We start from the raw sequence: 55,887 nt of genomic DNA on the forward strand, positions 1-55,887 counted from the left end.
CCTCGTCGCGGTCGCCGAAGCCGTGCAGCCGCTCGGTGCGGGTGCGCAGCTCGGCCGGGGTCTGGGGGCCGCGCAGCAGCAGCACTGTCAGCAGCGCCCGCTCGTCGGCCCCGAGGCCCAGCGCCTCGTCGAGGGTCTGGTGGTACTTCAAGGTGCGTCGACCGGTGTCTGACCAGACGATGCGGAGCAGGCCGCGCTCCTTCAGGGTCCGCGCGGTCTGCTCGAGGCTCGGCTCGTCGAGCTCGGTGACCGGGTCGCGGCTGCTGGTCTGGTTGCAGGCGGTGCGCAGGCTGCTCAGCGTCAGCGGGTAGGACGCCGGCACCGTCACCTGCTTCTCGAGCAGGGCGCCGAGCACGCGCTGCTGGGTCACGTCGAGCGGCTGGTCGAGCATGGGGCCAACCTACGACGCCGGCTCAGAGCTCGTGCACCTGACCGGCGTCCGGGTCCCAGCGCCGCAGCCCGGTCAGCCGCAGCTCCAGGCCCCGGTGCCGGCCCGCGTCCAGCTCGTCGAGGACCTCGAGGGCCCGGGGCACGTCGGCCCGCTCCAGGCGCCGGGCCAGGGTCACGTGCGGCACCCAGCCCAGGTGCCGGCGCTCCGGGACCTGCACCCGCACCGCGAGCACGCGGCGTACGACGTCGTCGGCGAGCTGGACCGGCCGGGCCAGGGTGACCCGGCCGTTGCCGAGCAGCAGCACCCCGTCGACCAGCGCGGTGACCGGCAGCAGCGAGCCCAGCCGCGCGTGGGCGACGTCGAGAGCCGCCTCGGGCAGCGCGGGTGCCTCCACGACGCTCACGTGCGGGACGTTGGTGCTCCCCCGGTGGTCCAGCTGCGAGGGCAGGCCGGCCTCGCTCAGCGCTCGCCACTGGGCGCGCACCGCCTCCTGCCCGGCGTCGTCGGGGACCAGCTCGAGGGAGTGCAGGCGCGGCATCACCCCATCCTGCCCCTGGATCGGTGTCGTGCCAGGATCTGGGCAGGGCCCGGTCACCGGGCTCCCGGACGATGGGTGCCGTACCCGGTCAGCGACAAGACGGCCCAGGAGAAGATCCGATGGCATGGTTCATCCTCGTCCTGTCCGGCGTCCTCGAGGCGGTCTGGGCGACCGCCCTGGGCCGCTCGGAGGGCTTCAGCCGCCTGTGGCCCTCGGTCGTCTTCGGCGTCGCGGTGGTGCTGAGCATGATCGGGCTGGCGATGGCGATGCGCACCCTCCCGACCGGGACGGCGTACGCCGTGTGGGTCGGCATCGGCGCCTCGCTCACGGTCGCCTACGCGATGGTCACCGGCGACGAGCCGGCCGACCTGGCGCGGGTCGCGCTGCTGGTCGGCCTGGTGGGCTGCATCGTCGGCCTCAAGCTGGTGGGCTGAGCCACGACGCCGCCCGCCGCGTGTGGGTCGCCCTCGTGGCCGGCTCCATCCGGTCGTGGAGGTTCGCGATCATTCGCGAGCGCGGATTGGCGGCGAACACGTCGTGGTGGTCGCGCACGAAGGTCCAGTAGAGGGCGTCCCAGTCGGCCTCCCAGTCCCCGCGCGGCAGGTCGCTCATCTTGCGCAGGTAGTTGGACCCCGAGACGTAGGGCTTGGTGGTGACCGCCTCCCCGGAGGCGAACTGGCTCATGGCGTAGACGTTGGGCACCATCACCCAGTCGTAGGCGTCGACGAACATCTCCATGAACCACTCGTAGACGCTGTCGGGGTCGGTGCGCAGCAGGCACATCGCGTTGCCCAGCACCATCAGCCGCTCGATGTGGTGGGCGTAGCCGGTGTCCAGCACCCGGCGCAGCACCAGGTCGACGGGCTCGAGCCCGGTCTCCGCGGTCCACCACCCGTCGTCGAGCGGACGGGAGTGCTCGAGGTGGTTGCGGCTGCGCAGCTGCCGCCCCCACAGCGCGTAGCAGGCGCGCATGTACTCCCGCCAGCCGATGACCTGCCGCACGAACCCCTCCAGGCTCGGCAGCGGCACGTCGTGGGCCTCGGCGTGCTCGAGCGCGCGCTCGAGCACGTGGCCCGGGTCGAGGAGGCCGATGTTGAGCCCCGGCGTCATCAGCGCGTGGAAGACGTAGGGGTGCGCGGCCGAGATGGCGTCCTCGAACGGGCCGAACTGCTCGAAGCGCTCGGTGAGGAACTCCTCGTACGACGCCTCCGCCTCGGCGTGGTCGGTCGGCCAGCCGAACCCCTGCGGGTCACCGGGGTTGTCCGGGAAGGCACGACGCACCCAGGCGATCGCGTCCTCGACGTGCGGGTGCCGCTGCTCCCGGCCGGGCCACGGGACCCGGGGCACCGGGTGCGACCTCGGCAGCTTCCTGCGGTTGTCCTCGTCGAAGGACCAGCGTCCGCCCACCGGGTCGCCGGTGTCGGTGACCAGCACGTCGAGGCGCTTGCGCTGCCAGGAGTAGAAGTGCTGCATCCGTGCGCTGCGTCCGCGCGGGCCGGAGGCACCGTCGAAGTGCTCGGCCAGCTGGGCCCGGGTGGTGAGGAAGCACGGGCTGTCGAGGACGTCCTCGGCCCGCAGCTCGTAGCCCCCGTCGGCCAGCGCTGCGGTCAGGTCGCGGCTGAGCCAGTCGTCGACGACGTCGTACGCCGTCACCTGCTGCGGCGCGAGCCGCTCGACGACCACGGCGAGCGCCCGGCGGCTGGTGGTGCGCCCGTCGGTGTCGACCTGCTCGACGGTGAAGCCGGCCTCGCGCAGGCGGTCGGCGAAGCGGCGCATGCTCGCGCGGTGCAGGACCAGCTTGTGGGTGTGGAAGCGGTACTGCCGGAAGAGCAGGTCGTGCTCGACCAGCACGAAGACGGTTCCGGCCGGCGCCTCGAGGTGCTCGACGAAGAGCTGGTGCGGCAGCACCAGGCGCACGTGCGGGGTGGCCGGCATGTCGCGACCCTAGGCACGGTCGGCCCGGGCGCCCCTCACCCGCCGGGAGCCGGGACCGCGCGCCCCGGCAGGTCGAGCACCCGCACCGTGCGCCGGTCGAGGCTCAGGGCTGCTCGAGGGTCGTCCCGGTCGATCCGCAGCTCGCTGGTCACCGAGACGGAGACGGGCGCGAGCCGCAACAGCTCTGCCAGCCGCTCCCCCACCTCCCGCTGCTGCGCGAGGAGCTGCTCGGTCGGGGTCTCCCCCACCACCTGGCGCAGGAAGGCGACCGCCAGCGCGTCCAGGACGTCCAGGTCCGCGTCGGCCACACCCCGCCCGAGCAGCACGTCCTCCTCGCGCTGGTCCGGCGCGACCACGAGCCGGACCCGCGCCGCGACCATGATGTTGTCCGCGGTGATCAGGGGCTCGCCGCTGCGCACCAGCTCGCGTGGGCGCAGGTCCACCGTGTGCACGGCCTGACTCCCGAACCACCGCCACGACAGCCCGGGCTCCAGGACCGTCCCGGGGCGACCGATCAGCTCACCCCGGTGACCTGCCGGGACCCGCACCAGCGAGAGCTGGACGACGACCGCGGCCGCGACGAGGACAGCGAGCACGACGAGGACGGTCCCGAGAAGATCCATGCCGGAAGCCTAGAGTCGCGCCATGACTCTCCCCGACTCCTGGGTCCCCGGTGCGCACACCGCCAGCGGGGTCACCCACCCCACGTTCCGGAAGGGCACCGGCCCGGGCGTGGTCGTCGTCCACGAGATCCCGGGCCTGACCGCCGAGGTCGTCGGCTTCGCCGACGAGCTCGTCGAGGCCGGCTACACCGTGGTGCTGCCCCACCTGTTCGGCGAGGCGGGGCGTTCGATGAGCACGGGCCAGGTGGCGAAGGTCTTCCCCCGCGTCTGCATCAGCCGCGAGTTCACGGTGCTCGCAGCGGGCGAGACCTCGCCCGTCGTCGGGTGGCTCCGCGACCTCGCCAGCACGCTGCACGACGAGCTCGGCGGCCCCGGCGTCGGTGCCCTGGGCATGTGCTTCACCGGAGGGTTCGCCCTGGCGATGGCCGTCGACACCTCGGTAGCCGCGCCGGTGCTGTGCCAGCCCTCGCTGCCGCTCCCGATCGGACGCCGGCGCGCGGGTGACCTGGGCCTCTCCCCCGCCGATCTCGACTCCGTCAGGCAGCGCGGCTGCAGCGTGCTGGGCCTGCAGTTCGACAAGGACCCGACCACCGGCACCCGCTTCGACACCCTCGACAGGGAGCTCGGGAACGCCTTCATCCGCGTCGACCTCCCCGGCCGAGGCCACTCCACCGTCACCGTGCACCGCCGCCAGGAGGCCGTCGACGCGGTGCTGTCCTTCTTCGACGCCCAGCTCCGCTGACCTCGAGCCGGCCCGGAGAAACCAGCCGGCTCGCGGTCATACGGCGCGGTCCAGGACCCGCCGCAGGTGCTGCTCCACACGTTGGCGCTCGGCGTACGCCGTCACGAATCCAGGCTTCCCCGGCGGAGGGAGGAACCCAGAGCTCTTCGACGCCGGTGACCTCGAACGACTGCGCTGCGACCCAGCGCAGGGCCGAGGCGACGTCGACGTCTTCCTGGAGCACGTCGGCATTCCACCACGCTCACGCAGTGGTCACCCACGACAAGCAGGAGTGCCTCAGACGTGTCGGCAGTGACCACTCCGGCGCGCGACCCCCGGCTCGTCGTCAGGCGGAGAGGATCAGGCCGCTGGTGGGGACGCCGGTGCCGGCGGTGACCAGCACGTGCGAGGACGAGGCGGCCTCGACCTGGTTGACCGACGTGCCGCGGACCTGGCGCACGCCCTCGGCGATGCCGTTCATCCCGTGGATGTAGGCCTCGCCGAGCTGACCGCCGTGGGTGTTGAGCGGCAGCCGGCCACCGATCTCGATGGCGCCGTCGGCGATGAAGGCCGGCGCCTCGCCACGCCCGCAGAAACCGAGCTCCTCGAGCTGCATCAGCACGTACGGCGTGAAGTGGTCGTAGAGGATCGCCATCGGCATGTCGTCGGGGCGCAGCCCCGACTGGCGCCACAGCTCGCGGCCCACCACGCCCATCTCGGGGATGCCGATGTCGTCGCGGTAGTAGGACGTCATCACGAACTGGTCGCGGCCGCTGCCCTGCGCCGCCGCAGTGACGTACGCCGGCTTCTGGGGCAGGTCGCGGGCCCGCTCGGCCGAGACCACGACGATGGCCTGGGCGCCGTCGGACTCCTGGCAGCAGTCGAGCAGGTGCAACGGGTCCACGATCATCCGCGAGGCCTGGTGGTCCTCGAGGGTGATCGGACGGCCGTGGAAGAAGGCGTTCGGGTTGGTGGCCGCGTGGCGGCGGTCGGCCACCGCGACGCGACCGAAGTCCTCCGAGGTGGCGCCGTACTCGTGCATGTAGCGACGCGCCTGCATCGCGACCGTGGCCGCCGGCGTGCCCAGGCCCATGGGGTAGGACCACGCGTTGTCCAGGCCGTTGGTGTTGACCTGCGCGTTGGCGGCCACCGACACCTGGCCGAACCTGTCGCCGGAGCGCTCGTTGAAGGCGCGGTAGCAGACCACCACGTCGGCGACGCCGGTCGCGACGGCCATCGCGGCCTGCTGGACGGTGGCGCACGCGGCACCGCCGCCGTAGTTGATGCGGCTGAAGAAGCGCAGCTCGCCGATGCCGAGCTCGCGGGCGACCGCGATCTCGCTGTTGGCGTCCATCGTGAACGTGGTCAGGCCGTCGACGTCGGCCATCGTCAGACCGGCGTCCTCGACGGCGCTGCGCACGGCCTCGACCGCGAGCTGCAGCTCGGAGCGTCCCGACGCCTTGGAGAACTCGGTGGCGCCGATGCCCGCGATGGCCGCCTTGCCGGCCAGTGAGCGACTCATGCGTGGTCCTCCGGGATAGCGTCGGGCAGGGCGACCTTGACGGTGCCGATGACGTGGTCGCCCAGCGACACCGCGCCGGTGACCTCGAGCTCCGCGACGCCGTCCTCGACGGCGACCACCTCACCGGTGAAGCGGAGCGTGTCGTAGGGGTACGCGGGCGCGCCGAGGCGGATCGAGATGCCGCGGACGTCGACCCCTGCGCCGGCGTGGTCGGTGACGTAGCGCTCGACCAGCGCGGTGGAGGTGAGGATGTTCATGAAGATGTCCTTCGACCCGGCCGCCTGGGCGATGTCGCGGTCGTGGTGGACGTCCTGGAAGTCGCGGGTCGCGATCGCGGTGCTCACGATCAGCGTCGGGGTCAGCGGCAGGCTCCACTCGGGCAGGACGGCGCCCGGGGTCAGTGCCACGGGCGTGCTCTCGGTGCTCATGCGCGCCTCCAGATCGGCAGGGTCAGGTCGTCGTCGACACGGTGGAAGTCCACCTGCACGGCCATCCCGATCTCGACCTCGTCGTCGGCGACGCCGACGAGCTCACCGAGCATCCGGGGGCCCTCCTCGAGGTCGACGAGCGCGATCAGGATCGGCAGCTCCTTGCCGGGCACGGGCGGGTAGCGGTGCACGACGTAGGAGAAGACGGTGCCGCGACCCGAGACCACGCGGTGCCCCCGGTCCAGGGCCAGGCACTCGGGGCACGAGGGACCCGGCGGGAAGCGCAGCGCGCCGCAGGCGTTGCAGGTCTGCACCCGGAGCTCGCCGGCGCGGGTGCCCTCCCAGAAGAACTGCGTGTCGCGGTTCACCTGGGGCCGCAGCACGGCGCTCACGAGGCGCTCCGCGGGACGAACTTGAGCACCCGGAAGAGCATGGAGGCCACCGGCTCGGCTTCTCCGCTGTCGTGGTCGACGTACCAGGTCGAGCGGGACGTCACGAAGTAGCCGACGCCCATGCCGGTGCGCTTGGGCCCCACCACGGAGTCGAGCGCGGTGGTGACCCGGACCTGCTCGCCGACCAGCAGCGTGCGGTGGTAGGTCTGGTCGGAGTTGGTCCCGAGCACGGCGGTGAAGCCGGCGTCGGTGAGCACGCCCATCATCGCGTGCAGCGGGTCGTCCTCGGAGGCACGACCGCCCTGGCCGTACATCGTCCACACCTGCGCCATCGACGGCGGGGCCTCGCCCTCGTGCCAGCGCGGGTTGTCGTTGCCCATCGCCTCGACCCAGTTGTTGATCGTGGTCTGGTTGACCGGGTCGCGGGCCCAGCGCTGGGCGGCCTCGCCCCAGCCCTGGATGCGCTCGGCCTCGGCGCGCACGTGCTCGTGCACCTCGGGGTCGACGCCGTGCAGCTCCGCGCTCATCGGGGCACCCGCGGCAGGCCGAGACCGAACATCGCGATCAGCTCGCGCTGCACCTCCTGGACGCCACCACCGAAGGTGAGGACGAGGTTGCGCTTGGCCTGGGCGTCCAGGTACTCGAGCAGCGACCGGGTCGCGGGCTCGGCCGGGTCGCCGTGGCGGTGCACGACCGCGACCAGGTCGGCGGCCAGGTGCTGCACCTGGTCGGCGGCGAAGACCTTCGACGACGACGCGTCACCGACCGAGACCTCCCCGCTGGCGCCCGCCCGGGCGACCTCCCAGTTGAGCAGCTCGTTGACGCGGAACGCCGCGGTCACCCGCCCCATCACGTCCACGACGTCGGGGCGGTCCAGCACGTCGTGCTCGCGCGCCCAGCGGGCGACCCGGTCGCGCAGGCCCTCGATGCGGCCGGCGGGCCCGAGCATGACGCGCTCGTGGTTGAGCTGGGTGGTGATCAGCTTCCAGCCCTGGTTCTCCTCGCCGACCAGCATGTCGACGGGCACCCGCACGTCGTTGAAGTACGTCGCGTTGACGTGGTGCGAGCCGTCGGCGGTGATGATCGGGGTCCAGGAGTAGCCCGGGTCGGAGGTGTCGACGATCAGGATCGAGATGCCCTTGTGCTTGGGCGCGTCCGGGTCGGTGCGCACCGCGAGCCACAGGTAGTCGGCCTGGTGCCCGCCGGTGGTCCACATCTTCTGGCCGTTGACGATGAAGTGGTCGCCGTCGCGGCGCGCGGTGGTGCGCAGCGCGGCGAGGTCGGTGCCGGCGTCGGCCTCGGAGTAACCGATGGCGAAGTGGACGTCACCGCGCAGGATGCGCTCGAGGAACATCTCCTTCTGCTTGTCGGTGCCGTAGCGGATCAGCGTGGGGCCGACCGTCTGCAGCGTCACGGCCGGCAGGTGCACGTCGGCCCACTGGGCCTCGTTGGCGAAGATGGTCTGCTCGACCTCGCCGAGGCCGTGGCCGCCGTACTCCTTGGGCCAGCCGACGCCCATCCAGCCGTCCTCCCCCATCCGGCGCACCGTGCGCTGGTAGACCTCGCCGTGGCGGTCGGTGCCCATCTCGCGGTGGTCCTCGTCGCCGGCCAGGGAGGAGAAGTAGGCGCGCAGCTCGGCCTTGAGCTCGCGCTGGGCCGCGGTGAGCTCGAGGTTCTTCGCGTCCGCGCTCTCCAGCGGGACGTCCTGGCCCAGGGCCCCCAGGTCGTGCGCGATGTCGGTGATCTGCGAGAAGTAGTGGTGCAGCGGGTAGGTCTCGTCGACGCCCATCCCGCCGTGCAGGTGGTGGCAGGTGCGCAGGGCCGCGGGCCCCTGCGAGCACACCCAGTAGGCCGCGACCGCGAGGTCGTCGGCGGCCTCGAGGCCGGCGCCCACGCGCCACGCGGCGTTGCGGGCCGCGAGGTCGGTGGTGCGGGAGGCGATGTAGACGTCGGCGACCTGCATCGCCACGGCCTGGAACTGCGCCAGGGTGCGGCCGAACTGCTCGCGACCCTTGACGTAGTCGGCGGTCAGGTCGCGCGCACCGGCGAGCACGCCCGCGGCGCTGAGGCAGAGCCCGGCGACCGCGTGCGCGTCGAGCGTCGCCGCGGCGCCCTCGCCGAGCAGCTCGGCGGGAGCCCCGTCGAGGACGACGGTGTGGCGGACGACGCGGCTGGAGGTGGGCGACTCCTCGAGGGTCACGCCGGGGCCCTGGGGGTCGACCAGCGCGACGACGGTGCGCTCACCCTCGCGCGCCGTGACGAGCAGGCGGGCCGCCGAGTCGGCATGGGTGACCGAGATCTTGCGGCCGCTCACCGTCCCGTCGGCGTACGTCGTGGCGGGCGCGGAGCCGAGGCGGGCGCCGACCTCGCGCAGCGCGGGGGTCAGCATCGTCTCGCCGGTCGCGACCCCGGGCAGCCACGCCTTCCGCTGGGCGTCGGTGCCGTGCGCGGCCAGGGTCGGCACGGCGCAGGCCAGCGTCTCCCACACGGGCAGGCGGACGGTCCGGGCGCCGGTCTCGTGCAGCAGCACACCGACCTCGGCGAGACCGAGCCCCTCGCCGCCGTGCTCCTCGGGGACGGGCAGTCCCAGCAGGCCCGCAGAGGCGAGATCGGCCCAGGTGGCGTCGCGGTCGAGCGCCTCCCGCACCACGGAGCGCACCGCCTCCACCGACTCCTGGTGCTCTTCGACGTCGTATCCGTCCAGCGACACGGTCCCGGCCTCCAACTCTCGGCATGACACACACTTCAGACCCCACGAACTGTAACGTGTTCTACCCCACCCGTCTGTGGTGGTCCCGCTGACTCGGACTGAACTGGACAGGAACTCATCGTGAGCGTCCCGCACCCCCGCAACCTGCTCGCCAACAAGGTCTACATGCCGGTGGTGCCGATCCCCGACGGCCGCATCGTCGACCTCCCGGGCCGCGGCAGCACCTACGTCACGGACACTCCCGGTCCCACCCCGGACGCACCGGCGGTCGTGCTGCTGCACGCCCTGGGCTGCACCGGGCTGCTCACGTGGTTCCCGGCGATCCCCCGTCTCGCCGAGCGCTACCGGGTGATCACCCTCGACCAGCGCTGGCACGGGCAGGGCATCCGCGGCGAGTCGTTCTCGCTCCACGACTGCGCCGACGACGTGGCGGCGCTGCTCGACGTGCTCGGCCTGGAGAAGGCCGTGGTCGCGGGCTACTCGATGGGCGGGGTCGTCGCCCAGCGGACCTGGCGCCAGCACCCGGACCGGGTGGCCGGGCTGGTGCTGGCAGCCACGTCGGACCGCTTCCAGCTCACGGTCGCGGAGCGGTTCTTCTTCACCGGCATGGGCGTCTCGATGCTCGGTGCGCGCGGCATCGCGCGCTCCAAGGTCGCGACCCAGGCGGCGCGCACGACCGCCCGGGCCTTCGACGTCGATCCGGGCGACATCCAGGCCTGGGCGATCCGCGAGTTCCGCAGCACCAGCCCCTGGGCGGTGGCCGAGGCGGTGACGGTCCTGGGCCGCCACCACTCCCGTCCGTGGCTGGGTCGCATCGACGTGCCGACCGCCGTGGTGGTGACCAACCGCGACCACATCATCCCACCGCAGCGCCAGCTCGCCCTGGCCCGAGCCATCAGGGGCGCGACCGTGCACGACATCGAGGCCGGGCACGCCGGCTGCGTGCTGGAGTCCGAGGTCTTCGTGCCGGCGTTGCTGGAGGCGACCGCCACGGTCGCCGCCCGGGCGTCCTAGCCGGTCCGGGCCCCTGCCCTAGCCGATCGAGGTCAGTCCCTCGGCGGCGACCGCGGCCCTGAGCTCGGCCAGCGCCGCCGGGAACCGGTTCACCAGGTCGTCGACGTCGGGCATCGAGTCGCGGCAGGCGATGACCCCGACGTGCAGGTCGCCCGCGTTGGACAGCACCGTGATGTTCAGCCCGGCGCCGTGGAAGACCGGACCCAGGGGATAGAGCGACTCGATCTTGGCGCCCACGAAGTACAGCGGCACCGGCGGTCCCGGCACGTTGGAGATGACCAGGTTGTGCACGACCGGGTGCCGCTCGGCCAGCCGCATGCCCGCGTAGGCCCGCACGGCCAGGCCGAACGTCCGCGGCGCGGCGAACTCCGCCCAGTCCTGCAGCGCGTCCGCGCTCACCGCGTTGTGGTGGTCCTTGGCGTGCTGGTTGCGCACCGCCATGTCCCGCAGGCGCTCGAGGGGCTCCTCGATGTCGGTGCCGAGCTTGGTGAAGAGCGCGGAGACCTTGTTCGCGCCCTCGGAGCGCTTCGAGGAGCTGCGCACCGAGACGGGGACCGTGGCCAGCAGCGAGTCGTCGGGCAGCTCGCCCCGGTCCTCGAGGTAGGAGCGCAGCGCGCCACCGGCGACGGTGAGCACGACGTCGTTCACGGTGGTGCCGGTCGCCTTCTTGATCTCACGCACGTCGTCGAGGGACATGTCGGCCAGGCCGATGGAGCGGCGGCCGGTGATGGTGCCGTTGAACGACGTGCGGGGCGCGGTCAACGGGGCGGCCATGGCCGTGCCGGCCCGAGCGCGCCCCACGGTCTTGGTGACCAGCTTGGCCGAGGGGCTCAGCAGCCGGGCGACCTGCAGCGGCTTGGTCGCGGTGCTGACCACGCCACGCCCCAGCAGCTCACCAGGGCCGGGCTCGCGCGGCTGCGTCTGCGGGGTGGCGGGCACGAGGGGGTCGTCGGTGGCCGAGAGGGCGCACAGGTGCGAGATGAGGTTCGCCCCCGAGACGCCGTCGACGGTCGCGTGGTGCATCTTGCTCATCACCGCGACCTTGTCGCCCTGGTAGCCCTCGATCACCCACATCTCCCACAGGGGACGCGAGCGGTCGAGCGGCAGCCCGGCGAGGTGGGCGGCGAGATCGGTCAGCTCGTCGTAGCCCCCGGGGGTGGGCAGCGCGAGCCGGTGCACGTGCCGCTCGATGTCGAAGTTCTTGTCCTGGACCCACACCGGGTGGTCGAGGCCCAGCGGCACCCGACGCAGCCGCCGGGTGAACGCGGGCACGTCACGGACGCGCTTCTCGATCCCGGACTGCAGGTTGGCGAAGGAGTAGCCACCGGGCATCGTCGTGGCGTCCAGCACCAGCACCCCGCACACGTGCATGAGCTGTGCGGGCGTCTCGAGGTAGAGGAAGCTGGCGTCGAGGCCGGAGAGGCGGTCCATGGGGGCCTTTCATAGGAAATAGAACGTGTTCTAGTTTCACATGTGGACGGCCCCTCCCGACAGCCCTGCATGTGATCCTGTGAGGAGGATCTCACCACAGAGTTCACCGGACCCGTCGCGGAACGGGCCCCTAGAGTGCCCCGCATGTCCTTCCTCCGCCGCCAGGTCGTGACCGCTGCGCTGACGGCCAACGCGCTGCGCCCGCTGCCCGGCTACGGCGCGAGCGCCGTGGCCTTCTTCCCCGCCTGGCTCGTCGGCGAGCTGGCACCGCACGTCCTGGCCGTCACCGCCGCGGACGCGGCCGCCCACGCCAGCGGGAGGCGGCGCGACCCCCGGGGGCTGGCACTGGCCGCGGTGAGCGCCGCCGGCCTGGCCCACCTGGTCGCGCAGAGCCGCCAGGTCCGCGAGGTCGCGGAGGACGCCCTCGTCGATGCGCTGGGAGCCGACTACCTCGACCAGCTCGAGACCCGTCCCACGCCGGCCGACCTGGCGGTGCCGTGGCGTCGGTTGGTCTACCCGTTCCGGATGCGCGAGGCACGGGTGCGCGTCGACCGCGACATCGTGTTCGACGACACCGCCGGGCGGCGCGGCATGCTCGACATCTACCGGCCCGCCGACGGCCAGCTCGCCGACGCGCCGGTCCTGCTGCAGGTCCACGGCGGCGGCTGGACGATCGGGCGCAAGGACCAGCAGGCCATCCCGCTGATGCAGCACCTGGCCGCCAAGGGCTGGGTCTGCGTCGCGATCAACTACCGCCTGGCACCGAGGCACCTGTGGCCCGCGCAGATCGTGGACGTGAAGAAGGCGATCGCCTGGGTCCGCGAGCACATCGCCGCCTACGGCGGCGACCCCGACTACATCGCGATCACCGGCGGCTCCGCCGGCGGGCACCTCGCCGCCCTGGCCGCCCTGACGCCCGGACGGCGGGAGTGGCAGCCGGGCTTCGAGGACGCCGACACCTCCGTCCAGGTGGCGGTGCCTCTCTACGGCGTCTATGACATCGCGGGGTCGACCGGCCTGCGCCGGACGCTGCTCATGCGCGACGGCTTCGTGGGCCCGCGGGTGCTGGGGACCCGGTGGGAGCAGGATCCCGAGGTCTTCGAGGACGCCTCCCCGATCCTCCAGGTGAGCGAGGACGCTCCCGACATGTTCGTGCTGCACGGTCACCACGACTCCCTGGCCCCCGTCGAGGCGGCCCGGGCGTTCGTCGAGCGGCTGCGCAGCGTATCCAAGCGCTCGGTGGTGTACGCCGAGCTGCCGGGCGCCCAGCACGCCTTCGACGTCTTCCCCTCGATCCGCAGCTCCCACGTGGTGCGCGCGGTCGACCGCTACCTGCACTGGCACTGGAACCAGTACCGCCGCGAACGCGCCGCGGCGGCCGGCGCACGCTGAGCTGCCCCCAGGAGCTCCTCAGCGGGGCAGGCCCAGGATCCGCTCCCCCGCGACGTTGCGCAGCACCTGGGTGGTGCCGCCGGCGATGGACAGGCAGCGGGTGTTGAGCATGTCGCGCACGTCCTCCGCGAGCTGCTCGACCGAGGCGTCGGGGCAGTAGGAGGCCACCGCCTCCTCCTGCAGCGCGACCACGAGCTCGGCGGCGTCCTGGCGGTTGCGGACCCCCAGCAGCTTGGCGACGCTCGACTCCGCACCGGGGCCCTGGCCGGCCAGCGACCGCAGCGTGGACCGGACCCCGAGCAGGGTGCAGACCGTCGACAGCGCGACGCTGCGACCCACGGCGACCCGGCGAGCCGCGCCCAGGTCGCGCTGCGCGGCCAGCTCGACGGCACGCTCGGTGGCGGTGGCCAGCCGGCTGCCTGCCATCGCCACCCGCTCGTTGGCCAGCGTGGTGCGCGCCAGGCGCCAGCCGTCCCCCGGCTCGGCGACGACGCAGTCGTCCGGGACGAACACGTCGTCGAGGAACACCTCGTTGAACAGCGCCTCGCCGGTGATCTCGCGCAGCGGGCGGACGTCGATGCCCTCCGAGCCGCGCATGTCGACCAGGAAGTAGGTGATGCCGCGGTGCTGCGGGACGTCGGGGTCGGTGCGGGCCAGGCAGATCGCCCAGTCCGCGCGCTCGGCCAGCGAGGTCCAGACCTTCTGCCCGCTCAGGCGCCACCCGCCCTCGACCTTGACCGCGCGGGTGCGCAACGAGGCCAGGTCGGAGCCGGCGCCGGGCTCGGAGAACAGCTGGCACCACACCAGCTCACCGCGCAGCGAGGGCAGCACCAGCCGCTCGCGCTGCGCGTCGGTGCCGTGCTGCACGATCGTGGGCAGCGCCCACCCGGCGATGACGATGTCAGGGCGCTCGACCCCGGCCTCGGCGAGCTCCTCGTCGATGACGACCTGCTCCACCGCGTCAGCGCCGCGACCGTACGGCGCGGGCCAGTGTGGGGTGAGCAGACCGGCCTCGACCAGGGCGCTGCGGCGCTGGTCCGCGGGCAGTGCCGCCACGCGGGCGACGTCCTCGCGCACGGCGGCGCGCACGTGCTCGTCGCGACCCTCGAGGTCGAGGCGGACCTTGCGGCGACGCCCCTCGACCGCGGTCGCGACCAGCCGCTCGGCGGCGTCCTCGCCGCGACCCAGCAGCCCGCGCAGGACCAGCGCGCGACGCAGGTAGAGGTGGGCGTCGTGCTCGAAGGTGAAGCCGATCCCGCCCAGCACCTGGATGCAGGTCTTCGCGACCTCCACCGCCCCGTCGAAGCAGACGACCTCGGCCACGTCGGCCGCGAAGGCCCACTGGTCCTCGTCACCGTCCGCAGCAGCGGAGGCGACGTCCCACGCGGCCGCGGTCACCGCCTCGGCGGTCTCCAGCATCTCGGCACAGAGGTGCTTGACCGCCTGGAAGCTGCCGATGGGGCGACCGAACTGCTCGCGCACCTTGGCGTACTCGACGGCGGTCGCCAGGCACCAGCGCGCCAGGCCCGCCGCCTCGGCGGCGGCGTAGGTGACGGCAGCACGCCGCAGGGTCGCGGCCGTGGCGCCCTCGACGGGGGAGCCGTCGGAGGTGTCGACGGCGCTCACCCGGGCGAAGCGACGGGTCAGGTCGAGGCCGGGCGAGGCCTCCAGCTCCAGCGCGTCGCGGGCGACGACCACGAGACGGTCGCCGTCCACGACCACGGCCCGGGTCGCGCTCGGTGCGTCCCACAGCACCGCGTCGAGCACGACGGAGACGATCTCGTCGACGGCGCCCGAGGGCAGCAGGTGCGCGGCCACGACCGGGCCGAGCAGGGCGCCGGGCACCAGCTCGTGGGCACAGGCCTCGAGCGCCACGGCCAGGTCCAGGGCGGAGCCGCCACCGCCGCCGAGGTCCTCGGCCACGGCGATCGAGGGCACCCCCATCGCGACCAGGGCCTGCCAGGTGTCGGCGAAGCGCGCGTCCTGGTCGCCCTCGGCGGCCCTGGCCACCGACGGCCCCTCCAGGCCGGCCGCCCACGACCGCAGGCTGGCCGCCAGCTCGGCGTGCTCCTCGGAGATCCCGATCGACATGCAGTGCCCTCCAAAACTAGAACGTGTTCTCACTCTATAGGCTGCGCTCGTGAGCAACGACTGGCTGCCCCATGCCCTGGCCGCGAAGGGCTTCATGCCCCCCGACGAGGGCATGCTGCTGCACCGTAGAGCGCTGGAGCGTCTGCCGCACGGCCCTGCCCTGGAGGTCGGGACCTACTGCGGCAAGTCCGCCATCTACCTCGGCGCGGCCGCCCGCGAGGTCGGCGGCGAGCAGGCCGTGGTCTTCACCGTCGACCACCACCGAGGCTCCGAGGAGAACCAGGCCGGCTGGGAGCACCACGACCCGGGCGTGGTGGACCCCCAGGTCGGGATGATGGAGACGCTGCCCTTCGCGCGCCGCGCCCTGCACGACGCCGGCCTCGAGGACCAGGTGGTGCTCGTGGTCGGACGCTCGACCACGGCGAGCACCCACTGGCGCACGCCCCTGTCGCTGCTGTTCATCGACGGCGGGCACGCCGAGGAGCACGCGCAGAACGACTACAGCGGCTGGGCGCACCACCTGGTGCGCGACGGCCTGCTGGTCATCCACGACGTCTTCTCCGACCCCGCCGACGGCGGGCAGGCGCCGTACCACGTCCACCTGCGCGCCCTGGACTCCGGCGCGTTCGAGGAGGTCGAGGCGCTCGGCTCGATGCGGGTGCTGCGCCGGGTCTCAGGCGCGGCGGGCGACCCCGTCGGCTGACTCCTCGACACAGCCGCACTCCAGGCCGATCTCGGCGAAGTGCGGCGCCAGCGACGTGCCGCGCATGATCCCGGAGCCGGGGGTCGCGTGACCGTGGGTCTCCCCCAGCGCGTCGACGGCCAGCACCACGGCGGCGGCGGTGTACGTCGTCCACTCCGGCGGCCAGTTGACGTTGACGGGCTCGGTCGAGGTGGCCTCGTCGCCGTAGACCCAGCCGGTCCAGTACTTGCCGTCGTCGGTGCGCAGGTGCTGCATGTCGCTGAGCAGCGCCAGCGCGCGACGCCGCTCGCCGATGGCGTCGAGCGCCATCACCAGCTCGCAGGTCTCGGCCCCGGTGACCCAGGGGTTGGTGTCGACGCAGAGGATGCCGAGACCGGGACGCACGAAGTCGTCCCAGCGGCTGTCGATGAGCTCAAGGGCGTGGTCGCCGCGCACGGCGCCGCCCAGGACCGGGTAGTACCAGTCCATGGAGTACGTCGCCTTGTCCAGGAACAGGTCGCGGTGGCGGCGCACCGCGTGGCCCAGGCGCCCGCCGGCGAGCTCCCACTCGGGCTGCGGCTCCTCGAGCAGGTCGGCGAGCGCGACGCCGGCCCGCAGCGACTGGTAGATGCTGGAGGAGCCGGCCAGCAGCGCACCGTCCTCGTCGGGGGTCCAGTTGATGCCACCGAAGGCGACCTGCTGGCTGACGACCCAGTCGAGCCCGGCGCGGACCGAGGGCCAGAAGCGCCGGACGAAGGCCAGGTCGCGGCGCACCAGCCAGTGGTGCCAGACGCCCACCGCGAGGTAGGCCGACATGTTGACCTCGCCACGCGGGTCCTCGACCTCGCCGCCGACGATCTTCATCGGCCACGAGCCGTCGGCCCGCTGCATGGTCGGCACCCAGTCGTAGGCCGCCTCGGCGGCCTCGACCTCGCCCCCCACGAGCAGCGCCATGGCGGCCTCGACGTGGTTCCAGATGTCGGTGTGCTCGCCGGTGGTCCACGGGATCGAGCCGCAGGGCTCCTGCATCTCCGCGATCGATCGGGCCGTCTGCGCGACCTGCCGGGCGCTGAGCACCCCGTCGACGTACGGCAACCGGGCCAGCTGGGCGTCGGCGACGCGGTCCTCAGGCCGCATGCGGGTCGCTCACGGGCTTGGTGACGTAGAGGACCAGGCTCTTGCCGATGAGCGGGTCGAGCACGCGGCCGGCCAGGCGCAGGGCGCGCGGCTGCTTCATGATCTCCCAGACCAGGAGCCGGTGGTAGGCCTTCACGGCCGGGTGGTCGTCGTTGGTGACGCCCACCGCGCACTTGATCCACCAGTACGGCGCGTGCAGGCCGTGGGCGTAGTCCTTGCCCTCGTAGGTCAGCCCGGCGTTCTCCAGCTTGCCGATCAGCTCCTTGTCGGAGTAGATCCGGATGTGGCCGTAGGGCACGTTGTGGTAGTCGTCGCTGAGCTTCCAGTTGACGATCTCGGGGAACCAGCGCGGCACCGAGACCGCCATCGTGCCGCCGGGGCGCAGCACCCGGGCGAGCTCCTCGATGGCCTGGATGTCCGCGGGGATGTGCTCGAGCACCTCGGCCGCGATGATGCGGTCGAACTCGCCGTCGGCGAAGGGCAGCGCGAGCGCGTCGCCCTGCTTGACGTCGGCCTCGGCACCCTCGGGGACCTCGCCGGCCTCGCGCATCGCGACGAACAGGTCGCGCACGCCGGACAGCTCGTCGGCGTCCATGTCGAACGCCAGCACGTCACCGCCGCGGCGGTAGGCCTCGAAGGCGTGCCGGCCGCCGCCGGCACCCATGTCCAGGACGCGGTCGCCCGGGCGCAGCCCGAGGCGGTCGAAGTCAACGGTGAGCACTGGTGCCCTTCTTTCTGGTCCGCCGGCCCTTGCGGCCGGTGCCGGTCATGGGTCCTGTGCTGTGCCAGGACTCGATCACGTCCTCGTAGGACTGGGCGACGGTCGCCGCCACCGCCCGCCAGCTGAACATCTCCTCGACGCGCCGACGGCCCGCGAGGCCCATCCGCTCGCGCCGCTCGGGGTCGTCGAGCAACGCGGCCAGCGAGGCCGTCAGCTCCCCGACGTCACCGGGGGTGACCAGGTCGGCGCACAGCCCGTCGGGGCCGACCACCTCGGGGATGGCACCGGCACGGGAGACGATCAGCGGGGTCGCGCAGGCCATCAGCTCGGCCGTGGGCAGCGAGAAGCCCTCGTAGAGCGACGGCACGCAGGCGACCTCCGCGGAGCCCATCAGCTCGACGAGCTCGGCCTCGCTGACGCCGTGCACGAAGCGGACGGCGTCGCCGATCGAGAGCTTGTCGATCAGCTTCTCCGTACGCCCGCCCGGCTGGGGCTTGGTGACCAGGAGCAGCTCGAGGTCGCGCTCGGTGCGCAGCTTGGCGAAGGCCTCGAGGAGCGTCGAGATGCCCTTCATGGGAGCGTCCGCGCTGGCCATGGCCAGGATGCGACCGGGCACCCGGGGCGCGGTGGGGGGCACGAAGCCGTCGTCGACGCCGAGCAGGATGACCTGCATCCGCTCCGGGTCGACCCCGAAGTCCCGGGCGATGTCGCGCTTGGAGGTCTGCGACGGCGTCATCAGCGCCCGCGCGGAGCGCGCGACCCGGCCCTGCATGCGCAGGAAGCCGTACCAGCGGCGCAGCGTGAGCTTGCGCCACGGGTTGCGGACCTGGGCGAGGTCGATGCGGCGGTCGAACGTGATCGGGTGGTGCAGCGTCGTGATCAACGGCATCGTCCGCTCGATGTCGAGCATGCCGTAGCCGAGCACCTGGTTGTCGTGGGCGATGTCGAACTCCTCGGCCCGCTCCGCGAGCAGCCGCGCGACCCGGGTGCTGAACGTCTTGGGCTCGGGGAACCCGGCCGCGCACATGGTGGCGAACTCCTCGACGTCGACGCGGTCCCGGAACTCGCGCAGCCTCGGCACCCGGAAGGGGTCGGGCTCGCGGTAGAGGTCGAGGCTGGGCACCTTGGTCAGGCGCACGCCGGCGTCGAGCTCGGGGTAGGGCTGGCCCGAGAAGACCTCGACCTCGTGACCGAGGGCGGTCAGCTCACGGCTGAGGTGGCGGATGTAGATGCCCTGGCCGCCACAGTGCGGCTTGGAGCGGTAGGACAGCATCGCGATCCGCATGTGCCGGGCTCCTCTGGTCAGTGCGGCCGTCGGGGCCGATCGGGGGGACTCGCCGCACTCCGGGAACTCACCCGCCTGGGCAGGGTCACGGAAGTGGAACGTGTTCTATCATGACACGACTCGCGGGTAGCCTAGTCGTTCGCCCGTCTGCGCACTCCAGCACCCGAACCCCGGGCTGTCCGCTCCCGCCACCCTCCCGACCAGTCAGAAGGCCCCGTTGTGACCGCCACCAACTCCCTCACCAGCGACGACCTCGGTTCGTCCGCGCAGCGTGAGCGTCGCAAGCGCATCCTCGACGCGACCATCTCCCTCGCCTCCGAGGGAGGCTTCGACGCGGTGCAGATGCGGGCGGTCGCCGACCAGGCCGAGGTGGCGCTGGGGACGCTCTACCGCTACTTCCCCTCCAAGATCCACCTGCTCGTCTCGGCCCTGGGCCGCGAGTTCGAGCGGGGCGACGCGCTGGTGCGCCAGCGCGAGGTCCCCGGGGACACCGCCGCCGAGCGGGTCATCAACGTGTTGCGCACCACCACCCGCGGCATGCGCGCCGACCCGCACCTGACCGAGGCGCTGACCCGGGCCTTCATGTTCGCGGACGCCTCGGTGCGCACCGAGATCGACCACGTCGGCATGCTGCTGACGCGGATGCTCACCTGGGCGATGGACCCGAGCAAGGACGACGTCAGCGACGACGACATCGCCGTGGCGAAGGTCATCGGCGACGTGTGGCTCTCCGCCCTCGTCGGCTGGGTCACCGGCCGCGCCAGCGTGGCCGAGACGGGCACCAAGATCGAGGTGGCGGTCGGCCTCCTGCTGCGCGAGTAGCAGCCCCGCCCTCAGGCCGGGGGCAGCACCGAGGCGCTGGTCGAGCCGCCGATCGGCATCTCGGGCAGCCCCAGCTTGCGGTGGTCCCAGCTGCGCACGCGCTCTGCGTCGAGGCGCACCACCACCCGGTTCCTGGCCATCACCTCGACGAAGGGGCGCATCTCCTCGGTGAAGGGCGCGTTGTAGCGCTCGAACACGTCGACGCACACGTCCCACACGAGCTGCTCGTCGTCGAGCACGACACCGGTCCCCTCGAGGGAGACCCCGCGCAGCTGGTCGTAGGTGTGGCCGGCCTCCACGAGGAAGCTCATCCGCGGGTCGCGACGCAGGTTGACGACCTTCTGCGACTTGGCCTTGGTCTCGAGGTAGACGTGGCCGTCGAGCCACGCGTACCACATCGCGACCAGGTGGACCCCGCCGTCCTTGCCGATCGTGGCGACCGTCGAGCTGCGCTGCTCGGCGATGAACGCGTCGACCTCGACCTCGCTCATCTGGACCTGGGTTCGCTGCTTGGCCATCTCAGCCTCCGAAGGCGTGGGTTGCGCTGACGCCGCCGTCGATCGCGATCTCGGCGCCGTTGACGTAGGTGGACTCGTTGCTGGCGAGGTAGACGTAGAGCGGGGCGACGTCCTCGGGGTGCCCGACCCGGCGCAGCGGCACCTTGGCGGCACCGAACTCCATCGCCGCGTCGCCGCCGTGCTCGCGGGTCATCGGGGTGTCGATCATCCCGGGGTGCACGGAGTTCACGCGGATGCCGTGCGGGCCCAGCTCGTGCGAGGCGCCCTTGGTCATGCCGCGGATGGCGAACTTCGTGGCGCCGTAGGCGACGACGCCGGACATGCCGCCCAGTCCCTCGGTGGAGGAGGCGTTGATGATCGAGCCGCCGCCGTTCTTGCGCATCGTGCGCGCGACGGCCTTCATGCCCAGGAAGCAGCCGAGCTGGTTGACCCGGAACATCAGCTCCAGGTCGGTGATGTCCTGGCGCTCGATCTGGCCGAAGCGCAGCACGCCGGCGTTGTTGGCCAGCACCGAGACGGGGCCCCACTGCTCGACCGTCTCGTCGACCAGCGTGGTCCAGGAGGACTCGTCGCTGACGTCGTGGTGGGCGAAGCGGGCCATGCCCGGGTGCGACTGCTCGAGCTCGGCCGCCAGCGCGGCACCCTGCTCGTCGGCGACGTCGGCGATCACCGTGCGGGCGCCCTCGGCCACGAAGGCGCGGCAGATGCCGGCCCCCTGGCCCATCGCGCCGCCGGTCACGATGGCGACCTTGCCCGCGAGCCTCACAGGGTCAGCCGCATGATGGAGTCTGCGGCGAAGCCGACGGCCGGGTCGCGGTCGGCGAAGAACCCGCCCAGCTGCTGGTCCAGCTCGTCGGGGGTGAAGGTCTGGCCCGTGGTGTCGAAGCGCTGCTCGACGACGGGTGCCGCGACGAGCGCGACCATGCCGCCGTACACCACGAACACCTGGCCGGTGATCCGCTCGGCGGCCGGGGAGGCGAGGTAGGCGACCAGCGGGGCCACGTGCTCGGGCGAGTAGGGGTCGATGCCCTCGCCGGAGGTGTCCTCGCCGAAGACCTGCGCGGTCATCGCGGTGCGGGCGCGCGGGCAGATCGCGTTGGCGCGGACGCCCGAGGAGCCCAGGGCCCGGGCCGTGGCCACGGTCAGGTTCGCGATGCCGGCCTTGGCGGCGCCGTAGTTGGCCTGGCCGGGAGGGCCGGACAGGAACGCCTCGGAGGCGGTGTTGACGACGCTGCCGTAGACGGGCGCGCCCTGCTCCTTGGCCTGTCCGCGCCAGTACGCCGCAGCGTTGCGCGAGAGCAGGAAGTGTCCGCGCAGGTGCACGCGCACGACCGTGTCGAACTCCTCGTCGCTCATGTTGAAGAGCATCCGGTCGCGGGTCATGCCCGCGTTGTTGACCACCACGTCCAGGCGACCGAGGCCGTCCACGGCCGCGGCCATCATCGCGTCGGCGGTGGCCCGCTCGGCCACGTCGCCTTCGACGACCTGCACACGGCGCCCCAGGGCCTTGATCTCGTCGGCGGTCCCGTCGGCCGCTCCGGGCAGGTCGTTGAGGACCAGGTCGGCGCCCCCGGAGGCGAGGGCCAGCGCCTCGGCGCGCCCCAGACCGGCGCCGGCGCCGGTGACGACGGCGACGCGGCCGTCGAGGGAGGTGCTCGCCATCTCAGCCCTCCAGCGAGATCGCGGCGCGCGGGCACGCAGCGACCGCGCGGTCGACGTCGCCACGGTTCTCGTCCGTGGTCGTGGTCGTCTTCAGCTGCAGGTTGTCGTCGTCGTCGAGCTCGAAGACCTGCGGGGCCATCGCCTCGCACAGTCCGTTCGCCTCGCACAGGTCGTAGTCGACCTTGATCTCGCTCATGGCTGGCTTCCTTCGCTGGAGTGGCCCGGGAACACCTTGGCCCCGGGATCGATCGTGACGGTGGCGTTGTTCACGGCCGTGGCAGCCTCACCGAACCCGACGGCGATCAGGCGGACCTTGCCGGGGTGCTCGGTGATGTCGCCCGCGGCGAAGACCCGGCGCAGGTTGGTCTGCATCGAGGGGGCGACCACGATGTGCCGCTTCTCGACCTCGATCCCCCACTGCTGGATGGGTCCGAGGTCGGCGATGAACCCGAGGGCCGCCACGACCGCCTGGCAGGGCAGCACCAGGGTCTCCTCCCCCACCTGGATCTCGACCTCGGCCACGGGGCCGTCGAGGCCGTCGGGCCCGTCCGGGTCGGCCCGCAGCGCGCTGACCTGGGCATCGGTGATCAGGCGGACCGAGGAGGCGCGCACCTGCTCGACCGTGCGCTCGTGGGCGCGGAAGGCGGCGCGGCGGTGCACGACCGTCACCGACCGGGCGATCGGCTCGAGGTGGACGGCCCAGTCGAAGGCGGAGTCGCCGCCGCCGACGATCACCACGTCGCGGTCGGCGTACGGCTCGAAGCGAGGCACGAAGAACTCCAGGCCACGGCCCTGCCAGCCCTCGCCGGCCGGCAGGGCGCGGGGGCTGAACTTGCCGATCCCGGCGGTGACCAGCACCGCCCCGGCATGCACACGGGTGCCGTCGTCGAGGCCGACGACGACTCCGTCGTCGTTGTGCTCGAGGCTCGCCGCGGTGCGTCCCAGCAGGTACGTCGGGTCGGCGCTGGCCGCCTGCTCGACCAGCCCGGCCACCAGGTCGCGGCCCTTGACAGCGGGGAACCCGGCCACGTCGAGGATCATCTTCTCGGGGTACATCGCGGTGATCTGGCCGCCGAGCTCGGGCAGCGAGTCGACGACCGCGACCCGGTGGCCGCGGAACCCAGCGTAGTAGGCGGCGAACAGGCCGGTCGGACCCGCGCCGACGACCAGGATGTCGCACTCGACGGTCGGGCCTGTGGTCACGGTCACGCAAGAACCATAACGTGTTCTAGTTTCGCCGTCACTGGGTCTCGATGTCGGAGACGAGCCAGCCGTCGGCGGTGTCGACGACCGTGACCAGCGCGCGGTACTCGCTGAACGAGGTCTGCTCGCCCTTCTTGGTGACGTACTGGTTGAAGAACAGCAGCGCCTGCACCTGCGAGGGCGACGCGCGCACGACGCCCTGGGCCAGCATCCGGACCTCGACCGTGGTGCGGGCGTCGATGAACTCCTCGCGCACGTCCTCCTTGGTCTCGACGTACTGCTCGGCGAAGTCCGCGGTCATCAGCGCTGTGGCGTCCTCGATGCCCTCGTCGTAGGACTCGTGGCTCGAGCCGAGGATCACCTCGGCGCTCTGCGCGGCCGCCTCCACGCCGGGGCGGAACTCCGACTGCGGCACGCTCACGGGCTGCGCGTCGCTCGGCGCGTCGGAGGAGGCCGACGAGTCGGAGAAGTACTGCCAGTAGACGAACTCGGCCGGGACCGCGACCAGCAGCACCACGAAGGCCACCACCAGCCACCGGGTCGCTCGCGAGGACGCGAACAGCGAGGCCGAGGCCGGTTCGGCGCCGGGAACCGATGCGGACTCGGGCGCGCGCTCGGGTGCGGGCTCGGGCGCCGCCTCGTCGACGGGCCCGTGCGGGCCGCTGCCGGCCAGGCGGCGCGGCCGGGGGGCGCCGGTGCGTGAGCTGCCGGGACGCGGGGACCGGGGGGCCCGGGGCTGCCGGGGTCGCTGGGCCATGCCTCAGGCCACGAACTGGAGGTCGTGGGTCAACCAGCGCCCGTCCTCGAGCACCAGCTCGAGACGCAGGCGGAAGGCCCGGGCGACGGGCTCGTTCTCGGTCTGGACGTTGGAGACGGTGCCCGTGGTGGCCGCGATCACCGTCGCGGAGTCGTCGTCGGCGGCCACGACGCCGGCCCACAGCACCTCGCCGGCCATGATCGACCTGTTCTGCCGCAGCACCTTGCGGACCCCCTTGGTCGACTCGTCGTACTGCTTGCGGAACTCGCCCGTGGCACCGGAGGCGACCTTCTCGATGCTCGCCTCCGCGTCGTCGTAGCGGATGTTGATGAACGCCTCCGCCTCCTCGCGGGCGGCGCTGAGCACGGCGGCGTACTGCTCCGGGGCTCCCTCGGCACCCGAGGCTCCGCTGCGCCCGGCGTCCTGGGCGATCTGCACGCCCAGCACCACGGCGGTCGCCGCGAGCAGCATCACGCTGAGGTAGAGCACCACGTTGACGGTGCGGTTGACGGGGCGCCCGTCGGTCATGTCCATCAATCTCACCGACCCCTCACCGGCCCCACCAGGAGCCACTTCCAGGCGTCCCCGCCGAGGACCGACAGGTCACCCTGGTCCTCGAACCGCACCGGGTTCCCGTCCCGGTCCACGGCACCGGCGATCTCGCCGGTGACCGGATCGTAGCTGCTGCGCAGCGCCCGCCCGGAGCTGCCTGCGCCCTCCCGGGCGTCCGGGGAGTACTTCGGACCACGCATGCCGTACGGCGGTCCCGCCTCGCACCGCGCCGGGAAGATCGGACCGTCGCTGAGCTGGTCCCCGCGCCGCCACGTGCTGGGCGGGCGGAACCCCTCGGTGCACGGCGGCACGGAGTAGTCCAGCTGCAGGTTGACATGCCCGTAGCCGTCGGGCGGGGTGCCGGTGAAGCCCGACGAGATCACGCGCGGGTAGGTGACGAGCAGCTGCTCGACGCCCGCGAGGTGCGAGACCACGACCTGGTTGAGCGAGATGGCGTTGCCCAGCAGCACCGGCAGCGTCGGCTCGAGGTCCTCGAGCAGCGCCTGCACCTCGCGGGCGGTGCCGGGGGTGCCCTGCAGGACCTCGCGCAGCGGCTCGTCGCTGCGCCGCAGGGTCCGGGTGAGCAGCGAGAGGTCGCGGGAGAAGGAGCGGATGTTCTCCTGCTGGCCCTGCTGGGTGCGCAGCACGACCAGGCCGGTGTCGAGCAGGCGGATGGTCTCGTCGGTGTGCTCTGCCGCCTCGGAGATGAAGCGCTGACCGTTGTCGAGCAGCCGCTGGAGCGGCACCCCGGTGTCGGCGAAGAGGTCGCCCAGCTCGGAGACGAAGGTGCGCAGGTGGTCGCCGTCGACGCTGGAGACGAACTGGTCCAGCTCGACGAGGAGGTCGGCCTCGTCGACCGGCATCGACTCGGCCGAGCCCTCGAGGACGTCGCCGGCCGCCGCGTAGGGTCCCCGGTCGTCGGCCGGCTCGAAGTCGAGGTACTGCTCCCCCACCGCCGACAGGTTGTGCACGAACATCGGCGAGTCCAGCGGGAGCTCGGTGCCGTCCACGAGCGCCAGGTCGAGCGTGACCCCCTCGCGGGTGGGTCGCATCTTCGCGACCTTGCCGATCTTGACCCCGCGGTAGGTCACCTCGCTGCCCTCGAAGAGACCGCCGGAGGACGGCAGGGTGGCCTGCACCGTGATGCCCCGGCCGAGCACCCGGTCGACGAGACCGAGGTAGTTGGCGGAGATGTACACGATGCCGACGGCGCTGAGGACGACGAAGGCCAGCAGCCGGATCTTCACGCCCCGGGTCATGCTCGCCCGCCCAGCAGGTCGGCGAGGTCGTGGGACCGGTCGGCGTCGGCACGACCCCCGCCCAGGATGCCGGGCAGACCGGGCAGCAGGTCGTCGAGGATGCCGGGGAGGTCGGGCAGCCCGGGCACGTCGGGGAGCTGGTTGAGGATCCGGCAGACCGGCTTCTCCTCGTGCGCGGGCCGCGTGCACTTCTTCTTGAGCTGCTGGAGCAGGTCGGCGTCCTTGAGCACCTTCAGGCAGGCCTTCGAGGTCAGGGCGCCCGACTGCAGGCAGGTCAGCACCGCACCGACGGTCTCGAGCGGGTCGGGCAGGTCGACGGGCGGGAGCAGCCCACCACCGGGGACGAGGTTCTCGAGGCTGATGTCGAGACGGATGGAGGTGTTGGCGTAGTCGCCCTTGACGATCTCGGACGCCTCCTTGGGGAACGGGAAGCTGACCAGGAGGTTGAGGCCCGGGGCCAGCGCGTCGCCGGCCTCGGTGAGCTTGTCGAGGACCGGGCGCAGCGAGCGCAGCGAGGCGAGGATGTCGTCCTTGCTGGCCCCGATCACCTCGGTGCCGACCTCGCCGAGCTCGTCGAGGGAGCGCAGCATGCCCACCAGCTCGTCGTGCTGGTCGGCGAGCACCTCGACAGCCGGGCCGGCCACGTCGAGGGCGCCGGTGATGGTCCGCTTCTCCTTGTTGAGCGTGGCGGTGAGGTTGGCCAGCGACTCCATGGCGCCGATGATCTCGGCCTTCTGGTCGTCCAGGGTCCCCACCACGTCCTCCAGGTCGCCGAGGAGCGTCCTGAGGTCTCCGGTGCGGCCGGACATGACGTTGTTGAGCTCGTGAGTGATCGTGCCGAGCTGGGCGACGCCGCCGCCGCTGAGCAGGTACGACAGGGCCCCGAGCACCTCCTCGACCTCCGGGTTGCGCCCGGTGTCGGCCAGCACGATGTCGTCGCCGTCGCCCAGGCGCCCGGTGGGCTGCGTGTCGGTGGGCTCGAGGAGCGCGACGTACTTCTCGCCCAGGAGGCTGACCTGGCGGATGTCGGCCAGGGCGTTGTCGGGCAGCACCACGTCGTCGCGCACCCGCAGCGTGACCAGGGCCGTCCAGCCGTCGCGCTCGATGTCGACGACCTCGCCGACGGTCACGTCGTCGACCTTGACCGGCGAGCGCGGCACCACGCTGAGCACGTCGTCGAACTGGGCGCGCACCTCGAACGAGGAGTCGGCGTCGACCGGGGAGCCCGGCAGCGGGAGGTCGTAGGCGCCGTCGAAGTCGCACGCCGTGAGCAGCAGCGCGCCTGCGAGGGCGCCGGCCAGCAGTCGTACCGCCCTCATCGTCGGCCTCCCAGGAGGTCGGCCAGCGAGGCGCCGGGGTCGGACACGTAGCGCGCCTGGTCGGGGCGGGACCTGTCCGGTCCGCCCTGCCGGCGGGCAGCCGGGTCCTGTGCCCGCTGCTCCGGCGGCAGCGTGGGCACCGGGCTGGTGATCGGCTCGAGGATCGCCTCGAAGAGGGTGCAGGCCAGGTTCTTGCTCACCCGGGGCAGGGCGGACTGCTGCACCACCGAGCACAGGAAGCCGTCGGCGTCCCACACGTTGCCGGAGACGCCGATGCGCGAGCCGATCGAGCCCGTCTCGTTGTTGAAGGCCAGCGCCAGGTTGCCGATGGAGACCGGGGCGGAGGTGAGCGCCTGGTCGATGGACTCACGCTCGGAGGCGATCGTCTTGACGGTGCGGGTCAGCTTCTCGACGTCGCCCACGAGGGCGGTCCGGTTCTCCCGGACGAACTTCTCGACCGTCCCGACCGCGCTCGACACCGAGGTCAGTGCGGCGCCCAGCTCCTCGCGCTCCTCCTCGAGGTCGGCGGAGACCCCGGCGAGGTCGCGGACGAACGCGCGGACCAGCCGGTCGTTCCTGGCGAGGGTGTCGGTGAAGACCGCGAGGGCGCTGACGGTCTCGAAGAGGTCGCCGCTGCCTTCCCCGAAGGTCTCGGCGGCTCGCGAGAGCTCGTTGATCATGTCGTTGCCGGCCTCACCCTGGCCCTCGAGCGCCTCGGAGCTGGCCCGGAGCAGGTTGTCCAGGGTGCCGTCGGCGTTGGCGCCGTCGGGACCCAGCGCCGTGGAGAGGTCGCGCAGGCTCGCGTAGATGCGGTCCAGCTCGACCGGCACGCCGGTGTCGGGCAGCTCGATCTCGGCGCCGTCGGCCATCACCTCCCCCTCGGTGTAGGCCGGGGTCAGCTGCACGAAGCGGTCGGCCACCAGGGTGGGCGTGACGACCACGGCCTGGGCGTCGTCGGGGACGTCGACGTCGCCGTCGTACTCCATCTCGACGCGCACGGCCTCGCCGTCGGGGACCACGGCGGTCACCTCGCCGACGTTGACGCCGAGGATCCGCACGTCGGTGCCGACGTAGACGCTCACCGCCCGGGGGAAGTGCGCCGTGACCTGCTTGGTCTCGTCGCCGCCGCGCAACGCGAGGAACGAGCCCGCGAGCAGCAGCAGGACCACGACGACAGCCGGTCCGCGCGCGAGGAGGCGGTCCATGTCAGTCCTCCAACCTGGTCGGGACGAACTCACCGGTGGGGATCGCGGCCAGGTTGACGACGTAGGCGTCGAACCAGGGGCCGGTGCCGATGATGTTGCCGAGGATCGAGACGTAGGGCCCCAGCGCCGCGAGCGTGTCCTTGAGCCCCTTCTCCTTCTCGATCAGCAGGTCGAGCAGCTCCTCGACCTCGGCGAGCGCGGGCCCGATCTGGCGCTGGTTGTCCCGCGCGACCCCCTCGAGCTGGACGGCGAGCCGGCGCGCGTTGACGAGCAGCCGGTGGATGGCCTGCTTGCGGGCCCGGACCTCCTGGAAGACCAGGTCGCTGCTGCCCATCAGGTCGACGAGGTCGTCGCTGCGGTCGGCGAGCAGGCCGCTGACCTCCTTCGACGACGCGAGCAGGGCGCGGATCTCCTCGTCGCGCGAGGCGACGGAGCGGCTGAGCCGGGCGATGCCGTCGAAGCTCTCCCCGATCTCAGGGGCGGCGGAGTCGACGGTGTCGGCCACGACGTCGAGGGCCTTGGTCAGCCGCTCGGTGTCGATGTCCTCGGTGGTGGTCGTCAGGTCCCCGAACACGCCGACGATGTCGTAGGCCGACTGGGTGCGCTCGAGCGGGATGACGTCGTCCTGGGCGAGCTGACCGGAACCGGCCGGGACGAGCTCGAGGTACTTCTCCCCCAGCAGGTTGAGCACCTCGACCGAGGCACGGCTGTCCTCGCCGAAGTCGACCCCGTTCTCGACCTCGAAGGTGACCAGCACCTGGTCGCCCTGCAGCTCGACGGCCTGGACGCGGCCGGAGCGGATGCCGGCGACCTGGACCATGTTGCCTCGGTGCAGGCCGCTGGCGTCGGAGAACAGCGCCTGGTAGGAGCTGCCGCCGAAGCCGGGGAACTTGGACAGGTTGAAGGCCGCGGCCATCACGACCATCATCAGCACGACGGTCATCGCCCCGAGTCGCAGGATCTGCGCGTCGCTGTAGCGCCTCATCAGCTGCACCTCGGCGCCGTGGAGCGGAAGTCCAGGTTGTTCAGCTGCGCGAGCAGCTGCTTGAGACCGGGCACGTTCTCCAGCTCGGGCAGGCTGATCCGCCCGTTGAAGCCGCAGAGGTAGTAGTTGTACCAGCTGCCGTAGGTGCCGGTCCGGGTCTGGTCGGTCATCGACTCGGGCAGCCGGTCGACGAGCTCCACGAGCACCTCGCGGTTCTCCTGCTTGTTCAGCAGCGCGGCCAGGGCCCGCAGCTCGGCGATGTCGGCCTTGACCACCGGTCGGGCCTCGGTGAGCAGGTCGGCGACCACCTCGGTGAGCTCGGAGATGTTGGCGAACGAGGAGCCGATCAGCTTGCGGTCCTTGGCCAGGTCGCTCATCCACCCCTTCAGCTCCAGCACCAGGCGGGTCAGCTGGGTCGAGCGCGAGCTCACCGTCGTCATCGTCTCGTCGAGGTTCGACACGACCCGCCCGATGAGCTCGTCACGGTCGGCCAGGGTGCTGGTCAGCGACGCGGTCCGGCTCAGCAGTCCGGCGACCGTGCCCCCCTCGCCCTGGAGCACCTGCACGAGGTTGAGGCTCAGCTCGTTGACCTGGTCGGGCTGCAGGGCCTGGAAGAGCGGCTTGAACCCGTTGAAGAGGGTGGTGAGGTCCAGGGCCGGGCTGGTGCGCGACGTCGGGATCGGCTCGTCGGGATCCAGCGCCGCGGCGTCCTCGGCCCCGCGCCCCTCCTCGAGGGCGAGGTACCGGTCCCCGACGAGGTTGAGGAAGCGGATCTCCGCGCGCGAGACGGTCGTCAGCTCGACGTCCGACTTGATCCGGAAGGTCACCAGCGCGTGGTCGCGGTCCTGGTGCTCGACCTTCTTGACCTCCCCGACGTTGACGCCGGCGATCCGCACGTCGTCACCCTTGTCGAGCATCGAGGCGGTGGTGAAGACGGCCTGGTACTCCGTCCCCGACCCGAAGCCGATGTTGCCCATGATCGCGGCGAGCAGGCCCGTGACCAGCACCGAGATGACGGTGAAGATGCCGAGCTTGACCGCGGCGGCGATCGTGGAGGCGTTGCGCGACCGGCTCATCGAGCACCTCCCCCCTCGGTGGCGGAACCGCGCACGACGGGGCCGTAGAACAGCGAGCCCAGCGAGCCGTACCTGTCGGCGCTGCGTCCGCTGCGCCCGGCGAGCAGCGCGTTGACGACAGCGCGGTCGCCCGCGGTGCCGGCGTACCCGCTGCTGACCCCGCTCGCGGAGCCGGGCAGCTTGCTGGAGGGCGGTCGGGAGTCCTGGTCGCTGCCGTCGCGCAGCGGCTGCGGCGGGATCGGGACCGGTGGGTCGGGCAGGCCCAGGCACCACGGTCCGCGGCCGACCTCGCCGTACTCCGGCAGGTCCCGCTCGTCGTAGGCGCGGTACTGGGCCGCACCCAGCTCGACGTACTGCTTGACCTCGTTGCCCTCGAAGGAGCGCGAGAGCAGCGGGTCGTACCTCGTGGCGCCGCGCAGCAGGCACGGCAGCTGCGGTGAGTAGACCGCGAGCAGCTTGAGCACCGGGGCGGTGACCTGGCCGACGGCGATCAGGTCGTTGCGGTTGTCCTCGAGCACCCGGGTGGAGACGTCGGCCAGGCCCTGGACGTCGGAGAAGAAGGTCTCGAGGTCCTGCTGCTTCTCGATGACGGTCTTGCTGGTCACCGTGAGGTTGCCGAGCACGTCGATGAGGTCGGGTGCCGCGTCGTCGTAGACGTCGGCGACGTCGGCGAGCAGGGCGAGGTTCCGGCGCAGCGTCGGCAGCGAGCCCGAGATCTCGTCGAGGTAGCCGCCGAGCTCGTCCAGGGTCTCGCCGGCCTGGTCGCCGCGGCCCTCGAGAGCGGTGGACAACGCGTTGAGCGTGGCGTTGAGGTCGGCCGGGCGCACCGACCTCAGCAGTGGGAAGAGGTCGCCCAGGATGCGGTCGAGCTCGACGTTCGTCCTCACCCGGTCCGCGGGCACCACGTCGCCGTCCTGGATCGCGGTGTCCGAGGCGTCCCGCGGGATCACGAGGGCGACGTACTTCTGGCCGAACAGGGTGGTGGGCAGGATCTCGGCCCGCACGTCCTCGGGGATCTCCTCAGCGGCCTCCGGTCGCAGCCCCAGGGTGATGAGCGCCTTCTCGCCGTCCTGGTCGATGCCACGCACCTGGCCGACGAGCGCGCCGTTGACCCGGACGTCGCCGAACTTCGTGAGCTGCAGCCCCGCCCGCTCGGCCTCGAGGACCACCGTGGTGGTGGGCTCGAAGACCTTGAGGTAGACCGCGATGCAGAGCCAGACGAGGAGCGCGATCGAGGTCAGGAAGACCACGCCGGCCACCAGCAGCCGTCGGTGCTCGGCCGGGGAGTCGTGGTGGATGTTGATCAGCACGTCGTCACCCCGTGATCCGCACGGTCGTGGTCGATCCCCAGATGGCGAAGGAGAGGAAGAAGTCGGCGACGACCACCGTGACGATGCTGGTGCGGATCGCCCGGCCCACGGCCATGCCCACACCCGCCGGTCCGCCGGATGCGGTGTAGCCGTAGTAGCAGTGGATGAGGATGATCGCGGTCGCCAGGACCAGCAGCTTGAAGAACGACCACAGCATGTCGATGGGCGGCAGGAACTGCAGGAAGTAGTGGTCGTAGGTGCCCGCGGACTGCCCGTAGATCATCGTCGTGATCAGCCGGGGCGCGAGGTAGGAAGCGCTCAGCGCCACCACGTAGAGCGGGATGACGGCGATGAACGCCGCGATCATGCGGGTGGTGACCAGGAACGGCAGCGACGGGACCGCCATCACCTCGAGCGCGTCGATCTCCTCCGAGATCCGCATGGCGCCCAGGCGGGCGGTGTAGCCGCAGCCCACCGTCGCGGCCAGGGCGATCGCGGAGATCAGCGGCGCGACCTCGCGGGTGTTGAAGTAGGCGGAGATGAAGGCGCTGAACTTGGCCACGCCGAGCTGGCTCAACGAGGCGTAGCCCTGGATGCCGACCTCGGTGCCGGCGAAGAACGCGAGGAAGGCGATCACCCCGACGGTCCCGGCGATGAACGTCAGCCCGCCCGCACCGAAGGTGATCTCGGCCAGGGTGTTGGTGATCTCGCGCGGGTAGCGCCGGATGGCGCGCGGGGTCCAGGCGAGTGCCTTGACGTAGAACAGCAGCTGGTCGCCGTACTGCTCGAGCGCCTTGCGACGTCCGCTGACCACTGCTCCTGCGATCGAACCGATGCTGGCCATCACAGCCCCGGGGGTGGAACGACTTGGAAGTAGATGGCCGTGATCACCGCGTTGACGAAGAACAGCAGCATGAACGCGACGATCACCGACTCGTTCACCGCGCGCCCGACCCCGCTCGGCCCGCCGCCCGCGTTGAGCCCCTTGTAGGCGCCGACGATCGCCGCCATGCCGCCGAAGACGACGGCCTTGACGATGGCGATGTACAGGTCGTTGAGGGTGGCCAGCGCGGTGAAGGACGACAGGAACGCCCCGGCCGAGCCGCCCTGCACGATCACGGTGAAGAAGTAGCCGCCGCTGATGCCGGCCCCGATGACCAGGCCGATGATCATCAGCGCGACGAACATCGTCGCCAGCACCCGCGGCACGACCAGGCGCGCGATCGGGTCGACGCCGAGGACCTCCATCGCGTCGATCTCCTCGCGGATCTTGCGGGCACCGAGGTCGGAGCAGATGGCCGAGCCCGCGGCTCCGGCGATGATCAGCGCCGCGGCGATGGGCGCGGCCTCACGCACCACCGCCAGCACCGCGGTGGCGCCGGCGAAGGACTGGGCGCCGAGCTGACCGGTGAGGTTGCCGACCTGCAGCGAGATCACCGCACCGAACGGGATCGAGACCAGGATCGTCGGCATCAGCGTGACGCTGGTGATGAACCACGCCTGCTCGATGAACTCCCGCGTCTGGAACGGGGTGGTGAAGATGCGCTTGACGACCTCGACGGTCATCGCGGCCAGCTCCCCGGGTCCACGGATGACGGACACGACTGAGAACGCCACCCTGCACCTCCCCGAGTATGACGGCGACGTCACACTAGAACGTGTTCCTGTTTCTGGCAACGACGGTGCTCGGTGCCTGGACAGGAGGCTAGGGCGCGGGGTCGTCCTACGTGCGGCCTTCCACGACATCGGCGGACCCGGCCGGCGGCTCCAGCAGGTAGGCCACCCCGTCCACGGCGCGGACCCACTCACGACCCCCGGCGGTGCGCAGCTTGCGGCGCAGGCCGGCGACCTGGACGTCGACCAGGAAGTCGGACTCGATGAAGTCCTCGCCCCAGACCGCGCTCGCCAGCTCGGCCCGCGGCCAGGCCCTCCCGGGCCGGGACGCCAACGTGGAGAGCAGCTGGACCTCGGTGGGGGTCAGCGGGACGAGCTCGTCGTCGAGGTGCACCAGGCCGGTGGGCCCGTCCACGACGAGCCCGCCGGGGATCTCGAGCGTCGGGGCCGTGGCGCCCAGCCGGGGGCGCCGCAGCATCGCCACGGCGCGGGCCCGCAGCTCCCGCGGCGAGAACGGCTTGGCGAGGTACTCGTCGGCGCCCACCTCCAGGCCGACCAGGCGGTCGATCTCGGAGTCGCGGCCCGTGATCATCACGATGTAGGCGTCGGTGAACTCCCGCAGCTCGCGGCACACGTCGGTGCCGTCGGCATCCGGGAGCGTGAGGTCGAGGGTGATGAGGTCGGGGGCGACCGCGCGGGCCGCAGCGACCGCCTCGGCACCGGTCGCGGCTGTGTCGACCGTGAGCCCGATCCCCTCGAGGACCATCACCACGAGGTCGCGGATGTCGGGGTCGTCGTCGACGACGAGGGCTCGGTGCGCGGTCACTCGGTGCCTCCTGCAAGGCTGCTGGTGCCGGTCCCCCGGCAGGTGCGGAGCCGTCCCCCCACGACGCGCGCCAGGTTATCCCGACTCCAGAACGTCGGGCACCTCGGCCGTGTTTGCCGGGTGGAGCCGCCCCACAGCACCTATCGTGACGCCAGGGGGGCTACCGCCCGGCGGTACGACAGACGGACGAGACGAGCCAGGAACCCCCCGATGCCAGAGCACGACACGTCCGCCACCGAGGCGCAGCGCCAGCGCGCCGTCGACAGCCTCGGCCTGGTGCCGGGGCTGCAGCACCCGCGCCTGGACCGCATCACCCGCCTCGCCCGGCTCGGGCTCGGGGTCCCGATGGCCGCGGTCACCGTCCTCGACCACGACCAGGCCTGGTTCCCCTCGACCCAGGGACTGTCGGCCGCACCGGTGGCGCGCACCGAGACCTTCTGCGCCGTGACGATCGACCGGGACGACACGATGGTGGTGCGCGACACCGCGGCCGTGCCGCGCTTCGCCGACCTCGACGTCGTCCGCCACGGGGGCGTCCGGTTCTACCTCGGGCGGACCCTGAGAGACCCGGCCGGGACCCCGGTCGCCACGTTCTGCGTCTTCGACACCGCCCCGCGCGACGTCGACGACGACGAGATGGAGATGTTCGAGGACCTGGCCGCGTGGGCGGAGCGGGAGCTCGTCGCCTCCACCGAGATGTCCCAGGCCCGGCGGGTGCAGGCCTCGCTCCTGCCCTCGGCCCCGGTGCGCGTCGGCGGCTGGGAGGCGGCCGGCGTGTGCATGCCGGCGCTCGCCGTCGGCGGCGACTTCTACGACTACACGGTCACCGACGACGTGCTGCACCTGAGCCTCGGGGACGTGATGGGCAAGGGCACCGGCGCGGCCCTGATCGGCGCCGGGGCGCGCACGGCCCTGCGCGGGACCGACGCCGCCGTCGCCGCCGGGGTCGACCTGGGGATCACCGTCACCCAGGTCGCCCGCAACCTCCTGCCCGACCTCGAGGCGGCCGAGTCGTTCCTGACCCTCTTCGAGCTCGCTCTCGACGCGCGGACCGGGATGGTGCGCTACGTCGACGCCGGCTCCGGACTCGCGCTGCTGGTGCGCGCCGGCGGGGCGGTCGAGCGCCTCGACGGCGAGGACCGACCCCTGGGCGTGCTGCCCGACGACCACTGGAGCGAGCACGAGCGGTCCCTGGAGGCCGGGGACCGCCTGCTGGTGTTCAGCGACGGTCTCCTCGACCTGGTCCCGGACCCACAGCGCTGGTGGGAGCCGATCGCGGCGATCGTGGCCGGGGCCGACGACCTGGCCGGCTGCCTGGCCGCCATCACCCGGCTCGCCACGGAGGAGACGCCGCTCGACGACATCACCGCCGTGGCGGTCTTCGGCTCCGCCCTGGACGCGGCCGGGTGACCCGGCGTCTGGCACTGATCCGTGTCGTCGTCGTGGCCACCGCCCTGCTCGGTGTCAACTACGTCGCCTGGCGGTGGTTGTTCTCGGTCAGCTGGTCGGCCTGGTGGATCGCGGTCCCGCTCGTCCTCGCCGAGACCTACAGCCTCATCGACTCCCTGCTCTTCGGGATGGGGATGTGGCGCCTCCGCGAGCGTGGCGAGGCTCCGCCGCCCGTCCCGGACCGCACCGTGGACGTCTTCATCGCCACCTACAACGAGCCGATCGAGCTCGTCATGGAGACCGCCCGTGCGGCGAAGGCCATCACCTATCCGCACCGGACCTGGATCCTCGACGACGGCAACCGGCCCGAGATGCGCGAGGCCGCGGAGTCCCTGGGGATCGGCTGGCTGACGCGGTCCTCGGACTGGGACGGGATGCCCCGGCACGCCAAGGCCGGCAACCTCAACAACGCCCTGCTCGCGACCGACGGCGAGTTCCTGCTCATCCTCGACGCCGACCAGGTCCCGCTCCCCGAGATCCTGGACCACACCCTGGGCTACTTCGAGGACGAGAAGGTGGCGCTGGTCCAGACGCCCCAGTGGTTCGTCAACGTGCCCGAGCACGATCCGCTGGGCAGCCAGGCGCCGCTCTTCTACGGGCCCATCCAGCAGGGCAAGGACGGCTGGAACTCCGCGTTCTTCTGCGGGTCCAACGCCATCATCCGGCGCGAGGCGCTGATGCAGCTGGGCATCTCGCGCTACGTGGGTGAGGTCGAGGTCGGCGTCAAGCGGGCCCTGCGCACCTCGCGCTCCGTCGTACGGGCGGCACGACGCCAGCTGGGGGCCGACGAGCACGAGGTGCGTGGGGCCCTCGACGAGATCGAGGCCGACATCGGCCGGGCCCGCCGCGAGCTGGCCCGGGGCGTCCCGCTCTTCGACGTCACCTACCGCTTCCAGCGCCGGGTGGAGGGGGTGCGGACCCGCCTGGTCGCCGCCGACCTCGAGACGCTGCAGGCCGACCTGGCCGTGATCGCCGAGCTCGACGGCATCGCCCACGACCCCGACCTCAGCCTCGCCACCGTCGACGAGGCGACGCTGACGCGCCTCGCCGGCCGCGAGATGTCACCGCTCGGAGCGGTCGAGACCGTGGAGGCCCTGGTGCGGGCGCTGGACGTCGACCGCACCGGCGAGGCCCAGCCGATCATGCCGCTGGCGACCATCTCGGTGACCGAGGACATGGCCACGTGCATGCGCCTGCACACGATGGGCTGGCGCAGCGTCTACCACGACGAGGTGCTGGCCAAGGGCCTCGCGCCCGAGGACCTGCAGACCATGCTGGTCCAGCGGCTGCGGTGGGCGCAGGGCACGGTGCAGGTCATGTTCCGGGAGAACCCCCTGGTGCAGAAGGGCCTGAGCATCCCCCAGCGCCTCATGTACTTCTCCACGATGTGGAGCTACCTCTCGGGGTTCGCGGCCCTGGTCTACATCGCGGCTCCGGTCATCTACCTCACGATCGGGGTGCTCCCCGTGCAGGCGCTCTCGACCGACTTCTTCGTGCGCCTGGTGCCGTTCCTGGTCGTCAACCAGCTGCTGTTCCTCATCGTGGCCGACGGTCGACCCACGTGGCGCGGCCAGCAGTACTCGCTGGCGCTCTTCCCGGTGTGGATCAAGTCCTTCACCTCGGCCTTCGGCAACGTCTTCCTGCACCGCGACCTCGACTTCGCCGTGACCCCCAAGACGAAGCAGGCCGACACCGGACCCGCCTGGCACCTGGTGCGACCACAGCTGTGGGCCATCGGCCTGCTGGTCGTCGCGATCGTCGTCGGCGCCGTGCGCATCGCCGTCGGGCAGGCCGATCCCCTGGGCAGCCTCTTCAACATGGTCTGGGTCGTGTTCGACCTGGCCATCTTCTCCATCATCATCCGCGCCGCCCGCTACCGCGGGTTCGTGCCGACGACCACTCTCGAAGGAGCAGCATGATCGAGTTCGCAGTCCACACCCGGGCCGACGGTGTGGGGGTGGTCGTCCCCCAGGGACGCCTCAACATGGTCGCCGCCCGGCGCCTCAAGGACGTCCTGTCCGAGCTGGTGGCGGCGGGCACGGCGCGCATCGTGGTCGACCTGGCGGAGACCACGTTCCTCGACTCCTCGGGGCTCGGTGCTCTCATCGGGGGGCTCAAGGCCGCCAGGCAGGCCGGGGGCGACCTCCGCATCGCCCGCCCCACGCCGGCCGTGAGCAGCGTCTTCGAGCTCACCAACCTCGACCGGGTGCTGCGTGCCCGGGACAGCGTCGAGGACGCCTTCGATGACTGAGCCCGACCCGCGGACCACTGACGAGCTGCCGCTCGAGCAGCTCGACGAGCGCCTCGAGCTCTCCGCCCCGGCCACCCCCGAGATCCTCGAGCTGGTGCACGCGATGTTCGAGCACCTCTTCGCCGCGCGTCCCGACATCGAGGACGTGCCCCGGATGCGGTTCGAGATGTCGGTGATCGAGATCCTGTCCAACATCGTCGAGCACGCCTACCGCGCGGACTCCGCGAGCACGCACGGGCCCGGCGAGTCCCGACGCTTCGCCATCACCGTGGCGCTCACCCCGACCCGGATGCTGGCCTCGCTGAGCGACAACGGGATGCCGATGTCGCTCGACCTCGAAGGTGCCGCCATGCCCGACGAGCTGGCCGAGTCCGGTCGCGGTCTGGCCATGGCGGCGGCGGCCCTCGACGCCCTCGACTACTCCCGCGACGGCGGTATCAACCACTGGCACCTGCTGTCCCGCTACGGCGTCCGGGAGTGAGTCCCCGCCGGTGGCGGAGCCTGGCGCTGGTCGTCCTGGCCGGGGTCCTCCTGTCGCTGCTCCCCGCAGCGGCGCACGCGGACGACGACGGCGTCCTCGAGCTGCCGGCAGCCGGTCCCCCGCTGTTCGGCCCCGGGCTCGACTGGAGCGACGACAGCGCTGCGGCGTACCGCGACCGGCTGGGGCTGACCCCCTCGCTGTACGAGCAGCGCGTCGAGTACCCGGTGACCGAGCGCTCGGGCGCCTTCCTGGAGGGCTTCGTCCGGCAGCTGGCGCCGCAGGGGGCGGTCGCGGTCCTCAGCCTCGAACCGTCGGTGCCGCTCCGCGACCTCGACCCGAGCCACGCGGAGGCGCTGGCCGAGCGCCTGGGCGCTCTCCACGACGAGCTCGGCACCACCTTCCTGGTCCGCTTCGCCCCGGAGATGAACGGCACCTGGTACGCCTGGGGCCAGCAGCCGGGTGCCTTCGTCGACGCCTTCCGCACCGTGGCCGACGTGCTGCACACCTCCACGCCCGAGGCCCAGACCGTCTGGTCCCCCGTCTACGGCGCCGGCTACCCCTACGGGGCCGCCTACGGCGACGTGGACCCCGACCGCGCCTCGGCCTCGGACGCGCTGGACACCGACGGCAACGGTCGGCTCGACGGCCGGGACGACCCCTACGGGCCCTACTGGCCCGGACCGGACGCCGTGGACTGGGTGGGGCTCACCCTCTACCACTTCGGCATCGACCGCGGCCGCCAGGACAACGACCTCGACCCCGTCCAGGGCGGCGCCCGGGGCGAGGAGGAGCGCAGCATCGGCTTCGACAGCGACGTCGAGCCCGAGGCCGGAGCGTTCCGGGCCCGTCTGGAGGAGGAGTTCGGCTACGGCCGCGGCCGGGGCCGCTCCCCCTTCTACGAGCGGTTCGCCGAGCGCCACGACCTCCCGCTCCTCGTCGAGACCGGCGCGGTCTGGCTCCCCGACCCGGCCGGCGACCCCGAGCTCGACATCAAGCGCACGTGGTGGAGACAGGTGCTCGAGTCGCTCGACGACTACCCGCTGCTGCGCGGGATCGCCTGGCTGGAGCAGCGCCGACCGGAGGCCGAGGTCGACGGACGCACGGTGGACTGGCGCGCGACCCGCTCGACCGACCTGGCCCGTGCCCTCGCGGCCGACCTCGAGGGCACGGTCGTCCTCGGCCCGATCACCGACGTCCCGGAGCAGACGACCGACCCGACCCCGGCGGACGAGACCTCCGACCCGGACCGGGCGGCCGCCGTGGAACCCCTGCCGACCGCCCGCGGGCTGGTGATCGCGTCCTGGTGCCTGCTGGCGCTGCTGCTCGTCGCGCTCGCGACCCGACGACTGCGACCGGGCTGGTCGTGGTCGGCGGCGCGCGGCTCGGCCGACGACCCGGGCGGTCGGGACGAGCGCCTCGACGCCCTGCGCGGCGGGCTGCTCGTGGTCCTCGTCCTGGCGCACCTCGAGGTGCTCTCGGGCGGTCGCGGCCCGGTCGCCCACCTGATGGGTGTCACCACCGGCCCCGAGGCCTTCGTGCTGCTCTCCGGTGCCGCGATCGCCGTGGGCCACGCCCCGCTCGTCGCCCGCGTCGGTGAGGTCGCCGCCGGCGCCCGGCTCTGGAGGCGTGCGGCCGTGCTGTGGTTCGCCGCCGTGGCCACCACGCTGCTCGTGCTCGGGCTCTCCTACGTCCCCGGGCTCCGCACCGCGGCGGTCACCACCTGGACGACCCCCGCCGGCGAGCGGATCGACCTCTTCGCCGACGCCGCCCCGCTGCTGGACTACCCGCCCCCGTGGCCGTCGGTCCAGCGACTCTTCGCGCTGGAGACCGGCGTGTGGTCGCTGAACATCCTCGGCCTGCTGGCGCTGCTCAGCCTGGTCGCCCCGGTGGTGCTCTGGCTGCTGCGCCGCCGGCTGTGGTGGCTGGTGCTGGGCGCCTCCTGGGCCGCCTACGCCTGGGGTGTGCTCGGGTCGCCGGACTGGACCGACGCGCAGTTCGACGCGGCGTACCCGCCCCTGGTCTGGCAGGTCGTCTTCGTGCACGGGCTCGTGCTGGGCCACCACCGCGCCGCGCTCGCGCGGTGCTGGGGGTCCCGCTGGGCCCGGGCCGCCCTGGCGCTCGGCGTGCTCGCGCTGGCCGTGGCCGCCACCGCCGCCGCGACCCACGGCACCGCGGCCAGTCCCTGGGTCGACTGGTGGCCGGGACGCGACCTGCCCGCGGGACGTCTCGTCTCGGTGCTGGTGGTGGGCCTGGTGGCGCTGGCGGTGCTCACGGCCTGGTGGGTGCCCTTCCGGGCCACGGTGGGACGGGCGCTCGTGCCACTGGGGCGCGCCGGCCTCGCCGTCCTGGTGGCTCACGTCCTGGTCCTGGTCGCGTGGTCAACCCTCGTCTGAGCGTCCGTCGGAGGGCGCGCTGACCGGCGCCTGCCAGCGCGCCCGTCGCTCCTCGAGCGTCTGGTCCCACCAGGGCGGCTGGCCGCGCTCCCCGAGGGCGAGCTTGGCGGCCTGCACCCCGGCCCGGGACGTGGCCTCCTCGTCGGTCCCCTTGGTCCGCCGCACGTCGCGGCGCCACGCCATCAGGATCCGTTGGAGCTCGTCGCGACGGTCCTCGGGGATCTCGGGGTCCGTGGCCCGCCAGCGGCGTCCGTCGACGACGATGTAGCGCCCGTCCGGCGTGTGCTCCACCTCGCGGCGGGTCACCCTCGACCCTCTGCTTCCAGAGCCGCCCGGTCGAAGACCCGGCGGGCCCGCAACCGGTAGCGGACCACCTGGGACAGCCCGATCACCCAGATGACGTACTGCGTGCTCATCGCCCAGCGGAAGGCCTCGGGGGTGTAGTCGGTGCCGCCGCCAGGGGTGCGCCAGTCGAGCACCAGCCCGATGGCCACGACGAGGACCAGGCTGGCCGAGAACCCTCCGACGTTGATGATCCCGGTGGAGCTCGCCATCCGCTCGGGCGGGTTGGCGGTGCGGGCGACGTCGAAGCCGATCATCGAGGCCGGGCCGCCGACGCCGCACACGAGGGCCAGCACCACCAGCAGCGCCAGCGGCGCGGGGCCGGGCCAGGCGAGCACGAGCGTCCAGGTCGTCACGATCGCGGCGACGATGCCGAGCACCATCGAGGAGCGGTGCCAGGGGTGCAGCCCGATCAGCCAACCGAGCACCGGGCCGCTGATGATCACGGCCACCACGATGAGGGTCAGCAGGACGCCGGCCTCGGCAGGGCTGCGGCCCTCCCCGCGCACGAAGAAGGGGTAGCCCCACAGGAGGGTCAGCGTGGTGGCGCTGAACTGGGTGCTGAAGTGCATCCAGAACCCGAGCCGGGTGCCCGGGTGCGCCCAGGAGGCGCGCAGGCTGGCCGCGGCCCGCGCCGGCGACATGAGCTCGCCGCGGAGGTTGCGGCGTCCCGGGGCGTCGGCCACCACGAGCAGGGCCAGCACCGTGAGCGCGGCCCCCACGCCGGCGGTGAAGAGGTAGGCCGGCGTCCAGCCCCACCGGCCCAGCGCCCACGTCATCGGCACGGCGGCGGCGATCGCGCCGGTCTGGCCGATGGTGCCGGTCAGCTGGCTGAAGAACGGCACCCGCCGCACCGGGAACCAGGTGACCAGCAGGCGCAGCACGCAGATGAAGGTCAGCGCGTCGCCCATGCCGACGAAGAACCGGGCCACCAGGGCCACGGAGTAGGAGTCGGCGAACGCAAAGGCGGTCTGGGCGCCGGCCAGGATGACGGCGCCGCTGAGCAGCACGCTGCGCGGGCCGTAGCGGTCGACGAGCAGACCCACCGGCACCTGCATGGCGGCGTACACGAGCAGCTGGAGCATGGTGAAGACCGCCAGCTGCGAGGCGGAGATCCCGAACCGCTCGGTCGCCACGAGGCCCGCGACCGCCAGGGAGGAGCGGTGGAAGACCGCGAGCAGGTACAGCGACAGCGCCACCGCCCAGACCAGCACGGCCCGGCGGCTCGGCGACGCGCGCACGGTGCTCACCACTGCATCCTCTCCCCTCGCTCTAGCATGCGCTCATGAGACACCGGACGAGCGGCGACCCGCGACCCGACGGTCTGCTCGGACGTCGCCCCTCGGCGGTGCTGCTGGCCACCCAGACCCTGGCGGTGCTGGCCTACCCGTTCCTCGACGACAGCACCGTGGGCCGCGCCGCGCTCGGGGTGGTGCAGATCGTGGTGGTCGCCGCCGCGCTCACCGCCGTGCGCCGGACCCCGGCGCTGACCTGGGTCGCCCTGCTGCTTGGGGTCCCGGCTGCTGGGTTCACGGTGGTGGAGGCCTTCACGCCGGGCAGCTCCTGGGTGGTGCTGGTCTCCGCGCTGCTGCACGCGCCCTTCTACTTCTACGTGTCGTACTCGATGGTGCGCTACCTCTTCCACGACGACCGGGTGACCAGCGACGAGCTGTACGCCACCGGCGGGGCGTTCACGGTGGTGGCCTGGGGCTTCGCCTACGTCTACTCGGCGGTGGGGGTGCTCTCGCCGGGGTCGTTCGCGGGCGGGTCCTCCACCGACGGGCAGACCTGGTTCGAGCTGCTGTACCTGTCCTTCTCGGTGCTCACCAGCGTGGGGCTCTCCGATGTGGTGCCGATGGGGCCGCACGCCCGCTCCTTCGTCGCCGTCGAGATGGTCGTCGGGGTCCTCTACGTCGCCCTCGTCATCTCGCGCCTGGTGGGCCTGACCGTGAGCCGGCAGGCGATGAAGGCCGCCGACCGCGACTGAGCCTGCGGCTACTTGGTGGCCTCCATCATCTGGCGCAGCTCCTTCTTCAGCTCCTCGATCTCGTCGCGCAGCCGGGCCGCGAGCTCGAACTGCAGCTCCGTGGCGGCGGTGCGCATCTGGTCGGTGAGGTCCTGGATGAGCTGCGCGAGGTCGGCGCTGGGCATCCCGGCCAGCTCCTTGGCGTGCATCCCGGCGTCCTTGCTGGTCAGCGCGGGCACCGGCTGCTTGGCCTTGACCCCGCCCGCACGGCCCTTCGCCGCCGTGCCGGCCCAGGTCTCGAGCAGCGCCTGGGTGCTCTCGTCCTCGCGGGCCAGCATCTCGGTGATGTCGGCGATCTTCTTGCGCAGCGGCATCGGGTCGACGCCGTGGGCGGTGTTGTAGGCGACCTGCTTCTCGCGACGACGGTTGGTCTCGTCGATCGCGGCCTCCATCGACCGGGTGATCTTGTCGGCGTACATGTGCACCTGGCCGGACACGTTGCGCGCCGCGCGGCCGATCGTCTGGATCAGCGACTTGTCCGAGCGCAGGAAGCCCTCCTTGTCGGCGTCGAGGATCGAGACCAGCGACACCTCCGGGAGGTCGAGGCCCTCGCGCAGGAGGTTGATGCCGACGAGCACGTCGTACTGGCCCAGCCGCAGGTCGCGCAGCAGCTCGATGCGCTTGAGCGTGTCGACCTCGCTGTGCAGGTAGCGGGTCCGGATGCCGGCGTCGAGCAGGTAGTCGGTGAGGTCCTCGGACATCTTCTTGGTCAGCGTGGTGACCAGGACCCGCTCGTTCTTCTCGGCGCGGGTGCGGATCTCGTGGATCAGGTCGTCGATCTGGCCCTTGGTCGGCTTGACGACGACCTCGGGGTCGATGAGGCCGGTCGGTCGGATGATCTGCTCGACGACGTGCGGCGGCGTCGAGCCGCCCGCCTTGTCCAGCTCGTAGTCGCCGGGGGTCGCGGAGAGGTAGATCGTCTGCCCGATCCGCTCGACGAACTCCTCCCACTTCAGGGGCCGGTTGTCCATGGCGCTGGGCAGCCGGAAGCCGTGGTCGACCAGGTTGCGCTTGCGCGACATGTCGCCCTCGTACATGCCGCCGATCTGGGGCACCGCGACGTGCGACTCGTCGACGACGAGGAGGTAGTCCTCGGGGAAGTAGTCGAGCAGGCAGTTGGGCGCGGAGCCGCGGCTGCGCCCGTCCATGTGCATCGAGTAGTTCTCGATGCCTGAGCAGGACCCGACCTGCCGCATCATCTCGACGTCGTACGTCGTGCGCATCCGCAGCCGCTGGGCCTCGAGCAGCTTGCCCTGCTTCTCGAAGGTCGCCAGCTGCTCCTCGAGCTCGAGCTCGATCCCGCGGATCGCGCGCTCCATCCGCTCGGGGCCGGCGACGTAGTGGGTCGCGGGGAAGACGTAGAGCTCGTTGTCCTCGGTGATCACCTCGCCGGTGACCGCGTGCAGCGACATCAGCCGCTCGATCTCGTCACCGAAGAACTCGATGCGCACCGCGTGCTCCTCGTAGACCGGGAAGATCTCGAGGGTGTCGCCGCGGACCCGGAAGGTGCCCCGGGTGAAGGACATGTCGTTGCGCGTGTACTGGATCTCGACGAGCTGGCGCAGGATCGAGTCGCGGTCGCGCTCCTCCCCCACCCGCAGCCGCAGCATCCGGTCGACGTACTCCTGCGGGGTGCCCAGGCCGTAGATGCAGGACACGGTGCTGACCACGATCACGTCGCGCCGGGTCAGCAGCGAGTTGGTCGCGGAGTGCCGCAGCCGCTCCACCTCCTCGTTGATGGAGGAGTCCTTCTCGATGTAGGTGTCGGTCTGAGGCACGTAGGCCTCGGGCTGGTAGTAGTCGTAGTAGGAGACGAAGTACTCGACGGCGTTGTCGGGGAAGAGCATCCGCAGCTCGTTGGCGAACTGGGCGGCCAGCGTCTTGTTCGGCTGCAGCACCAGCAGCGGGCGCTGGACCTGCTCGGCGACCCAGGCGACGGTGGCCGTCTTGCCGGTGCCGGTGGCGCCGAGGAGCACGACGTCCTGCTCGCCGCCGTTGATCCTCTTGGTGATCTCCTTGATGGCGGCCGGCTGGTCACCAGCAGGCTCGTAGTCGGAGACGACCTTGAAGGGCGCCACCCGGCGCTCGAGATCTGTGACGGGGCGCATGGGTCGAGCCTACGACCCGGCACCGACACCGCCCGCCGACCGACGGGGTGAGGCACTAGGTTGACCCCGTGAGCCTGATCGGACCGTCGAACGTCGAACGCATGGTGCGCGCGGTCCGACGCACCTTCCTGGCGATCGTGGGCGTCCAGCTGGCCCTGGCCGTCTCCATGTCGCTGGTCGACTCCTACCGTCGCCGGGGCAAGAAGCCCAAGCCGTTCCCGACGATGCCCCCGCACACCGTCGACGTCGGTGAGGGCACGCTGACCACCTACACCTACGGCCACGACCTCTACGCCGACATGCTGGCCGCGATCGAGGGCGCCCGGCGCCAGGTCTTCTTCGAGACCTACATCTGGAAGGGCGACGCGACCGGCGAGCGGTTCAAGAGGGCCCTCGCCGACGCCGCCGAGCGCGGCGTCGAGGTCTACTGCATCTACGACGGCTTCGCGAACCTCGTGGTCTCCCCCGTGTTCAAGCGCTTCCCCAGGTCGATGAAGGTGCTGCGCTACCCCGTGTACGCCGCCGGGCTGCGCTTCTTCGACCTGCGCCGCTACGGCCGCGACCACCGCAAGATCCTCGTCGTCGACGGCGAGGTCGGCTTCGTGGGCGGCTACAACATCGGTGACGCCTACGAGAAGGAGTGGCGCGACACCCACGTGCGGATCACCGGTCCGGGCGTGTGGGACCTGCAGCGCGCCTTCGCCGACTTCTGGAACCTCAACCGGCGGCGCCGGCTGCGGCACAGCGAGCGCCCGCTGCTGCTCGAGACCGCGTCGACCTGGGAGTCGCGCATCCGCTTCCAGCGCAACGTGCCGCGGCTGTGGATGTTCCCGATCCGCTCGATGTACCTCGAGGCGATCAACCGCGCCAGCCGGAACGTCTGGCTGACCACCGCCTACTTCCTGCCCGACCCCGACTTCGTCGACGCCCTGAAGGACGCCGCGCGCCGCGGCGTCGACGTACGCCTGCTGGTGCCGCTGAAGTCGAACCACATCGTGGCCGACTGGATCTCGCGCGGCTACTTCTCCCAGCTGCTGGAGGCGGGGGTGCGGATCTTCCGCTTCCGCGACGCGATGGTGCACGCCAAGACCGCCACGGTCGACGGCACCTGGACCACCGTGGGCACCGCCAACATCGACCGGCTCAGCCTCAGCGGCAACTACGAGATCAACCTCGAGGCCATCGACCCCGGGTTCGCCGGCCTGATGGAGGAGATCTTCGCCCTCGACGAGTCGAACTGCCTCGAGCTCACGATCGGCGAGTGGGAGGCGCGCGACCTGCACCGCAAGTTCACCGAGTTCGTGCTCGCCCCCCTGCGTCCCCTGCTGTAGCTCAGGTGCGGGTGACTCGGGCCGGCAGGTGGGTGCGCGGCGACATCCGGGCGCCGTGCCGGGGCCGGTGCAGGCCGGCGAGACCGAGCAGCGTGGGCACCCGGCCGCGCTGCGGGCGCCACGGCTCGAGGTACGCCGCCATCTCGTCGTCGGTGAACGGGGTGCCGGTCAGCGCCCACCCGACGTCCTTGGCGACGTGGTAGTCGCCGAACGACACCGCGTCGGGGTCGCCGAAGGCCCGCTGGCGCACCTCCGCGCAGGTCCACACGCCCAGGCCCGGGAGCGTGCGCAGCCGTCGCTCGGCCTCCTCGGGGGGCAGGCTCGCGGTGCGCTCGAGCGAGGCCGCGACTCGAGCAGCGGTCACGATCGTGCGCGAGCGGGCGGGGTCGATGTGCATCTTGAGCCACTCCCACGAGGGGACCGTGCGCAGCTGGTCGGGCGTGGGCTGCACCCACAGGCGCAGGTCCGCGCCCGGGCCGGGCGCGCGCTCGCCGTAGCGGTGCACCAGCATCCGGAACCCGGCGAAGGCCTCCTGCCCGGTGACCTTCTGCTCGATGATCGAGGGCACCAGCGACTCCATCACGAGCCCGGTGCGTCCCAGCCGCGCGTGCGGGTGCCGCCGGCGGGCCTCGACGAGCACCGGGTGTCGGGGCTCGAAGGCGCTCCAGTCGTCGTCGGCACCGAGCAGCGACGGGACCGCCTCGAGCATCCACTCCGCGCCGCTCCCCCAGGCCTCGGCGTGCACCTCGCCGTCGCGCGGACGCGACGCCAGCGCCAACGTCGCGGGCCCCTCGGGGGTGCGCACCCCGCGCCAGATCCGCCCGGCCTCGTCGACGCGGTACGTCGGGTCGCCCCGGCCGCGACGCTGCTGCCCGGCCACCGACGCGACCTGGCAGGGCCAGTCGGGTCGCCAGGTGCGGCTGCGGGGTTCCTGGCTCACCGGCCCGACGCTACGTGATGAAACACGTTCTAGTTCTGGGTAGTCTCCGGTCATGGCCCTGCAGATCCACGACGAGAACCGCGTCCGCACCCTCACCCTCGACCGGCCCGACGCGCTCAACGCCTTCGACGAGGCGCTGTACGACGCCACCGCCGACGCGCTGCTGGCCGCCGCCGAGGACCCCGACGTGGCCGTGGTGCTGCTCACCGGCGCCGGACGCGCCTTCAGCGCGGGCACCGACCTGCTGGAGATGCACCGGATGTCCACCGATCCCGACTTCCAGCGCGGGCGACACGGCTTCCCGGGGCTCCTCGACGCCCTCGTCGCCTTCCCCAAGCCGCTGGTGGTCGCGGTCAACGGGATCGCCCTGGGCATCGGGGCGACCGTGCTCGGCTTCGCCGACCTGGCGTTCATGTCGAGCACGGCCCGGCTCAAGTGCCCCTTCACCTCGCTCGGCGTGGCCCCGGAGGCCGCGTCGTCCTTCCTCTTCCCGCGCCTCGCGGGTCACCAGTCCGCCGCCTGGATCCTGTTGTCGTCGGAGTGGTTGAGCGCCGACGACGCGCTCGCTGCCGGCCTGGTGTGGCGGGTCACCGAGCCCGACGACCTGATGGCCGAGGCCCGGAAGCACGCCGAGCTGCTGGCCCGTCGACCCGTCTCGTCGCTGGTGGCCGTCAAGCACGCGATGACCGCTCCCCTGCGCGCCGGCATCGACGCCGCCCGCGAGCTGGAGAACGCCGCCTTCGCCGAGCTGATGGGCGGCCCGGCCAACCTCGAGGCGCTCGCCGCGTTCGCCGAGGGCCGCGAGCCGGACTTCACGGGCCTGCCTGGGTGAGGGCCGCTGTCGGCGGGCCGGTGTTCAATGACCGACGTGCTGCTCGCCGACGTCGTCGCCACCTCGCAGGTCGTCGCCGCCACCCGCTCGCGCACCGCGAAGGTGGCCGCGCTGGCCGACCTCCTGGGGCACACCGGCCCCGAGGAGGCCGAGACGGTCGCGGCCTACCTGGGCGGCACCCTGCGCCAGCGGCGTACGGGGCTGGGCTGGCGGTCGCTGACCGACCTGCCGCCCCCGGCGGACACCTCGAGCCTGGAGGTGCTGGAGGTCCACGAGCGGTTCGAGGCCGTGGCCGCCCTGGCCGGGCCGGGGTCTGCCGGGCGTCGGACGAGCGCCGTCGACGAGCTGTTCTCCCGCGCCACCAGCGAGGAGCAGCAGTGGCTGCGCGGGGTGGTGACCGGTGAGCTGAGGCAGGGCGCGCTCGACGCGCTCGTGCAGGAGGCGCTGGCCAAGGCGGCTGACGTCCCGCTGGCGCTGGTGCGGCGGGCGGCGATGCTTTCGGGCTCCACCGTGGCGGTGGTCGTGGCCGCGCTCACCGATGGTGAGGAGGCGCTGCACGCGATCGGGCTGGAGGTGATGCGCCCGGTGCTGCCGATGCTCGCCGGCACGGCGCCCGACGTCGCCGCCGCGCTGGAGAAGGCGCTGGGCAAGGACCTGGGTGAGGACCTGGGCGGGGACGGCCGCGAGGTAGTGGTCGACACCAAGCTCGACGGCATCCGCATCCAGGTGCACCGCGACGGCGACCAGGTGCGGGTGGCCACCCGGAGCCTGGAGGACATCACCGCCCGGCTGCCCGAGGTCGTGGCGGTGGCGCTGTCGCTGCCGGCCGAGCGGTTCGTCCTCGACGGCGAGGCGCTGGCGCTCGACGACGACGGCCGGCCGCGGCCGTTCCAGGAGACGTCGTCGCGCACCGCGCAGGACGCAGGTGTGCAGGTCACCCCGTTCTTCTTCGACGTGCTGCACGTCGACGGCACGGACCTCCTCGACCGCCCGGGTCACGAGCGCCTGGCCGCGCTGCACGCGCTGGTGCCCGAGCAGCACCGGGTGACGGGACTGCGCACCGGCAGCGTCGAGGACGCCGAGGCCTTCCTCGCCCGCGCCCTCGCCGACGGCCACGAGGGCGTCGTGGTCAAGAGCCTGGAGACGCCGTACGCCGCCGGCCGCCGCGGGTCGGGCTGGGTCAAGGTCAAGCCGGTCCACACCTTCGACCTGGTGGTGCTCGCCGTCGAGTGGGGCTCGGGCCGGCGCCGCGGCATGCTCTCCAACCTGCACCTGGGCGCCCGCGCCGACGACGGCTCCTTCGTGATGCTCGGCAAGACGTTCAAGGGCATGACCGACGAGATGCTCGCCTGGCAGACCGAGCGGTTCCTCGCGCTCGAGACGCACCGCGAGGGCCACGTCGTGCACGTCCGGCCCGAGCAGGTGGTCGAGATCGCCATCGACGGCATCCAGCGCTCCACGCGCTACCCCGGTGGTGTGGCGCTGCGCTTCGCGCGGGTCGTCAGGTACCGCGAGGACAAGTCGGCAGCGGACGCCGACACGCTCGAGAGCGTCCGCACGCTCGGCTAGGAGGAGCGCAGGCTGTCCGGGTCGTAGCCGTCGCTCACAGCGAGCCCGAGGGCCTCCAGCTCAGCCGTCGTGGGCAGGACGTCGTCGAACAGCCCGAAGAGCCGGGTCTGCGCCTCGTCCCTCCACAGGCCCCCACGGATGCGCTCGGACCGCATCAACCCCGCGACGACCGCCTGGTCCAGGCCCGTGTGACGGCAGAAGTCCTTGATCAGCAGCACGCCACGGGACGGAACCAGTCCTGCGTGTTCGTCGTCCGCAGCCATGGCGCGAGCCTAGTCCGCGGCCACGGTCAGGCGCCGTCCTCCGTCAGGGTCGTGGGAGGCAGCCAGTCGGCCCCGAGGAGCTCGGCGAGGGCGGTGAGGCCGGTGGTGTCGCTGCCGACCGTGTCGGAGGCGGCGGCGATGCGCTCCACCATCACCTTGCCGACCTGCTCCTCGACGGTGCCCTCGGCGTAGGCGATGTGCCACGGCGAGACCTGGTGGTCGCGGTGGGTGCGGCCGGTCACCTGCCGTCCGGCGATGCCCGAGAAGCGGGCCTGGTGGAAGACGCCGACCCGGGGTTCGGTGCTCGCCTGTCGGCCGCCGGTGAGGGTCTCGCCGGCGTGCAGGCTGATCGAGGCGACGGTGGTGAAGACGCAGACCTTCGCCTGACCGGTCTGGAACCGGAGCCGCTCGGCCTCGGGGTCGAACCGGCCGCGGCCGTAGATCGTGGCGACCTCGATGCCGGAGTCCCGCAGCCGGTCGATGATGGGGTCGGCGGCGGTGGCGACGAACTCGACCGAGCACGCCACCTGTCGCTCCGCCTGCACCTGCTGGGCGATCCAATCGACGGTGGAGTCGACGCGGATCAGGCCGGCCTTCTGCCGGAAGCGCAGCAGCGCGGCACGACCCTTCGCGGTGTTGCGCCCACGTCGGGCGATGTCCATCTCCCGGCAGAACTCCCCCCACTCGGCCTCGTACGCCGTGCGCTCCGCCGGCGTGAGCGCCACCGGCATGCCGGAGATCGGCACCGGTCCCCAGGGCGCGGCGCGGTGCAGCATCGCCGGGGGCCGCTCCTCGTCGAGCCAGCCGCGGACCAGCTTGAGGTCCGCGGCACGCCGAGCCGGGTCGGTGGTCCACGAGGCGCCGGAGCGTCCCTGCTCCACCCCCACGCCGTGGCGCTCGAGGGCGGTGGCGAAGGCGGCCCCGGGCTGCGTCGCGGAGGTCCAGTCCTTCATGGGTTCGCCGAGCACCTGCGCGTACGCCGGAGCGAGGTAGGGCAGCTCGAGCGGTGTGTGGCCGGGTGTCGCGGTGGTCGCGATGACGAACGGCGCCTTGTCATGGGGCTTTCCGTGGCCGGAGATCCGGGCCCAGAGCTTCCACCGCTTCGTCGTCGTACGCCGCAGCGCGTGGGCCTCGTCGGCGATGATCACGCCCCACGCGTGGTCCTTGACCTTCTCCAGCCGGTCCCAGGTGATCACCACCCACTCGAGACCGCCGTCGCCCAGCGCCGTGATGGTGCGGCACCAGTGGCCGATCGTGATCGCGGCGGGCCGGTCGGCGACGACCAGCACCCGTTGCGCGCCGAGGAGGTCGCCCACCGCCGTGGCTCCGAGGACCGCGGAGATCGTCTTGCCCACGCCTGGCTCGTCAGCCAGCAGGAACTGCCGCCCGCCCGCCGCGGCGCGCTCCGCGATCGCATCGGCCGCCTCGAACTGGATCCGCCGCGGCTCGAGCTCTTCGCTCGCTTCGGGGTTGGGCGTCGGGTCGTCGGGGTTGAGGCCGTTCTCGATGAACCGCCCGAGGGTGTGCGGACCCGGGGCGTACGGCGCAAGATGCGCGGGCAGCGCGCGCCCGGCGTACAGGTGGGTCTTGACGGCCGAGTGCCAGGTGGCCCCCTCGACCTGCGTCCCGTAGGGCACATCGAGCACCCACAGCCGCTCCCCCGGCCCCGCGACCGGCAGGGGCCGCGGTGGCTGCCGTGCCCCGCCCCGACGCGGGGATCCGCTGCGTCGACGCGCACCGGACTTGCGAGGACTGGCCACCCCCCGACGCTATCGGGGTCGCAGCCACGAACGGTGCCGCCTCGCCCACGTCCGTCTCGCGGTCGGAGTGCCCGAAGCGCTCCGAGCGACGTGCTGGAGCGGGTCGCCCGAGGGAGCAGCACTGTCATGCGACGGCTAGTTGGTCCCAGTGTTGTGAGCGGTGACATCACGTCGCGGAACCCACTAGCCGGAGCACCCCTGAGTGGGCTGAACGTGCGAGTCGCGGGTCCGGCCACCGTTGCAGCAACGCGCCGCTCAACGCGCGGAGTCGCGGCCTCCGTGAAGTCGCCGACGCGCACGTCCAACTGGCGTCCCTCGTATGCATGCCCGCAGAAGCCGGCGGCGGTTCAGCGCCCGGACCCATCGAGGGTGGCGACGCTGCGGGAGCGGGAGCGGGAGCGGGAGCGGGGGCAGGTTGGCAGTAGGGCCAGCGCACCTACTTCGACTCCGAGTCCGATGAGGGTGCCGTGCGGGAAGTACCCGAACGCGGCTGTGGACGCGACGGTGACCAGGAGCGTGCTGGCCATCAGCGCCCACCACCAGGTCGGGAAGTGCCTGGATCTGGCGGAGATCGCCGCTGCGATGGCGGCGAACGGGATCGCGAGCAGCACGAAGATCTCAGCGCCCCACAGGCTGCCCCACGGAGCTGGGGCGCTCTCTGCCAGGTAGCTGGCGACAGACACCGGAGCGCCCAGGAGGAACAAGACACCCACCACGCCGGGCAGCTTGCCGTAGGCGAACAGCGGCCAACCGATCAGGAGCCATGCAGGAACCAGCAGCACTCCTCCCCAGGCGTACAGCTCGAGGCCGCCGGCGCCGTTGAGGTCCCGGACCAGCACGTAGACGGGCAGGCTGTCGGCCGAACGTGCCCACGACGGTGCTTCCTGTCCGTCCCAGGCGACCAGCTGCTGGGGAAGCAGGAACAGCGCCCAGGCTGCTCCGGTCACCGCCGAGATCGTCGCCCAGGGGCGGCGTCGTCCCGCTGGCAGGGACTGTCCCTGCCAGCGCTTCGAGGCCGAGCGTCCCTCAGCTGAGGTCGACAAGATCGTTGCGCAGGTCGATGAGAGCTGCCACGAACAGGACCGCCAGGCCGGCCCGCAGCATCCAGGCGGGCCAGGGGCTGACGAGCAGCGCGCGACCGGTGTTGGAGCGGCGCAGCGAGCGGAACGCTGTGAAACCTGCCGCCAGCGCAAGGGTCACCGGGAACAGGAGGACCCACGGGGCGAGCCCGATCACTACGAGCGCGTTGGGTGGGCGCCAGTGTTCGAGGGCGCGTTCTCCGAGGACGTGCAGCAGTGCGACGTAAGCGGCTGGGAGAGCGATGAAGAGACCCGCTGCGAGCCACGACGGTTTCAGGAGTTGGAAGTCCACTCCGTCCGTGTGGACCACGATGGCCCCGATCACGACGGCGGGACCGAGCGAGATCGATAGGAGACGGAACCAGGTGGGACCGATGATCAGGCCGCGAACGATGACGTAGAACCCGGCACCGATCACCCCGAACTGCAACCCGGCCAGCGCCAGTTGGACGGAGCCTGACGGGGTCACCTGGCCCATCACGAAACCGTCGTCGCTGGTCACCCCGGTGGCGTCTGGGTTGAGGGCGGCGAGCAGGCGCATCGCGAGCCGTCCCAAGACCCCGACGACGAACGCACCGCAGGCTCCACCCACCAACGTGAGTACAGACAGGGTTTTGGCGGTGCCAACCATGTCGTCCCGCCAAGACGCTTGTGGTTTCGCGGGTAGCACTGCACTCGTCATTCGGGCCCTCCTGCGTCGCAATGGTGGAGGACGATCACCTGTACAGCCATGCCCTAAACGGGTCATTGCACCCCCGCCCGCCGCCGTGGTCTCAGGCACCCTCACAGCTGCAGCTCACCCTCCTGAACGACCATCGACATGGAGTCGCGTCCACGCGAACCCGGACAGCCCGACCAGCACCGGCCACAGGGCCAGGCGCTCGAGGGCACCCGATGCGAGCCCGTCGCTGGAGAGCACGAACAACACCGCTGCCGTGCCGGTCACGACTCCCGCGGCCAAGAGCGTCCTGGCCAGACGCGGCCAGTCACTCCGCAACCGCGCGCCGAGCACGATCAGGGCGACCGGTTGCGCCACGAACAAGGGTGTCGCGGCGATCGCATGCAGGCTGGCGCCCTGGTCCAGAGGTGTCATGCCCGTGGCGACGGAGCTCAGCCCCGAGATCACGAGCAACCCCGTGACCCATGGACCCAGCGACCGCGAGAGCAGCAACGCACCGCCGACCAGCAACGCACCGAAGCCGATGAACGAGCCGTTCAAGATCTCGTGACGCGGCGAGCAGTACGCCGCCGAGCAACCGATCTCTCCGAGGCGGCTGACCGAGTCGGAGAGGAAGCTGTAACCGCCCGTCGTGGCCGCCGCAACGACGAACTCGGTCGCGATGTAGACCGGTCGCACGAGCAGTGCCAGCGCTCCCCAGCGCGCAGCCCGGCTCCCAGAGCCTGGAAGCCCTCCGAGTCGTCGTCTTCGGGCTATAGGCATCTCGGCACCGTAGACCGTGCTGGAGACACCTCACGGTTGCATCGGTCGAGTTGCCACGTCACCCCCGGACATAGGCGGCGGTACGACCGTGACAACGGCGTCCACCCATCGCGCCGTGTCTCTGCAGGTCAGCGGCTCGTGGGCCCACACCAAGGCTGAATGTCGGTGGTCAGTGCTTGAGTAAGTCCATGACGCTGATCGAGACGGACGCACACGGCGGGCCGGTGTGGGGCGAGGACCTGGACCGCGACGCCGTGTTGAGGTTCGCCGAGGAGGCGAAGGCCCTGGAACGGGCCGCGGCGCGGCGGGTGCTGCGGGTGGCGGTGCGGTGGTGCGAGACCAACGCGGTCGACGACGCCCGGGACGCGGCCGGGTACGGCGAGGTCGGTGGCGACCTGGACGCGCCGGAGCGGATCGGTGGGGACGGGCGGCCGATGGTGGCGGCGTTCTCGGCCGAGCCGCTCGCGGGCGCGCTGGGGATCAGCACCACCGCGGCATTGACGCTGATGGCCGATGCACTTGAGCTGGAGCACCGCCTGCCCCGGGTCCGGGCCCGGGTGGAGTCTCTCGAGGTGCCGGTGTGGCGGGCCCGCAAGATCGCCGCCGCCACCTCCGCACTCAGCCCCGAGGCCGCCGCCTACGTCGACGCCCAGGTCGCGCCGCGGGCCCACGTGGTCGGCGCGGTCGCGCTTGAACGGATGGTCGAGACCGCCCGGGCCCGCTTCGACGTCGAGGCCCACGAAGTAGCCGAGGAGACCGCCCAGGACACCTGGGACGTCACCCTCAGCCACGGTGGCGGACTCGACGACCGCTGGCTGGGCACCTCGTGGATGAGCATCGCCGGCGACACCGCCACCCTCAAGGACCTCGAGTCCCTGGTCGCCAAGATCGCCTACGACCTGCTCGCCGAGCACCCCGACCTGTCCCTGGCCCGGCGTCGCATCCTGGCCCTGCAGGTCATCGTCGACCGCGCCCGCGCCCACGGCGACACCCCGGCCGCCAGCAGCGCCTACAAGCTCTACCTCCACCTCACCGCCACCACCGGCAGCGACGGCACCCTCGAGGTCGCCGACCTGGGCCGTGCCGAGGGCCTGGGCCCGGTCACGACCGCCCGGATCCGCGAGTGGCTGGCCGGCGCCAAGGTCAGCGTCACCCCGGTCCTCGACCCCGACCGCGGCGACCCCGTCGACGCCCACGACCCGCCGGCCTGGATGCGCGAACAGGTCATCCTGCGCGACCAGCACTGCGTCTTCCCCGACTGCCAACGCCCCGCCAGAGCCTGCGACCTCGACCACATCGACCCTTACGACACTCACGGCCCACCCGGGCAGACACATCCGGGCAACCTCGCCTGCCTCTGCAGACGACATCACCGGGCCAAGACCACCACCGACCCCACCCGGCAATGGACCTACCGCCGACAACCCGACGGCAGCTACGCCTGGACCGGACCCCAAGGCCAACGACTCATCGTCGTCCCCGGCCACGGCACCTACACGCC

The 55,887-nt window shown here is 72.0% G+C and carries 55 protein-coding genes and 1 riboswitch (2 of these 56 only partly in view); of the genes, 16 read left to right on the forward strand and 39 right to left on the reverse strand.

Annotated features, from left to right (window positions below; genetic code table 11):
* Positions 1–391: the 5' portion of a DUF480 domain-containing protein gene (locus I601_RS17215; protein WP_068112440.1), read on the reverse strand. It extends 839 nt beyond the left edge of the window; only the first 391 of its 1,230 coding nucleotides appear in the window; the start codon lies at positions 389–391; its stop codon lies off the left edge, out of view.
* A 22-nt stretch (positions 392–413) separates the two neighbouring features.
* On the reverse strand, positions 414–929 hold the full coding sequence (locus I601_RS17220) for a 2'-5' RNA ligase family protein (protein WP_068112443.1): 516 nt from the start codon (positions 927–929) through the stop codon (positions 414–416).
* A 42-nt stretch (positions 930–971) separates the two neighbouring features.
* A riboswitch (guanidine-III (ykkC-III) riboswitch) is annotated at positions 972–1,038 on the forward strand.
* 10 nt (positions 1,039–1,048) lie between these two features.
* On the opposite strand from I601_RS17220, the gene I601_RS17225 reads away from it, so the two are divergent.
* Entirely contained in the window at positions 1,049–1,363 is a 315-nt protein-coding gene (locus I601_RS17225) for a DMT family transporter (protein WP_068112446.1), read from the forward strand.
* Here I601_RS17225 and I601_RS17230 read toward each other — a convergent pair.
* Positions 1,347–2,864 (reverse strand): cryptochrome/photolyase family protein, encoded by a 1,518-nt coding sequence (locus tag I601_RS17230; RefSeq protein ID WP_068112450.1) that lies wholly within the window; start codon positions 2,862–2,864, stop codon positions 1,347–1,349. The genes I601_RS17225 and I601_RS17230 overlap by 17 nt on opposite strands.
* Before the next feature lie 35 nt (positions 2,865–2,899).
* Positions 2,900–3,487: an SPFH domain-containing protein gene (locus tag I601_RS17235; RefSeq protein ID WP_068112453.1), complete on the reverse strand. Its 588-nt coding sequence runs from the start codon at positions 3,485–3,487 to the stop codon at positions 2,900–2,902.
* A 22-nt stretch (positions 3,488–3,509) separates the two neighbouring features.
* Between I601_RS17235 and I601_RS17240 the strand changes: the two genes are divergently transcribed.
* The gene (locus tag I601_RS17240) at positions 3,510–4,229 is read left to right on the forward strand and encodes a dienelactone hydrolase family protein (protein WP_068112457.1); all 720 of its coding nucleotides are present in this window, start codon (positions 3,510–3,512) and stop codon (positions 4,227–4,229) included.
* A gap of 325 nt (positions 4,230–4,554) precedes the next feature.
* On the opposite strand, the gene I601_RS17245 is transcribed toward I601_RS17240, so the two are convergent.
* Genes I601_RS17245 through I601_RS17265 form a run of 5 tightly spaced genes read right to left on the reverse strand, consistent with a single transcriptional unit; the run spans position 4,555 to position 9,260 of the window.
* Positions 4,555–5,730 (reverse strand): lipid-transfer protein, encoded by a 1,176-nt coding sequence (locus I601_RS17245; RefSeq protein WP_068112460.1) that lies wholly within the window; start codon positions 5,728–5,730, stop codon positions 4,555–4,557.
* On the reverse strand, positions 5,727–6,158 hold the full coding sequence (locus I601_RS17250) for a MaoC family dehydratase (protein ID WP_068112462.1): 432 nt from the start codon (positions 6,156–6,158) through the stop codon (positions 5,727–5,729). Before I601_RS17250 ends, I601_RS17245 begins: the two co-directional genes overlap by 4 nt.
* Positions 6,155–6,550 (reverse strand): Zn-ribbon domain-containing OB-fold protein, encoded by a 396-nt coding sequence (locus I601_RS21595; RefSeq protein ID WP_068112467.1) that lies wholly within the window; start codon positions 6,548–6,550, stop codon positions 6,155–6,157. Before I601_RS21595 ends, I601_RS17250 begins: the two co-directional genes overlap by 4 nt.
* Positions 6,547–7,077 carry an FAS1-like dehydratase domain-containing protein gene (locus tag I601_RS21600; protein WP_068112470.1) on the reverse strand — a complete coding sequence of 177 codons (531 nt, stop codon included), beginning with the start codon at positions 7,075–7,077 and terminating at the stop codon, positions 6,547–6,549. The genes I601_RS21595 and I601_RS21600 overlap by 4 nt, the downstream gene beginning before the upstream one ends.
* A complete protein-coding gene (locus I601_RS17265; RefSeq protein WP_237089451.1) occupies positions 7,074–9,260 on the reverse strand; it encodes an acyl-CoA dehydrogenase in 2,187 nt (728 codons plus the stop codon). Before I601_RS17265 ends, I601_RS21600 begins: the two co-directional genes overlap by 4 nt.
* Before the next feature lie 120 nt (positions 9,261–9,380).
* On the opposite strand from I601_RS17265, the gene I601_RS17270 reads away from it, so the two are divergent.
* Complete coding sequence (locus I601_RS17270; protein ID WP_237089452.1) at positions 9,381–10,274, forward strand: alpha/beta fold hydrolase; 894 nt, start codon at positions 9,381–9,383, stop codon at positions 10,272–10,274.
* An 18-nt stretch (positions 10,275–10,292) separates the two neighbouring features.
* On the opposite strand, the gene I601_RS17275 is transcribed toward I601_RS17270, so the two are convergent.
* Entirely contained in the window at positions 10,293–11,705 is a 1,413-nt protein-coding gene (locus tag I601_RS17275) for a WS/DGAT/MGAT family O-acyltransferase (protein ID WP_068112473.1), read from the reverse strand.
* A 144-nt stretch (positions 11,706–11,849) separates the two neighbouring features.
* Between I601_RS17275 and I601_RS17280 the strand changes: the two genes are divergently transcribed.
* A complete protein-coding gene (locus I601_RS17280; RefSeq protein WP_068112476.1) occupies positions 11,850–13,097 on the forward strand; it encodes an alpha/beta hydrolase in 1,248 nt (415 codons plus the stop codon).
* An 18-nt stretch (positions 13,098–13,115) separates the two neighbouring features.
* Here I601_RS17280 and I601_RS17285 read toward each other — a convergent pair whose 3' ends face one another.
* A complete protein-coding gene (locus I601_RS17285; protein ID WP_068112479.1) occupies positions 13,116–15,188 on the reverse strand; it encodes an acyl-CoA dehydrogenase in 2,073 nt (690 codons plus the stop codon).
* A 49-nt stretch (positions 15,189–15,237) separates the two neighbouring features.
* On the opposite strand from I601_RS17285, the gene I601_RS17290 reads away from it, so the two are divergent.
* Positions 15,238–15,891 carry a class I SAM-dependent methyltransferase gene (locus tag I601_RS17290; RefSeq protein ID WP_068112482.1) on the forward strand — a complete coding sequence of 218 codons (654 nt, stop codon included), beginning with the start codon at positions 15,238–15,240 and terminating at the stop codon, positions 15,889–15,891.
* Here the strand turns inward: I601_RS17290 and I601_RS17295 are convergent.
* From I601_RS17295 to I601_RS17305, 3 genes are read right to left on the reverse strand one after another with little or no spacing between them, the layout of a single operon-like run.
* Positions 15,862–17,007, reverse strand: a complete 1,146-nt coding sequence (locus I601_RS17295; RefSeq protein ID WP_068112486.1) for a prenyltransferase/squalene oxidase repeat-containing protein — start codon at positions 17,005–17,007, stop codon at positions 15,862–15,864. The genes I601_RS17290 and I601_RS17295 overlap by 30 nt on opposite strands.
* A complete protein-coding gene (locus tag I601_RS17300) occupies positions 16,997–17,728 on the reverse strand; it encodes a class I SAM-dependent methyltransferase (RefSeq protein ID WP_084527763.1) in 732 nt (243 codons plus the stop codon). Before I601_RS17300 ends, I601_RS17295 begins: the two co-directional genes overlap by 11 nt.
* Complete coding sequence (locus tag I601_RS17305) at positions 17,715–19,013, reverse strand: glycosyltransferase family 4 protein (RefSeq protein ID WP_084527765.1); 1,299 nt, start codon at positions 19,011–19,013, stop codon at positions 17,715–17,717. The genes I601_RS17300 and I601_RS17305 overlap by 14 nt, the downstream gene beginning before the upstream one ends.
* Positions 19,014–19,232: 219 nt before the next feature.
* Between I601_RS17305 and I601_RS17310 the strand changes: the two genes are divergently transcribed.
* Positions 19,233–19,835, forward strand: coding sequence for a TetR family transcriptional regulator (locus tag I601_RS17310; RefSeq protein WP_068112489.1), 603 nt, complete (start codon positions 19,233–19,235; stop codon positions 19,833–19,835).
* A gap of 11 nt (positions 19,836–19,846) precedes the next feature.
* Here the strand turns inward: I601_RS17310 and I601_RS17315 are convergent, their stop codons facing one another.
* The 16 genes from I601_RS17315 to I601_RS17390 all read right to left on the reverse strand — a co-directional run bounded on the left by I601_RS17315 (position 19,847) and on the right by I601_RS17390 (position 34,121).
* Positions 19,847–20,353, reverse strand: a complete 507-nt coding sequence (locus I601_RS17315; RefSeq protein WP_068112491.1) for a pyridoxamine 5'-phosphate oxidase family protein — start codon at positions 20,351–20,353, stop codon at positions 19,847–19,849.
* 1 nt (position 20,354) lies between these two features.
* Positions 20,355–21,119 carry an SDR family NAD(P)-dependent oxidoreductase gene (locus I601_RS17320; RefSeq protein WP_068112494.1) on the reverse strand — a complete coding sequence of 255 codons (765 nt, stop codon included), beginning with the start codon at positions 21,117–21,119 and terminating at the stop codon, positions 20,355–20,357.
* Entirely contained in the window at positions 21,116–22,015 is a 900-nt protein-coding gene (locus I601_RS17325; RefSeq protein WP_068112497.1) for a 3-oxoacyl-ACP reductase, read from the reverse strand. Before I601_RS17325 ends, I601_RS17320 begins: the two co-directional genes overlap by 4 nt.
* Position 22,016: 1 nt before the next feature.
* Entirely contained in the window at positions 22,017–22,211 is a 195-nt protein-coding gene (locus I601_RS17330) for a ferredoxin (protein ID WP_068112500.1), read from the reverse strand.
* A complete protein-coding gene (locus I601_RS17335; RefSeq protein ID WP_237089453.1) occupies positions 22,208–23,224 on the reverse strand; it encodes an NAD(P)/FAD-dependent oxidoreductase in 1,017 nt (338 codons plus the stop codon). The genes I601_RS17330 and I601_RS17335 overlap by 4 nt, the downstream gene beginning before the upstream one ends.
* Before the next feature lie 31 nt (positions 23,225–23,255).
* Positions 23,256–23,975 carry a hypothetical protein gene (locus I601_RS17340; RefSeq protein ID WP_068112503.1) on the reverse strand — a complete coding sequence of 240 codons (720 nt, stop codon included), beginning with the start codon at positions 23,973–23,975 and terminating at the stop codon, positions 23,256–23,258.
* Between the two features lie 3 nt (positions 23,976–23,978).
* Positions 23,979–24,503 carry a hypothetical protein gene (locus I601_RS17345; RefSeq protein WP_157520248.1) on the reverse strand — a complete coding sequence of 175 codons (525 nt, stop codon included), beginning with the start codon at positions 24,501–24,503 and terminating at the stop codon, positions 23,979–23,981.
* Positions 24,504–24,514: 11 nt separating this feature from the next.
* A complete protein-coding gene (locus tag I601_RS17350) occupies positions 24,515–25,786 on the reverse strand; it encodes an MlaD family protein (protein ID WP_068112509.1) in 1,272 nt (423 codons plus the stop codon).
* Positions 25,783–27,105: an MCE family protein gene (locus I601_RS17355; RefSeq protein WP_068112512.1), complete on the reverse strand. Its 1,323-nt coding sequence runs from the start codon at positions 27,103–27,105 to the stop codon at positions 25,783–25,785. Before I601_RS17355 ends, I601_RS17350 begins: the two co-directional genes overlap by 4 nt.
* Positions 27,102–28,310, reverse strand: coding sequence for an MCE family protein (locus tag I601_RS17360; protein WP_068112515.1), 1,209 nt, complete (start codon positions 28,308–28,310; stop codon positions 27,102–27,104). The genes I601_RS17355 and I601_RS17360 overlap by 4 nt, the downstream gene beginning before the upstream one ends.
* A 1-nt stretch (position 28,311) precedes the next feature.
* Positions 28,312–29,295, reverse strand: a complete 984-nt coding sequence (locus I601_RS17365; protein ID WP_068115191.1) for an MCE family protein — start codon at positions 29,293–29,295, stop codon at positions 28,312–28,314.
* Positions 29,295–30,371 (reverse strand): MCE family protein, encoded by a 1,077-nt coding sequence (locus I601_RS17370; RefSeq protein ID WP_068112519.1) that lies wholly within the window; start codon positions 30,369–30,371, stop codon positions 29,295–29,297. Before I601_RS17370 ends, I601_RS17365 begins: the two co-directional genes overlap by 1 nt.
* Positions 30,368–31,681, reverse strand: coding sequence for an MCE family protein (locus I601_RS17375; protein ID WP_084527767.1), 1,314 nt, complete (start codon positions 31,679–31,681; stop codon positions 30,368–30,370). The genes I601_RS17370 and I601_RS17375 overlap by 4 nt, the downstream gene beginning before the upstream one ends.
* A gap of 4 nt (positions 31,682–31,685) precedes the next feature.
* On the reverse strand, positions 31,686–32,525 hold the full coding sequence (locus tag I601_RS17380; RefSeq protein WP_068112522.1) for an MlaE family ABC transporter permease: 840 nt from the start codon (positions 32,523–32,525) through the stop codon (positions 31,686–31,688).
* Entirely contained in the window at positions 32,525–33,298 is a 774-nt protein-coding gene (locus I601_RS17385) for an MlaE family ABC transporter permease (RefSeq protein WP_084527769.1), read from the reverse strand. The genes I601_RS17380 and I601_RS17385 overlap by 1 nt, the downstream gene beginning before the upstream one ends.
* 106 nt (positions 33,299–33,404) lie before the next feature.
* On the reverse strand, positions 33,405–34,121 hold the full coding sequence (locus I601_RS17390) for a response regulator transcription factor (RefSeq protein WP_068112525.1): 717 nt from the start codon (positions 34,119–34,121) through the stop codon (positions 33,405–33,407).
* Positions 34,122–34,331: 210 nt separating this feature from the next.
* Here I601_RS17390 and I601_RS17395 point away from each other — a divergent pair, with 210 nt between their 5' ends.
* The 5 genes from I601_RS17395 to opgC are packed head-to-tail and all read left to right on the forward strand — an operon-like array spanning position 34,332 to position 40,695.
* The gene (locus I601_RS17395; protein WP_068112528.1) at positions 34,332–35,531 is read left to right on the forward strand and encodes a PP2C family protein-serine/threonine phosphatase; all 1,200 of its coding nucleotides are present in this window, start codon (positions 34,332–34,334) and stop codon (positions 35,529–35,531) included.
* Complete coding sequence (locus I601_RS17400) at positions 35,528–37,489, forward strand: glycosyltransferase (protein WP_068112531.1); 1,962 nt, start codon at positions 35,528–35,530, stop codon at positions 37,487–37,489. Before I601_RS17395 ends, I601_RS17400 begins: the two co-directional genes overlap by 4 nt.
* Complete coding sequence (locus I601_RS17405; RefSeq protein ID WP_068112536.1) at positions 37,486–37,821, forward strand: STAS domain-containing protein; 336 nt, start codon at positions 37,486–37,488, stop codon at positions 37,819–37,821. Before I601_RS17400 ends, I601_RS17405 begins: the two co-directional genes overlap by 4 nt.
* Positions 37,814–38,302: an ATP-binding protein gene (locus I601_RS17410; RefSeq protein ID WP_084527771.1), complete on the forward strand. Its 489-nt coding sequence runs from the start codon at positions 37,814–37,816 to the stop codon at positions 38,300–38,302. The genes I601_RS17405 and I601_RS17410 overlap by 8 nt, the downstream gene beginning before the upstream one ends.
* A complete protein-coding gene (gene opgC, locus I601_RS17415) occupies positions 38,299–40,695 on the forward strand; it encodes an OpgC domain-containing protein (protein WP_068112539.1) in 2,397 nt (798 codons plus the stop codon). The genes I601_RS17410 and opgC overlap by 4 nt, the downstream gene beginning before the upstream one ends.
* Here opgC and I601_RS17420 read toward each other — a convergent pair.
* Entirely contained in the window at positions 40,681–41,001 is a 321-nt protein-coding gene (locus I601_RS17420) for a hypothetical protein (protein ID WP_068112541.1), read from the reverse strand. The two genes, opgC and I601_RS17420, sit on opposite strands and share 15 nt — an antisense overlap.
* Complete coding sequence (locus tag I601_RS17425; protein WP_237089454.1) at positions 40,998–42,287, reverse strand: MFS transporter; 1,290 nt, start codon at positions 42,285–42,287, stop codon at positions 40,998–41,000. The genes I601_RS17420 and I601_RS17425 overlap by 4 nt, the downstream gene beginning before the upstream one ends.
* A 35-nt stretch (positions 42,288–42,322) precedes the next feature.
* Here I601_RS17425 and I601_RS17430 point away from each other — a divergent pair, with 35 nt between their 5' ends.
* Positions 42,323–43,024 (forward strand): ion channel, encoded by a 702-nt coding sequence (locus I601_RS17430; protein ID WP_068112542.1) that lies wholly within the window; start codon positions 42,323–42,325, stop codon positions 43,022–43,024.
* 8 nt (positions 43,025–43,032) lie between these two features.
* Here the strand turns inward: I601_RS17430 and uvrB are convergent, their stop codons facing one another.
* Positions 43,033–45,171 (reverse strand): excinuclease ABC subunit UvrB, encoded by a 2,139-nt coding sequence (gene uvrB, locus I601_RS17435; RefSeq protein WP_068112545.1) that lies wholly within the window; start codon positions 45,169–45,171, stop codon positions 43,033–43,035.
* A gap of 68 nt (positions 45,172–45,239) precedes the next feature.
* Here uvrB and I601_RS17440 point away from each other — a divergent pair, with 68 nt between their 5' ends.
* Entirely contained in the window at positions 45,240–46,502 is a 1,263-nt protein-coding gene (locus I601_RS17440) for a phospholipase D-like domain-containing protein (RefSeq protein ID WP_335582170.1), read from the forward strand.
* 1 nt (position 46,503) lies between these two features.
* Here the strand turns inward: I601_RS17440 and I601_RS17445 are convergent, their stop codons facing one another.
* Entirely contained in the window at positions 46,504–47,442 is a 939-nt protein-coding gene (locus I601_RS17445) for a DNA-3-methyladenine glycosylase family protein (protein ID WP_068112547.1), read from the reverse strand.
* 52 nt (positions 47,443–47,494) lie between these two features.
* On the opposite strand from I601_RS17445, the gene I601_RS17450 reads away from it, so the two are divergent.
* Positions 47,495–48,274, forward strand: a complete 780-nt coding sequence (locus I601_RS17450; RefSeq protein WP_068112550.1) for an enoyl-CoA hydratase/isomerase family protein — start codon at positions 47,495–47,497, stop codon at positions 48,272–48,274.
* Between the two features lie 27 nt (positions 48,275–48,301).
* The gene (locus I601_RS17455; protein ID WP_218917688.1) at positions 48,302–49,843 is read left to right on the forward strand and encodes an ATP-dependent DNA ligase; all 1,542 of its coding nucleotides are present in this window, start codon (positions 48,302–48,304) and stop codon (positions 49,841–49,843) included.
* On the opposite strand, the gene I601_RS17460 is transcribed toward I601_RS17455, so the two are convergent.
* The 5 genes from I601_RS17460 to I601_RS17480 all read right to left on the reverse strand — a co-directional run bounded on the left by I601_RS17460 (position 49,840) and on the right by I601_RS17480 (position 54,302).
* On the reverse strand, positions 49,840–50,106 hold the full coding sequence (locus tag I601_RS17460; protein WP_157520254.1) for a hypothetical protein: 267 nt from the start codon (positions 50,104–50,106) through the stop codon (positions 49,840–49,842). The genes I601_RS17455 and I601_RS17460 overlap by 4 nt on opposite strands.
* Positions 50,107–50,132: 26 nt before the next feature.
* Positions 50,133–51,752 (reverse strand): DEAD/DEAH box helicase, encoded by a 1,620-nt coding sequence (locus I601_RS17465; RefSeq protein WP_218917689.1) that lies wholly within the window; start codon positions 51,750–51,752, stop codon positions 50,133–50,135.
* Positions 51,753–52,213: 461 nt separating this feature from the next.
* Positions 52,214–52,813: a hypothetical protein gene (locus tag I601_RS17470; RefSeq protein WP_068112558.1), complete on the reverse strand. Its 600-nt coding sequence runs from the start codon at positions 52,811–52,813 to the stop codon at positions 52,214–52,216.
* Positions 52,814–52,892: 79 nt separating this feature from the next.
* A complete protein-coding gene (locus I601_RS17475) occupies positions 52,893–53,576 on the reverse strand; it encodes a hypothetical protein (RefSeq protein ID WP_068112561.1) in 684 nt (227 codons plus the stop codon).
* A gap of 165 nt (positions 53,577–53,741) precedes the next feature.
* On the reverse strand, positions 53,742–54,302 hold the full coding sequence (locus I601_RS17480; RefSeq protein WP_068112564.1) for a DUF998 domain-containing protein: 561 nt from the start codon (positions 54,300–54,302) through the stop codon (positions 53,742–53,744).
* A 272-nt stretch (positions 54,303–54,574) separates the two neighbouring features.
* Between I601_RS17480 and I601_RS17485 the strand changes: the two genes are divergently transcribed.
* Positions 54,575–55,887, forward strand: partial view of an HNH endonuclease signature motif containing protein gene (locus I601_RS17485; protein WP_068112567.1) — the 5' portion only. 7 nt of this gene lie beyond the right edge of the window; the window shows 1,313 of its 1,320 coding nt (coding positions 1–1,313); its start codon is at positions 54,575–54,577; its stop codon lies off the right edge, out of view.

Origin of the sequence: Nocardioides dokdonensis FR1436 (assembly GCF_001653335.1) — a bacterium.
Classification (GTDB): domain Bacteria; phylum Actinomycetota; class Actinomycetes; order Propionibacteriales; family Nocardioidaceae; genus Nocardioides; species Nocardioides dokdonensis.

What these genes read in the sequence shown, in the direction of transcription:
- I601_RS17450 (WP_068112550.1), top strand. Translation starts at nt 47,495, where the DNA reads ATGGCCCTGCAGATCCACGACGAGAACCGCGTCCGCACCCTCACCCTC.
- I601_RS17365 (WP_068115191.1), bottom strand. Translation starts at nt 29,295, where the DNA reads ATGAGGCGCTACAGCGACGCGCAGATCCTGCGACTCGGGGCGATGACC.
- I601_RS17235 (WP_068112453.1), bottom strand. Translation starts at nt 3,487, where the DNA reads ATGGATCTTCTCGGGACCGTCCTCGTCGTGCTCGCTGTCCTCGTCGCG.
- I601_RS17220 (WP_068112443.1), bottom strand. Translation starts at nt 929, where the DNA reads ATGCCGCGCCTGCACTCCCTCGAGCTGGTCCCCGACGACGCCGGGCAG.
- I601_RS17460 (WP_157520254.1), bottom strand. Translation starts at nt 50,106, where the DNA reads ATGGCTGCGGACGACGAACACGCAGGACTGGTTCCGTCCCGTGGCGTG.
- I601_RS17280 (WP_068112476.1), top strand. Translation starts at nt 11,850, where the DNA reads ATGTCCTTCCTCCGCCGCCAGGTCGTGACCGCTGCGCTGACGGCCAAC.
- I601_RS17405 (WP_068112536.1), top strand. Translation starts at nt 37,486, where the DNA reads ATGATCGAGTTCGCAGTCCACACCCGGGCCGACGGTGTGGGGGTGGTC.
- I601_RS17395 (WP_068112528.1), top strand. Translation starts at nt 34,332, where the DNA reads ATGCCAGAGCACGACACGTCCGCCACCGAGGCGCAGCGCCAGCGCGCC.
- I601_RS17325 (WP_068112497.1), bottom strand. Translation starts at nt 22,015, where the DNA reads ATGGCGAGCACCTCCCTCGACGGCCGCGTCGCCGTCGTCACCGGCGCC.
- I601_RS17455 (WP_218917688.1), top strand. Translation starts at nt 48,302, where the DNA reads ATGACCGACGTGCTGCTCGCCGACGTCGTCGCCACCTCGCAGGTCGTC.
- I601_RS17370 (WP_068112519.1), bottom strand. Translation starts at nt 30,371, where the DNA reads ATGAGCCGGTCGCGCAACGCCTCCACGATCGCCGCCGCGGTCAAGCTC.
- I601_RS17350 (WP_068112509.1), bottom strand. Translation starts at nt 25,786, where the DNA reads ATGACCCGGGGCGTGAAGATCCGGCTGCTGGCCTTCGTCGTCCTCAGC.
- I601_RS17340 (WP_068112503.1), bottom strand. Translation starts at nt 23,975, where the DNA reads ATGGCCCAGCGACCCCGGCAGCCCCGGGCCCCCCGGTCCCCGCGTCCC.
- I601_RS17410 (WP_084527771.1), top strand. Translation starts at nt 37,814, where the DNA reads ATGACTGAGCCCGACCCGCGGACCACTGACGAGCTGCCGCTCGAGCAG.
- I601_RS17430 (WP_068112542.1), top strand. Translation starts at nt 42,323, where the DNA reads ATGAGACACCGGACGAGCGGCGACCCGCGACCCGACGGTCTGCTCGGA.
- I601_RS21600 (WP_068112470.1), bottom strand. Translation starts at nt 7,077, where the DNA reads ATGAGCGCGGAGCTGCACGGCGTCGACCCCGAGGTGCACGAGCACGTG.
- I601_RS17295 (WP_068112486.1), bottom strand. Translation starts at nt 17,007, where the DNA reads ATGCGGCCTGAGGACCGCGTCGCCGACGCCCAGCTGGCCCGGTTGCCG.
- uvrB (WP_068112545.1), bottom strand. Translation starts at nt 45,171, where the DNA reads ATGCGCCCCGTCACAGATCTCGAGCGCCGGGTGGCGCCCTTCAAGGTC.
- I601_RS17360 (WP_068112515.1), bottom strand. Translation starts at nt 28,310, where the DNA reads ATGGACCGCCTCCTCGCGCGCGGACCGGCTGTCGTCGTGGTCCTGCTG.
- I601_RS17305 (WP_084527765.1), bottom strand. Translation starts at nt 19,013, where the DNA reads ATGCGGATCGCGATGCTGTCCTACCGCTCCAAGCCGCACTGTGGCGGC.
- I601_RS17330 (WP_068112500.1), bottom strand. Translation starts at nt 22,211, where the DNA reads ATGAGCGAGATCAAGGTCGACTACGACCTGTGCGAGGCGAACGGACTG.
- I601_RS17245 (WP_068112460.1), bottom strand. Translation starts at nt 5,730, where the DNA reads ATGAGTCGCTCACTGGCCGGCAAGGCGGCCATCGCGGGCATCGGCGCC.
- I601_RS17315 (WP_068112491.1), bottom strand. Translation starts at nt 20,353, where the DNA reads ATGGCCAAGCAGCGAACCCAGGTCCAGATGAGCGAGGTCGAGGTCGAC.
- I601_RS17475 (WP_068112561.1), bottom strand. Translation starts at nt 53,576, where the DNA reads ATGGTTGGCACCGCCAAAACCCTGTCTGTACTCACGTTGGTGGGTGGA.
- I601_RS17225 (WP_068112446.1), top strand. Translation starts at nt 1,049, where the DNA reads ATGGCATGGTTCATCCTCGTCCTGTCCGGCGTCCTCGAGGCGGTCTGG.
- I601_RS17345 (WP_157520248.1), bottom strand. Translation starts at nt 24,503, where the DNA reads ATGACCGACGGGCGCCCCGTCAACCGCACCGTCAACGTGGTGCTCTAC.
- I601_RS17250 (WP_068112462.1), bottom strand. Translation starts at nt 6,158, where the DNA reads ATGAGCACCGAGAGCACGCCCGTGGCACTGACCCCGGGCGCCGTCCTG.
- I601_RS17240 (WP_068112457.1), top strand. Translation starts at nt 3,510, where the DNA reads ATGACTCTCCCCGACTCCTGGGTCCCCGGTGCGCACACCGCCAGCGGG.
- I601_RS17380 (WP_068112522.1), bottom strand. Translation starts at nt 32,525, where the DNA reads ATGGCCAGCATCGGTTCGATCGCAGGAGCAGTGGTCAGCGGACGTCGC.
- I601_RS17230 (WP_068112450.1), bottom strand. Translation starts at nt 2,864, where the DNA reads ATGCCGGCCACCCCGCACGTGCGCCTGGTGCTGCCGCACCAGCTCTTC.
- I601_RS17275 (WP_068112473.1), bottom strand. Translation starts at nt 11,705, where the DNA reads ATGGACCGCCTCTCCGGCCTCGACGCCAGCTTCCTCTACCTCGAGACG.
- I601_RS17285 (WP_068112479.1), bottom strand. Translation starts at nt 15,188, where the DNA reads ATGTCGATCGGGATCTCCGAGGAGCACGCCGAGCTGGCGGCCAGCCTG.
- I601_RS17355 (WP_068112512.1), bottom strand. Translation starts at nt 27,105, where the DNA reads ATGAGGGCGGTACGACTGCTGGCCGGCGCCCTCGCAGGCGCGCTGCTG.